Annotated in this window: 56 protein-coding genes and 1 pseudogene (2 of these 57 only partly in view); 23 read left to right on the top strand and 34 right to left on the bottom strand. The window is 74.6% G+C overall.

Features of this window, described 5'->3' with window-relative positions; translation table 11 throughout:
• Positions 1-228: the 5' portion of a methyltransferase domain-containing protein gene (locus AB0C17_RS12905; protein WP_357478460.1), read on the bottom strand. Its footprint begins 1,188 nt before the window's first position; 228 of the gene's 1,416 nt are visible here — the first part of the coding sequence; the start codon lies at positions 226-228; its stop codon lies off the left edge, out of view.
• Entirely contained in the window at positions 225-383 is a 159-nt protein-coding gene (locus AB0C17_RS12900; protein ID WP_354871788.1) for a hypothetical protein, read from the bottom strand. Before AB0C17_RS12900 ends, AB0C17_RS12905 begins: the two co-directional genes overlap by 4 nt.
• Positions 384-565: 182 nt before the next feature.
• Here AB0C17_RS12900 and AB0C17_RS12895 point away from each other — a divergent pair, with 182 nt between their 5' ends.
• Complete coding sequence (locus tag AB0C17_RS12895; RefSeq protein WP_357473926.1) at positions 566-967, top strand: VOC family protein; 402 nt, start codon at positions 566-568, stop codon at positions 965-967.
• A gap of 7 nt (positions 968-974) precedes the next feature.
• Here AB0C17_RS12895 and AB0C17_RS12890 read toward each other — a convergent pair whose 3' ends face one another.
• The 5 genes from AB0C17_RS12890 to AB0C17_RS12870 all read right to left on the bottom strand — a co-directional run bounded on the left by AB0C17_RS12890 (position 975) and on the right by AB0C17_RS12870 (position 7,763).
• On the bottom strand, positions 975-1,679 hold the full coding sequence (locus AB0C17_RS12890; protein ID WP_357478524.1) for a helix-turn-helix transcriptional regulator: 705 nt from the start codon (positions 1,677-1,679) through the stop codon (positions 975-977).
• Between the two features lie 98 nt (positions 1,680-1,777).
• Complete coding sequence (locus AB0C17_RS12885; protein WP_357478457.1) at positions 1,778-3,004, bottom strand: dolichyl-phosphate beta-glucosyltransferase; 1,227 nt, start codon at positions 3,002-3,004, stop codon at positions 1,778-1,780.
• A 3-nt stretch (positions 3,005-3,007) separates the two neighbouring features.
• Entirely contained in the window at positions 3,008-5,464 is a 2,457-nt protein-coding gene (locus AB0C17_RS12880; RefSeq protein WP_357478454.1) for a glycosyltransferase family 39 protein, read from the bottom strand.
• 45 nt (positions 5,465-5,509) lie between these two features.
• Complete coding sequence (locus AB0C17_RS12875; RefSeq protein ID WP_357384111.1) at positions 5,510-7,045, bottom strand: ATP-binding protein; 1,536 nt, start codon at positions 7,043-7,045, stop codon at positions 5,510-5,512.
• Complete coding sequence (locus tag AB0C17_RS12870; protein ID WP_357384285.1) at positions 7,023-7,763, bottom strand: response regulator transcription factor; 741 nt, start codon at positions 7,761-7,763, stop codon at positions 7,023-7,025. The genes AB0C17_RS12875 and AB0C17_RS12870 overlap by 23 nt, the downstream gene beginning before the upstream one ends.
• Positions 7,764-7,905: 142 nt before the next feature.
• Between AB0C17_RS12870 and AB0C17_RS12865 the strand changes: the two genes are divergently transcribed.
• Together AB0C17_RS12865 and AB0C17_RS12860 are read left to right on the top strand one after the other, a co-directional pair.
• Entirely contained in the window at positions 7,906-8,799 is an 894-nt protein-coding gene (locus AB0C17_RS12865) for an SDR family oxidoreductase (protein ID WP_357384109.1), read from the top strand.
• On the top strand, positions 8,796-9,593 hold the full coding sequence (locus AB0C17_RS12860; RefSeq protein WP_357473938.1) for an alpha/beta fold hydrolase: 798 nt from the start codon (positions 8,796-8,798) through the stop codon (positions 9,591-9,593). The genes AB0C17_RS12865 and AB0C17_RS12860 overlap by 4 nt, the downstream gene beginning before the upstream one ends.
• 27 nt (positions 9,594-9,620) lie before the next feature.
• On the opposite strand, the gene AB0C17_RS12855 is transcribed toward AB0C17_RS12860, so the two are convergent.
• On the bottom strand, positions 9,621-9,845 hold the full coding sequence (locus AB0C17_RS12855) for a hypothetical protein (RefSeq protein ID WP_357384105.1): 225 nt from the start codon (positions 9,843-9,845) through the stop codon (positions 9,621-9,623).
• A 131-nt stretch (positions 9,846-9,976) separates the two neighbouring features.
• Between AB0C17_RS12855 and AB0C17_RS12850 the strand changes: the two genes are divergently transcribed.
• Both AB0C17_RS12850 and AB0C17_RS12845 read left to right on the top strand, forming a co-directional pair.
• Positions 9,977-10,924, top strand: a complete 948-nt coding sequence (locus AB0C17_RS12850) for a serine/threonine-protein kinase (protein ID WP_357478452.1) — start codon at positions 9,977-9,979, stop codon at positions 10,922-10,924.
• Between the two features lie 80 nt (positions 10,925-11,004).
• Positions 11,005-11,433, top strand: coding sequence for an OsmC family protein (locus AB0C17_RS12845; protein WP_174531207.1), 429 nt, complete (start codon positions 11,005-11,007; stop codon positions 11,431-11,433).
• Between the two features lie 4 nt (positions 11,434-11,437).
• Here the strand turns inward: AB0C17_RS12845 and AB0C17_RS12840 are convergent, their stop codons facing one another.
• Entirely contained in the window at positions 11,438-12,376 is a 939-nt protein-coding gene (locus AB0C17_RS12840; RefSeq protein WP_357473941.1) for an endonuclease/exonuclease/phosphatase family protein, read from the bottom strand.
• Between the two features lie 450 nt (positions 12,377-12,826).
• On the opposite strand from AB0C17_RS12840, the gene AB0C17_RS12835 reads away from it, so the two are divergent.
• A complete protein-coding gene (locus AB0C17_RS12835; RefSeq protein WP_357384098.1) occupies positions 12,827-13,573 on the top strand; it encodes a hypothetical protein in 747 nt (248 codons plus the stop codon).
• Between the two features lie 6 nt (positions 13,574-13,579).
• On the opposite strand, the gene AB0C17_RS12830 is transcribed toward AB0C17_RS12835, so the two are convergent.
• The 5 genes from AB0C17_RS12830 to AB0C17_RS12810 all read right to left on the bottom strand — a co-directional run bounded on the left by AB0C17_RS12830 (position 13,580) and on the right by AB0C17_RS12810 (position 17,927).
• Positions 13,580-14,065: an ATPase gene (locus AB0C17_RS12830; protein ID WP_357473944.1), complete on the bottom strand. Its 486-nt coding sequence runs from the start codon at positions 14,063-14,065 to the stop codon at positions 13,580-13,582.
• Positions 14,066-14,182: 117 nt separating this feature from the next.
• Positions 14,183-14,629, bottom strand: a complete 447-nt coding sequence (locus AB0C17_RS12825) for a response regulator (RefSeq protein ID WP_357384094.1) — start codon at positions 14,627-14,629, stop codon at positions 14,183-14,185.
• A gap of 70 nt (positions 14,630-14,699) precedes the next feature.
• Positions 14,700-15,047, bottom strand: coding sequence for an STAS domain-containing protein (locus AB0C17_RS12820; protein WP_357384092.1), 348 nt, complete (start codon positions 15,045-15,047; stop codon positions 14,700-14,702).
• A gap of 76 nt (positions 15,048-15,123) precedes the next feature.
• Positions 15,124-16,170 carry a cobalamin-dependent protein gene (locus tag AB0C17_RS12815; RefSeq protein WP_357384090.1) on the bottom strand — a complete coding sequence of 349 codons (1,047 nt, stop codon included), beginning with the start codon at positions 16,168-16,170 and terminating at the stop codon, positions 15,124-15,126.
• Positions 16,167-17,927 carry a PP2C family protein-serine/threonine phosphatase gene (locus tag AB0C17_RS12810; protein WP_357384088.1) on the bottom strand — a complete coding sequence of 587 codons (1,761 nt, stop codon included), beginning with the start codon at positions 17,925-17,927 and terminating at the stop codon, positions 16,167-16,169. The genes AB0C17_RS12815 and AB0C17_RS12810 overlap by 4 nt, the downstream gene beginning before the upstream one ends.
• A 253-nt stretch (positions 17,928-18,180) precedes the next feature.
• Between AB0C17_RS12810 and AB0C17_RS12805 the strand changes: the two genes are divergently transcribed.
• On the top strand, positions 18,181-18,525 hold the full coding sequence (locus AB0C17_RS12805; protein ID WP_357384086.1) for an STAS domain-containing protein: 345 nt from the start codon (positions 18,181-18,183) through the stop codon (positions 18,523-18,525).
• 43 nt (positions 18,526-18,568) lie between these two features.
• Positions 18,569-18,916, top strand: a complete 348-nt coding sequence (locus AB0C17_RS12800; RefSeq protein WP_357384084.1) for an STAS domain-containing protein — start codon at positions 18,569-18,571, stop codon at positions 18,914-18,916.
• An 82-nt stretch (positions 18,917-18,998) separates the two neighbouring features.
• On the opposite strand, the gene AB0C17_RS12795 is transcribed toward AB0C17_RS12800, so the two are convergent.
• Positions 18,999-19,292, bottom strand: a complete 294-nt coding sequence (locus AB0C17_RS12795; protein WP_357384082.1) for a hypothetical protein — start codon at positions 19,290-19,292, stop codon at positions 18,999-19,001.
• Between the two features lie 183 nt (positions 19,293-19,475).
• On the opposite strand from AB0C17_RS12795, the gene AB0C17_RS12790 reads away from it, so the two are divergent.
• The 3 genes from AB0C17_RS12790 (at position 19,476) to AB0C17_RS12780 (ending at position 22,470) form a co-directional block, all read left to right on the top strand.
• On the top strand, positions 19,476-20,447 hold the full coding sequence (locus AB0C17_RS12790) for a DUF2267 domain-containing protein (RefSeq protein ID WP_357384080.1): 972 nt from the start codon (positions 19,476-19,478) through the stop codon (positions 20,445-20,447).
• A gap of 71 nt (positions 20,448-20,518) precedes the next feature.
• Positions 20,519-21,307, top strand: a complete 789-nt coding sequence (locus AB0C17_RS12785; RefSeq protein WP_357384078.1) for a fused MFS/spermidine synthase — start codon at positions 20,519-20,521, stop codon at positions 21,305-21,307.
• Positions 21,308-21,345: 38 nt separating this feature from the next.
• Positions 21,346-22,470: an AI-2E family transporter gene (locus AB0C17_RS12780; protein WP_357384076.1), complete on the top strand. Its 1,125-nt coding sequence runs from the start codon at positions 21,346-21,348 to the stop codon at positions 22,468-22,470.
• 25 nt (positions 22,471-22,495) lie between these two features.
• Here the strand turns inward: AB0C17_RS12780 and AB0C17_RS12775 are convergent, their stop codons facing one another.
• Positions 22,496-23,794: an NAD(P)/FAD-dependent oxidoreductase gene (locus tag AB0C17_RS12775; protein ID WP_357384074.1), complete on the bottom strand. Its 1,299-nt coding sequence runs from the start codon at positions 23,792-23,794 to the stop codon at positions 22,496-22,498.
• A 100-nt stretch (positions 23,795-23,894) separates the two neighbouring features.
• On the opposite strand from AB0C17_RS12775, the gene AB0C17_RS12770 reads away from it, so the two are divergent.
• Entirely contained in the window at positions 23,895-24,488 is a 594-nt protein-coding gene (locus tag AB0C17_RS12770) for a hypothetical protein (protein ID WP_357473949.1), read from the top strand.
• A gap of 108 nt (positions 24,489-24,596) precedes the next feature.
• Here the strand turns inward: AB0C17_RS12770 and AB0C17_RS12765 are convergent, their stop codons facing one another.
• Positions 24,597-25,142, bottom strand: coding sequence for a GNAT family protein (locus AB0C17_RS12765; protein ID WP_357478448.1), 546 nt, complete (start codon positions 25,140-25,142; stop codon positions 24,597-24,599).
• Positions 25,143-25,866: 724 nt separating this feature from the next.
• On the opposite strand from AB0C17_RS12765, the gene AB0C17_RS12760 reads away from it, so the two are divergent.
• Together AB0C17_RS12760 and AB0C17_RS12755 are read left to right on the top strand one after the other, a co-directional pair.
• Positions 25,867-26,520, top strand: a complete 654-nt coding sequence (locus tag AB0C17_RS12760) for a C39 family peptidase (RefSeq protein WP_357470926.1) — start codon at positions 25,867-25,869, stop codon at positions 26,518-26,520.
• A 179-nt stretch (positions 26,521-26,699) separates the two neighbouring features.
• Complete coding sequence (locus AB0C17_RS12755; protein ID WP_357478445.1) at positions 26,700-28,499, top strand: glycosyltransferase; 1,800 nt, start codon at positions 26,700-26,702, stop codon at positions 28,497-28,499.
• Here AB0C17_RS12755 and AB0C17_RS12750 read toward each other — a convergent pair.
• The 4 genes and pseudogenes from AB0C17_RS12750 to AB0C17_RS12735 all read right to left on the bottom strand — a co-directional run.
• Positions 28,425-28,595, bottom strand: a pseudogene (locus AB0C17_RS12750) (DUF6510 family protein); the annotation flags it as partial. The gene AB0C17_RS12755 and the pseudogene AB0C17_RS12750 sit on opposite strands and share 75 nt — an antisense overlap.
• Before the next feature lie 47 nt (positions 28,596-28,642).
• Positions 28,643-29,362, bottom strand: a complete 720-nt coding sequence (locus tag AB0C17_RS12745; protein WP_357478521.1) for a ferredoxin reductase — start codon at positions 29,360-29,362, stop codon at positions 28,643-28,645.
• 40 nt (positions 29,363-29,402) lie between these two features.
• Positions 29,403-30,002, bottom strand: coding sequence for a sulfite oxidase-like oxidoreductase (locus AB0C17_RS12740; protein WP_357470928.1), 600 nt, complete (start codon positions 30,000-30,002; stop codon positions 29,403-29,405).
• A 44-nt stretch (positions 30,003-30,046) separates the two neighbouring features.
• A complete protein-coding gene (locus AB0C17_RS12735) occupies positions 30,047-31,081 on the bottom strand; it encodes a TerC/Alx family metal homeostasis membrane protein (protein ID WP_357384064.1) in 1,035 nt (344 codons plus the stop codon).
• A gap of 241 nt (positions 31,082-31,322) precedes the next feature.
• Here AB0C17_RS12735 and AB0C17_RS12730 point away from each other — a divergent pair, with 241 nt between their 5' ends.
• Positions 31,323-32,486 (top strand): CaiB/BaiF CoA-transferase family protein, encoded by a 1,164-nt coding sequence (locus AB0C17_RS12730; protein WP_357470932.1) that lies wholly within the window; start codon positions 31,323-31,325, stop codon positions 32,484-32,486.
• A 15-nt stretch (positions 32,487-32,501) separates the two neighbouring features.
• On the opposite strand, the gene AB0C17_RS12725 is transcribed toward AB0C17_RS12730, so the two are convergent.
• Positions 32,502-32,909 (bottom strand): DUF2267 domain-containing protein, encoded by a 408-nt coding sequence (locus tag AB0C17_RS12725; RefSeq protein ID WP_357384060.1) that lies wholly within the window; start codon positions 32,907-32,909, stop codon positions 32,502-32,504.
• Between the two features lie 154 nt (positions 32,910-33,063).
• On the opposite strand from AB0C17_RS12725, the gene AB0C17_RS12720 reads away from it, so the two are divergent.
• Positions 33,064-33,333, top strand: a complete 270-nt coding sequence (locus AB0C17_RS12720; RefSeq protein ID WP_030502657.1) for a DUF2795 domain-containing protein — start codon at positions 33,064-33,066, stop codon at positions 33,331-33,333.
• 317 nt (positions 33,334-33,650) lie between these two features.
• On the opposite strand, the gene AB0C17_RS12715 is transcribed toward AB0C17_RS12720, so the two are convergent.
• The 4 genes from AB0C17_RS12715 to AB0C17_RS12700 are packed head-to-tail and all read right to left on the bottom strand — an operon-like array spanning position 33,651 to position 36,544.
• Positions 33,651-34,319 carry a hypothetical protein gene (locus tag AB0C17_RS12715; protein WP_357478442.1) on the bottom strand — a complete coding sequence of 223 codons (669 nt, stop codon included), beginning with the start codon at positions 34,317-34,319 and terminating at the stop codon, positions 33,651-33,653.
• Between the two features lie 31 nt (positions 34,320-34,350).
• Entirely contained in the window at positions 34,351-35,322 is a 972-nt protein-coding gene (locus tag AB0C17_RS12710; protein WP_357384056.1) for a pirin family protein, read from the bottom strand.
• A 16-nt stretch (positions 35,323-35,338) separates the two neighbouring features.
• Positions 35,339-36,172 (bottom strand): hypothetical protein, encoded by an 834-nt coding sequence (locus AB0C17_RS12705; protein ID WP_357384054.1) that lies wholly within the window; start codon positions 36,170-36,172, stop codon positions 35,339-35,341.
• Positions 36,173-36,202: 30 nt separating this feature from the next.
• On the bottom strand, positions 36,203-36,544 hold the full coding sequence (locus AB0C17_RS12700) for a MazG-like family protein (RefSeq protein WP_357384052.1): 342 nt from the start codon (positions 36,542-36,544) through the stop codon (positions 36,203-36,205).
• Between the two features lie 92 nt (positions 36,545-36,636).
• Here AB0C17_RS12700 and gdhA point away from each other — a divergent pair, with 92 nt between their 5' ends.
• Complete coding sequence (gene gdhA, locus AB0C17_RS12695) at positions 36,637-37,968, top strand: NADP-specific glutamate dehydrogenase (protein ID WP_357384050.1); 1,332 nt, start codon at positions 36,637-36,639, stop codon at positions 37,966-37,968.
• Positions 37,969-38,122: 154 nt separating this feature from the next.
• Positions 38,123-39,526, top strand: a complete 1,404-nt coding sequence (locus AB0C17_RS12690) for a hypothetical protein (protein ID WP_357478439.1) — start codon at positions 38,123-38,125, stop codon at positions 39,524-39,526.
• On the opposite strand, the gene AB0C17_RS12685 is transcribed toward AB0C17_RS12690, so the two are convergent.
• Positions 39,490-40,260, bottom strand: a complete 771-nt coding sequence (locus AB0C17_RS12685; RefSeq protein WP_357384046.1) for a DedA family protein — start codon at positions 40,258-40,260, stop codon at positions 39,490-39,492. The two genes, AB0C17_RS12690 and AB0C17_RS12685, sit on opposite strands and share 37 nt — an antisense overlap.
• A gap of 66 nt (positions 40,261-40,326) precedes the next feature.
• On the opposite strand from AB0C17_RS12685, the gene AB0C17_RS12680 reads away from it, so the two are divergent.
• Both AB0C17_RS12680 and AB0C17_RS12675 read left to right on the top strand, forming a co-directional pair.
• A complete protein-coding gene (locus AB0C17_RS12680; protein ID WP_357384044.1) occupies positions 40,327-41,019 on the top strand; it encodes a carbon-nitrogen hydrolase family protein in 693 nt (230 codons plus the stop codon).
• Positions 41,020-41,044: 25 nt separating this feature from the next.
• Complete coding sequence (locus tag AB0C17_RS12675; protein ID WP_357478436.1) at positions 41,045-41,677, top strand: phosphotransferase; 633 nt, start codon at positions 41,045-41,047, stop codon at positions 41,675-41,677.
• Here the strand turns inward: AB0C17_RS12675 and AB0C17_RS12670 are convergent.
• The 4 genes from AB0C17_RS12670 to AB0C17_RS12655 all read right to left on the bottom strand — a co-directional run bounded on the left by AB0C17_RS12670 (position 41,644) and on the right by AB0C17_RS12655 (position 45,302).
• The gene (locus tag AB0C17_RS12670; protein ID WP_357478433.1) at positions 41,644-43,077 is read right to left on the bottom strand and encodes a protein kinase; all 1,434 of its coding nucleotides are present in this window, start codon (positions 43,075-43,077) and stop codon (positions 41,644-41,646) included. The genes AB0C17_RS12675 and AB0C17_RS12670 overlap by 34 nt on opposite strands.
• A 62-nt stretch (positions 43,078-43,139) precedes the next feature.
• On the bottom strand, positions 43,140-43,976 hold the full coding sequence (locus AB0C17_RS12665; protein WP_357470953.1) for an SAM-dependent methyltransferase: 837 nt from the start codon (positions 43,974-43,976) through the stop codon (positions 43,140-43,142).
• 76 nt (positions 43,977-44,052) lie between these two features.
• Positions 44,053-44,940, bottom strand: a complete 888-nt coding sequence (locus AB0C17_RS12660) for a helix-turn-helix transcriptional regulator (RefSeq protein WP_357471231.1) — start codon at positions 44,938-44,940, stop codon at positions 44,053-44,055.
• A 104-nt stretch (positions 44,941-45,044) separates the two neighbouring features.
• Positions 45,045-45,302 (bottom strand): DUF397 domain-containing protein, encoded by a 258-nt coding sequence (locus AB0C17_RS12655; RefSeq protein WP_013285958.1) that lies wholly within the window; start codon positions 45,300-45,302, stop codon positions 45,045-45,047.
• Positions 45,303-45,528: 226 nt separating this feature from the next.
• Between AB0C17_RS12655 and AB0C17_RS12650 the strand changes: the two genes are divergently transcribed.
• Complete coding sequence (locus AB0C17_RS12650; protein ID WP_357384036.1) at positions 45,529-46,164, top strand: GGDEF domain-containing protein; 636 nt, start codon at positions 45,529-45,531, stop codon at positions 46,162-46,164.
• 19 nt (positions 46,165-46,183) lie between these two features.
• Here the strand turns inward: AB0C17_RS12650 and AB0C17_RS12645 are convergent, their stop codons facing one another.
• Positions 46,184-46,678 (bottom strand): type II toxin-antitoxin system PemK/MazF family toxin, encoded by a 495-nt coding sequence (locus tag AB0C17_RS12645; RefSeq protein ID WP_357384034.1) that lies wholly within the window; start codon positions 46,676-46,678, stop codon positions 46,184-46,186.
• Positions 46,679-46,860: 182 nt separating this feature from the next.
• Here AB0C17_RS12645 and AB0C17_RS12640 point away from each other — a divergent pair, with 182 nt between their 5' ends.
• Together AB0C17_RS12640 and AB0C17_RS12635 are read left to right on the top strand one after the other, a co-directional pair.
• The gene (locus tag AB0C17_RS12640) at positions 46,861-47,373 is read left to right on the top strand and encodes an NUDIX domain-containing protein (protein WP_357384031.1); all 513 of its coding nucleotides are present in this window, start codon (positions 46,861-46,863) and stop codon (positions 47,371-47,373) included.
• A gap of 31 nt (positions 47,374-47,404) precedes the next feature.
• Positions 47,405-48,619 (top strand): hypothetical protein, encoded by a 1,215-nt coding sequence (locus AB0C17_RS12635; RefSeq protein ID WP_357470956.1) that lies wholly within the window; start codon positions 47,405-47,407, stop codon positions 48,617-48,619.
• Here AB0C17_RS12635 and AB0C17_RS12630 read toward each other — a convergent pair.
• Entirely contained in the window at positions 48,565-50,211 is a 1,647-nt protein-coding gene (locus AB0C17_RS12630) for a DUF885 domain-containing protein (protein WP_357470959.1), read from the bottom strand. The two genes, AB0C17_RS12635 and AB0C17_RS12630, sit on opposite strands and share 55 nt — an antisense overlap.
• A 95-nt stretch (positions 50,212-50,306) precedes the next feature.
• Positions 50,307-55,221 carry the 3' portion of an amino acid adenylation domain-containing protein gene (locus AB0C17_RS12625; protein ID WP_357478430.1) on the bottom strand. The gene runs 572 nt beyond the window's last position, so only the last 4,915 of its 5,487 coding nucleotides appear in the window; its start codon lies off the right edge, out of view; it ends in the stop codon at positions 50,307-50,309.

Here is a 55,221-nt window from a genome sequence, read left to right as displayed (position 1 = left end):
CGTGGTCCAGGGCGCGTCGACAGGGGTCGGGGTCAGCTCCTCGGTGCCGACGATCTGTCCCCGGGCAGTGGCCTGCCGGAAGAAGTCGGTGACCGACAGCGCCCGCCAGTCGCGGGTGGAGCGCTCGTCGAGCCCGCGCAGCACCTCCTCGCCCCGGTGGAACACCCGGTTGCCGGGGTCGCGGAAGGAACCGGGTTCGACGCGGACGCCGGTGTCGGGAATCGTCACGCCGCCGGGCCCTGGTCGGTGGGCTGACGCCGGAACCGGGACGTCAGGCGACGCCAGTAGAGCTTGGCGGCCACGGCCACCCCGGCCACCCCGCCGACCACCGCCTGCACGATGAGACTGCCGGATCCCGCGTCCAGGTAGGCCAGATGCGTCACGGCTGCTTTCCTTCCGTCGCCGGTCATCATGTGCACGCCCGGAATGGGAGCTTTATTGCTCTGAGCCGGACTTGTCCCCCACCGTAACGTCTCGGCGAGCGGCCGCGCGGCCACACCGGCCACTCGTCCCCCGTCCGATCCGTTCAAGACGGGCCGGGCCGGTCGTGTCTACCGTGGCCGGCATGACACCGCAGTTCGATCTGATCGGGGCCGTGGTCACCGACATGGCCCGCACGCTCGACTTCTACCGGCGGCTGGGGCTGCCGATCCCGGCCGGCGCCGAGACGGAAGGGCACGTCGAGGTCACCCTGCCGAACGGCGTACGGCTGGCCTGGGACACGGTCGAGGTGATCCGCAGCTTCCACCCCGACTTCGACCCGTCCGGCGGCAACAACCGGATGAGCCTGGCCTTCCGCTGCGCCGACCCGGCCGAGGTGGACCGCTGGTACGCCGAGCTGACCGGCGCGGGGCATCACGGTGAGCTGCCGCCGTGGGACGCGTTCTGGGGCCAGCGGTACGCGGTCCTGCACGACCCGGACGGCAACGGGGTGGACCTGTTCGCCCCGCTGCCCGCCGCCGGCTGACCGGCGCTCAGTCGCGGCCGAGCAGCCGGGTGGGCGGCACCCCGGCCAGCTCCCGTACCTCGCGGGTCAGGTGGGCCTGGTCGGCGTACCCGCTGCGCACCGCCACCTCGGCGAGCGGCGCACCGGCGCGGGCCAGGTCCAGCGCGCGGCGCATCCGCAGGATGCGGGCCAGCGTCTTCGGGCCGTACCCGAACAGGGCCCGGCTGCGCCGGTGCAGGGCGCGCGGGCCGAGGCCGACCTCGGCGGCGGTCGCGGCCACAGTGGCCCCGGCGGCCAGGCGGGCGGCGACCCGCGCGCCGAGCGGGTCGGGGCCGCCGGCCGCGCGCAGCCGGTCGCGGGCGACCCGGGTCAGCACCCCGGCGGCCTCGCCGCCCGGCGCGGCCAGCGCCGCCTCGACCCGCTCGGTCACCTCGGCGGCGGCACGGCCCCACAGGTCGGCCAGCGGTACACGGCGGTCCCGCAGCTCCTCGGCCGGCACCCCGAACACGGCCGGGCCGGTGCCCGGCGGCAGGCGCAGCCCGATCCACAGGTCCCCCGGCGCCGACCGCGACAGGTGCGCGGTGCGGTCCGGACCGGCGACCAGCAGCCCGGACCGGCTGGACCAGAGCAGGTCGACGCACCCGTCCGGCAGCACCCGCGTCTCGCTGCCGCTGGACACGCTGCTCCACAGCACCCCGCCCGGAACCCCCACTGCCGCCCACTCCCGGTACACGCTCCCCACCCTGCCACCCGCCCGTCGATCATGAAGTTGACCGTGTCGGCGCCCGGCGTGTCGCGCCGTCAACCTCATGATCGACCGGGTGGGAGGGGTTACCGGCGGTGGTGCATGGCCAGGCGGAGCAGGAGGAAGCGCAGGGCTGTCGCGGCCAGGTTGGCCGTTGTCAGGACGGTCAGCTCCAGTGCGCGGTTCGGGGTGGTGATGGCGGCGTGCAGCGCGGCCAGGGAGCCGCTGGTCAGGGCCAGGCCCAGCGCGAACGCCAGCAGGCCCTGGAGGTGGTGGCGGCCGGCGTGCCGCCGCCCGCTGACCCCGAACGTGAGTCGCCGGTTGGCCGCCGTGTTCGCCACCGCCGTGAGCAGCAACGCCAGCAGGTTCGCCGGCTGCGCCCCGAGCGGTCCGCGGGCCAGCAGGAACAACAGCAGGTACGCGAGCGTGCTCGCCACGCCCACCGCGGCGAACCGCACGAGCTGGCGCGGCAGACCGGCCGGCATGCGCGCGGGCGGCGCCGACAACGGTCCCCGGCCGAGCTGGGCGCGTAGCTGCGCCAGCGGCAGCGCCCCGGTGGCCAGCGCCCGGCCCAGCCGGCCGATGCCCCGCAGGTCGGCCAGCGCGGTGGCGACGATGTCGACGCGGCTGTCCGGGTCGTCCACCCAGTCCACCGGCACCTCGTGGATGCGCAGCCCGGCCCGCTGCGCCAGCACCAGCAACTCGGTGTCGAAGAACCAGCCGGTGTCCCGTACCAGCGGCAGCAGCCCGGCGGCCACGTCGGCGCGGATCGCCTTGAACCCGCACTGCGCGTCGGAGAACCGCGCCGCGAGCGCACCCCGCAGCAGCAGGTTGTAGCCGCGCGAGATCACCTCCCGCTTCGCGCCCCGGACCACCCGGCTGGTCCGGGCCAGCCGGGTGCCGATGGCCAGGTCCGAGTGCCCCGAGATGAGCGGCGCCACCAGCGGCAGCAACGCGGCCAGGTCGGTGGACAGGTCCACGTCCATGTACGCGAGCACCGGCGCGGGCGACGCCGACCACGCGGCGCGCAGCGCCCGTCCGCGTCCCTTCTCGTCCAGGCGCAGCACCCCCACCCCGGGCAGCTCGTCGGCGAGCGCCCGCGCCACCGCCGGGGTGCCGTCCACGCTGGCGTTGTCGGCCACCGTGATCTGGAACGGGTACGGGAAGTGCGCGGTCAGGTGCGCGTGCAACCGCCGGACACAGGGCCCGAGGTCGGCCTCCTCGTTGTAGACCGGAACCACCACGTCGAGCACCGCGCTGCCAGCGGCGGGCCGGGCCTGCACAGCCGCCCGGGGCGCGTACGTCTCCGCCACCGCTCAGCCCTGCTTTCCGCTGCTCAGGTCGTACACGGTCACGCCGTCGACGGTGGTCGCGGTGAAGTTGTCGGCGACCCACGCGGCGATCTCGGCCGAGGCGTTGCTGCCGCCGTTGGCGCGGAACCCGCCACCGCCGAGGAAGTAGTGGATCCGCCCGTCGGCGACGTACCGCTGGAACTGGGCCAGCGTCGGCGACGGGTCGCTGCCGTTGAAGCCGCCGATCGGCATGACCGGCCGGCCGGTGGCCAGCTGGTAGCCGGAGGCGTTGTTCGAGCCGACCGTGGCGGCGACCCAGGTGTGGCGGTCCGCGTCGGCGGTGAGCAGCGCGGTCATCTCGGCGCTCGGCTCGCGGGCGTCGAGCAGCCCGCCCATGCCCCCGCCGCGCTGGCCCCGGCCGTCCGGGCCCGTGCCACGCTCCGGACCGGCGCCGCCGGTGCCGGTGCCGGTGCCGCTGCCGGTGCCGGTGCCGGTGCCGCCGGGCGCGCCCGGAGCCGAACCACCGCCCGGGAATCCGGGGAATCCACCGGCGTTCGCCCCGCCGTCCGGGCCCGTGCCGCTGGAGCCGGTGCCGTTCGGGCCGCCAGGGAAGCCCGGGAACTGCCCGTTCCCGCCGCCCGGGCCACCGGGGAACTGCCCGTTCCCGCCGCCCGGCATCCGCCCGCCCGGGCCACCCGGGCCACCGAGGCCACCCGCTCCGGCCGGCCCCGCGCTCGGAATGGAGCCGCTGTGCGGGGTGGTGGCGGTCTGCATCGCGTACGCGGCCGGCCCGGCCAGCGCCACCGCGATCCCGGCGACGGACACCACCGGCGCCACCCACCGCACAACCCGCCCGGCAAACCCTCCCCGAGGCCCAGCCGCCCCCTCCCCTGCCCCCGAGTTGACCAAGGAGTTCGCGTCATCGTGATCGCCGCTCCCGGACATAGACTCCTTGATCAACGAGGAGGGCGGGGAGCCGGGCAAGGGCGGGGAGGTGGGAGACGGCGGGGAGGTGGGAGACGGCGGAACGGGCCGGTGGGGGCGGGTGAGGAACGCCGGCGCGGCCAGGAAGACGGCTGCGGTCAGGCCCACGGCCAGCACCGTGGGGCGCAGCCAGGAATGCCAGTCGGGGGTGCGGCCGAGCAGGCGCCAGGACCACCAGGCGGTGACCGCGAGCGTGGCGGCCAGGACCAGCGTGGCGGCGAACCCACGCCACCGGGCCGGCGCGGCCGGGCCGAGCGCAGCCGAAGCCGCACCGGAACGGGCCCGCCACAGCCCGGTGACGCCGATGCCGGCCAGCGCGCCGACCGCCGGAGCCAGGGCGACCGTGTAGTAGGCGTGGAAGATGCCGGACATGAAGCTGAAGATCAGCCCGGTAACCAGCAGCCAGCCGCCCCAGAGCAGCAGACCGGCCCGGGTCCGGTCGGTACGTGGCGCCCGCCCGGCCAGCCACAGCCCGGCGACCAGCAGGATCAGCGCGGCGGGCAGCAGCCAGGAGATCTGCCCGCCGACCTCGGTGTCGAACATCCGCAGCAGCCCGGCCTGACCGGAGAACGGTCCACCGCCGCCGGGCCGTGCACCACCGCCGCCGACGCTGCCCACCTCGTCGCCGGTGATACGGCCCAGGCCGTTGTAGCCGAGCGTCAGCTCCAGGATGCTGTTGTTCTGCGAGCCGCCGATGTAGGGGCGGGCGCTCGCCGGCACCAGCTCGACGATCGCCACCCACCAGCCCGCGGAGACGACCACGGCGAGCCCGGCCAGCAGGAGCTGGCGGATGCGCCGTCCGAGGCCGGTCGGCGCGGCCAGCAGGTAGACCCCGGCGAAGACCGGGATCACCAGGAACGCCTGGAGCATCTTGGTGAGGAAGCCGAAGCCGACGAGCACGCCGGTCAGCGCTATCCACCGGGTGCTCGCCGTCTCGACCGCGCGCACCGTGGCGTACGCGGCGGCGACCAGCAGGAACACCAGTAGCGCGTCCGGGTTGTTGAACCGGAACATCAGCGTCGCCACCGGGGTGAGCGCGAGCACCGCCCCGGCGAGCAGTCCGGCGGCCGGGCCGTGCCAGCGGCGGACCGTCGCGTACAGCACGCCGACCGAGGCGACGCCGAGCAGCGCCTGCGGCACCAGGATCGACCAGCTGCTCAGGCCGAAGATGCGCACCGAGAGCGCCATCAGCCAGAGCGAGGCCGGGGTCTTGTCCACGGTGATCGAGTTGGCGGCGTCGGACGAGCCGTAGAAGAACGCGGTCCAGTTCTGCGACCCGGCCTGCACGGCGGCGGAGTAGAACGCGTTGGCCCAGCCGGAGGCGCCCAGTCCCCACAGGTAGAGCAGCGTGGTCACGACCAGCAGGCCGAGCAGGGCCGGCCGGGCCCAGCGCGGGTCGCGGCCGGCGCGGGTCTCCAGGGGTACGGGCGCGGGGGCCGGCTCGACGCCGGGTGGATCGGCCGTGGGCGCGGTCGGCAGGCTCTCGGTTCTGTCCATGCCGGCAAGCCTCGGAGCGCCCGCTGACCCGCTGCCATGCGTGGCCTATGCGTCTGCTGTGGATCCGGGGAGCCAGACGGTGAATGCGGTGTGGCCGGGCCGGCTGACCACGTCGACGCGCCCGTGGTGCGCCTCCACCACGGCGGCGACGATGGCCAGCCCCAGGCCGGTGCTGCCCTGGGCGCGGGAGCGGGAGCTGTCGCCGCGCGCGAACCGCTCGAAGACCTCCGGCTGTAGCTGCTCCGGGATGCCCGGCCCGTCGTCGGTGACGCGCAGCTCGACGCCGCCGGGCGCGGGCGCGAGCCGGACGGTGACAGTGGTTCCGGCCGGGGTGTGCACCCGCGCGTTCGCCAGCAGGTTCGCCAGCACCTGGTGCAGCCGGTGGGCGTCGCCGGTGACGGTGAGCGGTTCGTCGGGCAGGTCGAGCTGCCAGCGGTGGTCGGGTCCGGCGACGTGCGCGTCGCTGACCGCGTTCACCGCCGTGGCGGTCAGGTCGACCGGCTCGGCGGCGAGCGGACGGCCGGAGTCCAGCCGGGCCAGCAGCAGCAGGTCGTCGACGAGGCTGGTCATCCGGGTGCTCTCCGACTCGACGCGGCGCAGCGCGTGCGCCACGTCGGGCGGCACCTCCTGGCGGCCCCGGCGGGCCACCTCGGCGTACCCGCGGATGGCCGCGAGGGGGGTGCGCAGCTCGTGGCTTGCGTCGGCGACGAACTGGCGTACCCGGGTCTCGCTGGCCTGCCGGGCGGCGAGCGCGGCGGCCACGTGGCCGAGCATCCGGTTGAGCGCGCCGCCGACCTGCCCGACCTCGGTGCGGGGGTCGGTGTCGGCGGCCGGCACCCGCACGGACAGGGCGACCTCGCCGCGGTCGAGCGGCAGTTCGGTGACCCGGGCGGCGGTGGCGGCGACGCGGTTGAGCGGGCGCAGCGTGACCCGGACGATGAGCATGCCGAGGGCCCCGGCGATGACCAGTCCGGCGCCGATGACCCCGGCCTGCGCGACGAGCATCCACATGACCGTGTCGTCCACCTGGGCCAGCGGGATCGCGAGGGCCAGCACGTCGCCGTCGCCGCGCGGCGACCGCAGCGCGACCGCCCGGTACTCGCCCCGGTCGCCGCCGACGACGACCGTGCGCGGGCGTTCGCCGACGGGTACGCGGACCAGCGCGGCCAGGTCGGCGCTGGGCACCTCCTCGCTGTCGCCGTTCTCCGACCGGACCCGGCCGACGGGTTCTCCGGTGACCGGCACCCGGACCGCGATCGAGCCCGGCGGGAAGCCGCCCGGGGGGTCCGGCGCCACCTCGTCGGAGTCCGGTTGGCCGGGCCGCTGGCCCGGGCGCGGCGGGTCCATGCCCCGCCGGGCCCAGCGTTCGAGGTCGTCGGGCCGGCGGTCGCCGAAGCTGAGCTGGTTGTCGATCTGGTCGATCAGGAAGTGTCGCAGCGCGACTGTGGTCAGGCCGCCGATGCCGACGCTGACCAGCGCGAGCAGCGCCACCACGGACAGCACCAGGCGGCGGCGCAGCGACCAGCCGGCCAGGCGGCTGCGCAGCCGGCCGCGCCCGTCACTCGGCGGGCTTGAGGACATAACCCGCCCCGCGCAATGTGTGGATCATGGGCGCGCGGCCCGCGTCGATCTTCTTGCGCAGGTACGAGATGTACAGCTCGACCACGTTGGCCTGGCCGCCGAAGTCGTAGTTCCAGACCCGGTCGAGGATCTGCGCCTTGCTGAGCACCCGGCGCGGGTTGCGCATGAGGTAGCGCAGCAGCTCGAACTCGGTGGCGGTGAGCGTAATCAGGTCGTCGCCGCGGCGCACCTCGTGGCTGTCCTCGTCCAGCGTGAGGTCGCCGACGGTGAGCACCGCCTCCTCGCGGGCGGCGACCGCGAAGCCGGAGCGGCGCAGCAGCGCGCGCAGCCGGGCGATCACCTCCTCCAGACTGAACGGCTTGGTGACGTAGTCGTCGCCGCCGACGGTGAGCCCCGCGACGCGCTCCTCCACGGCGTCGCGGGCGGTCAGGAACAGCACCGGCACGCTCGGGAACTGCTCGCGCAGGCGGCGCAGCACCTGGAAGCCGTCCAGGTCGGGCAGCATCACGTCGAGCACCACCGCGTCCGGGCGGAACTGGCGGGCGGTGGTGACCGCGGACATGCCGCTGCCGGCGGTGGCGACCTGCCAGCCCTCGTAGCGCAGGGCCATCGAGAGCAGGTCGGTGAGTGTCGGCTCGTCGTCGACGACAAGCACCCGCACCGGTTCGCCGTCCGGTCGGCGCAGCTCGATGCGACCCTGCGCGGACTGCGCGTTCATGACCATGCCCCCATCGTGGGCGGACCCGCTGTCGCCGGGCTGTCCCGATCCTGTGTACCAGCTGTGCGCGCCGCGCGGCGGCGTTCCGGCCAGGTCCGGCGAGGTCTTCCGCACCCCGGCTACCCAGTGGTAACTTCCCGGCATGTCCATCGACGGTCGTTTGTCCGGCCGGCTGGCCGGCAAGGTGGTGCTGGTGACCGGGGCGGCCCGGGGCATCGGCGAGCACACCGCCCGCCTCGCCGCCGCACGCGGCGCCCGGTTGGCACTGGTCGGGCTGGAACCCGACCGGCTCGCCGCGCTCGCCGCCGAGCTGGGCCCGGGACACGCCTGGTTCGCCGCCGACGTCACCGACCAGCAGGCGCTGGCCGAGGCGGTCGACGGCACCGTGGCGGCACTGGGCGGGATCGACGCGGTGGTCGCCAACGCCGGGGTCGCCAACCGGGGCACGATCGCCGTCGGCGACGTCGAGGCGCTGGTGCGTACCGTCGAGGTCAACCTGATCGGGGTGATGCGCACCGCCGCGGCGACCGTGCCGGCGCTCGTCGACCGGGGCGGCTACCTGCTGATCGTCTCCTCGGCGGCGGCGTTCGCCGCGCTGCCCGGCATGGCCGCGTACTGCGCCTCCAAGGCGGGCGTCGAGCAGTTCGGCAACGCGGTCCGGCTGGAGCTGGCGCACCGGGGGGTGGCGGTCGGCACCGCCCATCCGTCGTGGGTGGACACCGACCTGGTCCGCGAGGCGCGCGCCGATCTGCCGGCCTTCTCCACGGCCCTGGCGAAGCTGCCGTGGCCGCTGCGCCGCACCACCACCGTGACCGAGTGCGCCGAGGCGTTCGTCCGGGCGATCGAGCGCCGCAGCCGCCGGGTGTACGTGCCGCGCGCCGTAGCGGGCGTGCAGGCCGTGCGGTCGGTGCTGGTCAGCCCGCTGGCCGACCGGCTGGTGGGCCGGACCGCCCGGGCCACCGTGCCGCTGATCGAGGAACAGTCCCGGGCGCTGGGCCGGGGCTTCGGCGCCAGCACCCCGCGGGCGCGGTCGTGACCACGCCGGTGGACGTCGTCTACGAGCGGCGGGGCGCCGGACCGCCGCTGGTGCTGCTGCACGGCATCGGTCACCACTGTGGCGCCTGGCGGCCGGTGCTGGACCGCCTCGCCGAGGCGCACGACGTCATCGCCGTCGACCTGCCGGGCTTCGGCCGCTCCCCGGTGCCCGCCGCCGGGCTGCCCGCCGACATGTCCGGCCTGGCCGCCGCCATGGCCGAGCTGTTCGCCGCGTTCGGGCTGGAACGCCCGCACGTCGCGGGCAACAGCCTCGGCGGCGCGATCGCGTTGGAGCTGGCCGCGCTCGGCGCGGTCACCTCCGCGACCGCCCTGTCACCGGCCGGCTTCTGCACCGCACGCGAACTGCGCTGGGCGCTGACCGTGCTGTCCCTGCACCGCAACGCGGCCCGGCTGCCCGAGCCGGTGCTGCGCCGCCTGTTCGCCGCGCCCGCGCTGCGGATGCTGGCGATGGGCATGATCCTGGCCCGGCCGAACCGGATGGCGCTCGACGACGCGCTCGCCGACGCCCGCGCGCTGCGCCAGGCACGGGCGTTCCGCGCCGTCGCCCGCGCGGGCCGGGGGTACGCCTACGCGGGCGCGCCCACGGTGCCGGTCACGGTGGCCTGGGGTACGCGGGACCGGATACTGCCCTACCGGCAGGCGGCGCTGGCGCGTACCCGGCTGCCCGCCGCGCGGCACCTGGACCTGCCCGGCTGCGGGCACGTGCCGATGCACGACGATCCGGAACTGGTCGCCTCGGTCATCCTCGGCACCACAGGTGTCCGGCCGGCCTGACGTCCCGGGCGGCGCCGCCGTGCCGCCTCACTCGGTCGCGCCGAACGGGAACGTGTGCACGTACCGCATCGTCCAGCCACCGGGCGACGCGTGGTCGTCGCGCTCGTAGAGATGGTCGGCCACACCCTCGGCCGGTTCCTCCGGATGCCGCAGCACCCACCGGGGCGGCGGCGCGCCGCCCGGACCGGCTGGCAGATCCCGGGTCAGCTCGTCGGCCGGTCCGCCGACGAACCGTACGCGCACCAGAGCCACCGCCGCCCTCCGTCCGTCGAGTCCCCCGCCGCGAAGCTACCCCGCCGGAGCGGCGGCCCCCGGCGGTTTGCACAGCTCCGGGGCCGGGTAGCGGGACCGGAGGGCACACCGGACGAGGCGAGGAGTGGGCGATGAGGACGCTGGGCGGGCGGTACGAGCTCGAACAGCGAGCCGGCCTGGGTGGCATGTCGGAGGTGTGGCGCGCGCACGACCGCGTGCTGGACCGTACCGTCGCGGTGAAGCTCATCTCCCCCGCGCTGGACGGCGACGCCGGCTCGGTGGACCGGATCCGGGCCGAGGCGCGTTCGGCGGCGCGGCTGGTGCACCCGAACGTGGCCAGCGTGCACGACTTCGGCACCGCGACGCTGCCGGACGGGCGGCCGGTGCCGTACATCGTGATGGAGCTGGCCGAGGGCGAGACCCTCGCCGCGCACCTGCGTGGCGGGCCGCTGGACTGGCGCATCGCGGTACGGGTCTGCGCCGAGGTGTGCGCCGCGCTGGCCGCCGCGCACGCCCACGGCATCGTGCACCGGGACGTGAAGCCCGCGAACGTGATCCTCACCCCGTGCGGGGTGAAGGTGCTCGACTTCGGCATCGCCACCCCGGCCGGCGCACCGGACCACACCCCGGACGGCGTCGTGGTGGGCACCCCCGCGTACCTGGCTCCGGAGCAGCTCGACCGGCAGCCGGCCACCCCGGCCGCGGACATGTACGCCCTCGGCGTGCTGCTGTACTACTGCCTCACCGGTGAACTGCCGTACGAGGCCGGCAGCACCACACAGCTGCTCGGGTCGCGCCGCCGCCGGCCGCCCCGCCCGCTGCCCGACGTGCCCGGCCTGCCGGGCGAGGTGGCCGAGCTGTGCCGGAGCTGCCTCGACGCCGACCCGGGTGCCCGGCCGACCAGCCCGATGGCCGCGTTGCTGCTGGCCGAGGCCGTGGACGCCCGGGTCTACGTGCCGATGACGGCGATCCTGCCCCGGCAGCGCGTCCCGCAGGTGTCGCCGTGGACCAGCCGGGCCGCCGCCGAGGCCACCGAGGCGATGGCCGTCGACGCCGCGACCAGCGGCCGGGTCGGCTGAGCGCTCCTACTGCCGGCCCGGGCACGGTTTCGCCGCCGCGGGTCCGGGAACGCGGGCCGGTGAGTGACGGGAGGAACGCGATGCCGGATCCGAGTTCCTGGCTGGCCGAGACGGCCACGGCGACCGCGGCGGGCGGTCACGTACGCACCGATGACGGCGGGCTCTCCTCCGCCCTGGCGTCCCCGCTGGCGCCGCACTGCACCGGCCTGACGCCGGAGCAGCTCCTGGCCGCGGCGTTCGCCTCCTGCCTGCACCACGCGGCGGTGGAGGCGGCCGGGGAGATCACCGACGAGGCGCACACCGTGCAGGTGACCGCCGAGGCGAAGCTGGGCCGCGACGACGACGGCCGCTACCGGGCCGACGTGCACGCCGAGATCTCCTCGGCGGGACTGACCCGCGAACAGCTGGCCGACCTGGTCGCGTACGCCGACCGGCTCTGGCCCTTCTCCAGCGGCGACCCGAGCCGGCACCGGCTCACCGTGACCCCGGCGGAGAACGGCCGGCACTGAGCGCTCACCAGCGGAAGCCGGCGGTCACCGCGCGGTGGTCGCTGGCCGGGGTGTGCAGCACCCCGGCGGTGGCCGGGGTCAGCCCCCGGTAGAGGACGTGGTCCGGCCGGGTGACAGGCAGTTCCGCCGGCCAGGTGAAGCCGAATCCCTGCCCGGCCTCGGCCTGCGCGTCGCCGAGCAGCCGGGTCAGCGGGTCGAAGACCCGGTCGGTGGTGGCGGTGTTCAGGTCGCCGAGCACCACCAGCCGGTCGGACCGGTCGGCGCGCACCGCGTCGGCGAGCGCGGCGACGGTCTGGTCCCGGGTGGCGGTGTGCCCGGCCCGCGCGGACCCGAGGTGGACCACGTACACGGTCAGGTCGCCCCGGGGCCCGGCGACCACGGCCCGCAGCGCGCGGTCCCAGCCCAGCCCGGTGTCCACGCCGTGCGCCTCACGGATCGGCCACCGGCTCCACAGCGCGACAGTCGACACCACCGCCCGGTGCGGGTAGCGCCCGGCCAGCGCCGACGCCACCCGGTCGCCGTCGGCGACCTCCTGGAGCCCGATCAGGTCCGGGGCCTCGCCGGTGAGCGCGCCCAGCGTGGCGGCCGGGTCGGGGTTGCCCGCACGCAGGTTCTGGCTGGCCACCCGGACCGTGACGCCGTCCGCGGCGGCCGCCGGGGGCAGCCACGCGCGCCCGTAGAGCGCCGCCCACACCAGGGCCGGCAGCAGCACCGCCAGCAACGCCGCCCGGGAGCGGCGCAGCAGCGCCACGAGCGCGAGCAGCGGTACGGCGACGCCGAGCAGCGGGGTGACGCTGTCCACCAGGCTGCCCAGGCCGTGTACGTTCGGCACCGCCCGGTGCCCGGCCAGCAGCAGCGCGAGCAGCACGGCGCAGGCGATGACGAGGGCGCCGCGCCGGCTGCGGGGGCCGGGCGGGCGCTCGTCGGCCATCCGCTGCGTCACCGTCGGAATCGTAGCGAGCGCCCGGTACGCCGCGCGGCGGCGTGCCATGATCCACGAGGCTCCGGTGCGGGCGCCGCCGGATCGCCGGGGGTCGATCCGGCGGGTCGGCGGACCGCCGGCGGGCGCGGGCCGGCCGACCACGGCACCGTCGGCCGAACGGTGGAGGTGCGCGTCAGTCGCCACCGGCGCCGCCGAACGCCCGTTTCGCACTGCCGAAACCGACATAGGCATTCTTTCGGGTACGCACCATTAGCGCTTCTCATGATCGGCAGTACCTAATGTCGCCCGCCAATGCGGCGGATTGTGGCGCATGCCACCAATCACCCCGATGGCAACGGCCCGCAGGCTTTCTAGCCTCGGCGGGTGCATCCCGACGAGTCCGATCATCAGCCGCCGCCCGCCAACCGCCCGGTTCGCCGAACGATTGACCCGGCATCAGCCGAACGGCGGGTGGGACGTCACCGTGCCCCGGAACCGCCCCGGCGCGGCCCGTCCCGGACCGTGTCCGGCCGGGTCGCGGTGGCCACCGGCGTCACCTGCTGCCTCGGCCTGATCGGCGTGGCGGGCGTCGGCGAGAGCGGCCCGGCGCACCTGGAGGTACGCGAGGCGGTCGCCGACCGGGCCGCCGCCGAGCAGCGGGCCTCCCGCGACTTCACCCGGGTCGCGCCACCGGCCGCCGCGGCCCTGCCGCCGCCGGCTCCCACGCCCAGCACGGCCCCGGCGACGACGAAGCCGCCGCAGAAGCCGGTACGCGCGCAGCGCCCCCGCCCGGTCGCCGGCCTGGACCAGCGGCAGATGGACAACGCCAAGGCCATCGTCGACGTGGGACGGGACATGAGGATGCCCCGCCGGGCCATGGTCGTGGCGGTGGCCACCGCCATGCAGGAGAGCGACCTCTACAACCTGGCCAGCGACGCGCTGCCGCAGTCCTTCGACCACCCGCACCAGGGCAGCGGCTCCGACCACGACTCGGTCGGGCTGTTCCAGCAGCGGCCCAGCAGCGGCTGGGGCACCGTCGCCCAGCTCATGCGACCGGCGTACGCCGCCCGCGCCTTCTACGCCGCGCTTCGCGAGGTGCCGGGCTGGGAGGACATGAGCGTCACCGCCGCCGCCCAGGCGGTGCAGGTGTCCGCCTACCCGGACGCGTACGCCCGGCACGAGAAGCGCGCCTCGACGGTGGTGGCGGCGCTGGTCTGACCCGGGTCAGGCGGCGCTGCGCCCGGTGCCGGCGGGCCGCACGCTCGCCGCGGCGGCCGGGGTGTCCACCGGCACCCGCTCGCCCCGCGCACCGGCCAGGATCTCGTCGATCCGGGACTCCCGGCGGCGGCGGGCCAGCAGGGCCGCCTCGAACTCGCGGCGCGCGCGCACCGCCTCGGCGTACGCCTCCTCCCGCAACCGGCGGGCCTCCTCGCGGGCGGCCTCCAACTCGGCGCGGGCCGCCGCCAGCAGCTCGGCGGCCTCCCGTTCGGCCGGCGAGGGGCGCGACGCGCCCTCCTCGACCGGGGCGGTACGACGGTGCAGGAAGTCGCACAGGTGCAGGGCGTCCGACCGGATCTGGTCCCACTCCCGGCCGGCCCCGGCGGCGCCCTCCGCTCGCGCCGCCAGCCGTCCCAGCCGCAGGCTCAGCTCGTCCAGGCAGGCGTCGACCTGCCGCCGGTCGTAGCCGGCCTCCACCACCGAGAACCTCATGCGTCGCCCCCCAGGCAGCCGGTACGTCCCCCACCTGCCGATCCTGCGGGTCGGTACGCGCCCGGCGCGGCCGTTCCCGCAAAATGTTCAGGATGCGGGGGCCCGGACTCCGCGCCCCTACTGGTGCTTCGGGAGCACGACCACCCGGCCGAAGAACTCGTCGATCCGGCGCACCACGTCGTTGAAGTCGTCCAGGTCGATCGGCTTCGTCACGTACGCGTTCGCCTGCAACGTGTAGCTGCTGACCACGTCGGTGTCGGCGTTGGAGGTGGTCAGCACGACGATCGGGATGGTCCGCAGGCTCTCGTCACCCTTGACCTCGCCGAGCACCTGCCGCCCGTCCATCCGGGGCATGTTCAGGTCGAGCAGGATCACGTCCGGGCGCTGCGCCTCGGCGTGCCGGCCCTCGCGGCGGAGGAACTCCATCGCCTCCTGGCCGTCGGCGACCACGTCGATGACCTTGTCGACGTCCGAGTCGGCGAGCGCCTCCTCGATCATCAGGACGTCACCCGGGTCGTCGTCCACCACGAGGATGCGAACGGGGCTGGGGCTGGTCTGACCCATCGGGTTACCTGCTTCGTGGTGAGGAGGGCGCCCGGCACACGGCCGGCTGCTGGCGGGGAAATGTACCGGATCAGGAGGCGGCCGACGCGGTCGGGTCGACCGTGTCGCGGTCGTGGTGGAGCACCTCGGCCAGCCCGGTCACCTGGAGCACCCGGGCGACCCGGCCGGTCGCCCCGGTGAGCCGCAGCCAGCCGCCGTCGGCGGCGACGAGGTTGTCCCCGCGGACGAACGCCGCGATGCCGGTGGAGTCGCAGAACGTCAGGCCGGTGAGATCGAGCAGCAGCTCGCGCCGCCCCTCGGCGACCAGCCGGTCGATCGTCGAGTTCAGCTCGCCGGCCGTGCTGAGATCGAGTTCGCCGGCCAGCAGGAGGCGGGCGCCGCCCCCGTCCCGCTGGGCGTACGTGACGGTGAACGTCACAGTGGCCCCTCTCGCTCCCACCGCAGGCGAACCCTTGCAGTGGTGCAAGTATATGCGACGGCCAGCCGCGGGCCCGTCAGCGGCCCGCCGCCGACAACCCGCCCACCAGGGCCCGGCCCCGGTCGAGGAAGGCGGCCGCGCGCGGGAAGTCGCGAAGCTGGTGTCCATAGTGCTCCAGCGTCAACCCCACCGCGCCGGCCGGCACCCCGCGGCTGACCAGGATCTCCACCAGCCACTCGACGAAGCCGGTGAACAGCGTCGCGTCGTCCACGTAGAGCGCCGCGGCCAGGAAGTCCACGATGTAGCCGAGGTCGCTGATCGTGGAGTCGAGCTGCGCGGGGGTGTAGTCGGCGGTCGACGGCACCCGCTCCCGCAGATCGGCCAGGGCGCTGTCGATCAGCTCGCCGCGCCGCTTGACCAGGCTGGCGTACTCGTCGTCGGCCAGGTGGTCCAGCCGCGCGGGCGGTGTCTCGCGCAGCGCCCGCTCGTCGGCCACCAGATCCGCCGCGGCCGGCGCGTCGGGCGCCCAGGGCACACCGAGCACGCGCGCCCAGCGGCCGTCGTCGCCGAAGCCCCGGCCACCGACCACCACCGGCACGTCGGAGCGGCGGCACGCCTCCACCATCCGGTGGGCGTGCGGCAGCCGCATCGGCAGGGCGCAGGCCAGCGCGACCGCCTCCGCGTCGTAGCGGTGCAGGTAGGACACCAGGTGCGCGGCCGGGACGCTGGCGCCCAGGAAGATCACCTGCCAGCCGCGCAGCCGCAGCACCTCGGCCACCAGCCGGGCCGGCAACGCGTGCCACTCCCCGTCCATGCAGGCCATCACGATCCGCCCCCGGGTCGGGCGCGGATCGGCGTACGCGGCCACCGCGGCCACCACCCGCTCGCTGATGTGGGTCGCGGCGTGCTCCTGGGCGACGCTCCACTCGTTGCGGGCCCAGCGTTCACCCACCTCGGCCTGGGCCGGGGCGACCAGGTCCAGCAGCACCCGCTCGGCCGGCACGCCCGCCTCCAGCAGCCCACGCGCCACCGCCACGGCGGCGGCCTCGTCGGCGTCGGCCAGGCACTCCAGGTAGCTGGCGAAGGCGTGACCCGGGTCGGCCTCCACGGTCGGCACTGTCACGCGGACAACTCCCTCGGTCGTTCGGTCCCGGCCGGATCCGGCACAGCGTGCAGGTGTCGCGGCGCGCGACCGGCCGGACCGGTGGCCCGCAGCGCCAGCACCGCGATGTCGTCGTGGTCGCCGTGCGCGAGCCAGTCGCAGGTCACCTGCTCGATCCGCTCGGCGAGCGCCGGCGCGGGCATCCGGTGGCAACCGGTCACGGCGTTGAGCAGCCGCTCGGCGCCGAACTGCTCGTCACCGCGCCGGCCGCCGCGCGCCTCGGTCACCCCGTCGCTGTAGAACAGGCAGGTCTCCCCCGGCGCCAGGTGCACCGTCACCTCGCCGATGCGGGGATCGGGCACCACGCCGATCAGCATGCCGCGCAGCGGCACCACCTCGACGTCGCCGGACTCCCGCAGCACCAGCGGCGGCAGGTGCCCGCCGCCGGCCAGGGTGAGCGTCAGGCCGCCGTCGCGTTGCGGCCGGGCCACGCCGAGCACCATGGTGGCGAACCGGCCCTGCCCGTGCGCCTGCGTGGTCTCCAGCAGCGCGTCGTTGAGCAGCTTCAGCAGCCGCCCCGGCTGGGTCTCGACCCGGTGCAGCGCCTGCAGGCACTGACGCAGCTGGCCGGTGAACACGGCCGCCTCCACGCCCTTGCCGGACACGTCGCCGAGGAAGAAGACCGAGCCGCCGTCGGCGAGCCGGTGCGAGCCGTAGAAGTCGCCGCCGATGCGCAGACCCGCCTGCGCCGGCCGGTACGCGGTGCCCCACTGCACGCCGGTCGCGGCGGCCGGCTCGACCGGCAGCAGGCTGGCCTGCAACGTGTCGGCGACCTCGGCCTGGTCGCGGTAGAGCATGGCGGTGGTCAGCGCCGCGCCGGCCCGGGCCGCGAACGCGCGGACCAGGTCCACGTCGGCCTCGTCGTACCAGCGGTCGGCACGCCGGACCACCAGCAGCGCACCGGCCGGCGCCTCCCGGCCGGGCAGCGGCACCACCCGCGCGGTGGCGCCGGAGGCGTCCAGGCCGGGCAGCCAGCCCGCCTCGGCGGCCTGCTCGACCAGCCAGTCCAGCTCGTGCGGCTCGGTGCCGGCCAGGCCCGCCTCGATGGCCGCGGGAAGCGCCGGGGCGGCCAGCATCCCGCTGTCCACGACCGGCGCCCGGTCGTCCGCGCGTACCGCCCGCCACCAGCGTGCCCGGCCGGAGCGCGGGGCGAGCACGAGGACCGCCACGTCGGCAGCGGTGGGCACCGCCAGGCGCACCACGGCGGCGGCGGCGCGATCCGGGTGCAGCGGATTGCCGAGCTTCTCGCCGACCACGGCGAGGAAGGCGGATCGGGCCCGCTCGGCGAGCAGCGCGTCGGCCCGGCTGACGATCTCGGTGACGTCGTCGACGTACCAGCAGCGGCGGCGGTGGGACAGCGCGACCGGCCGTACGCGCAGCCGGCGCCCGTGGTGGGTGAACTCGGCCGGGCTGTCGCCGCGCAGCGGGGCCGGCCCGGCGGCGGCCAGCAGCTCGCCGGGGGTCACCTCGGGGATCAGCCGCTCCGCGACCGGGCTCACGTGCTGGACGACGCCGTCGGCGTCGCAGACGACAAGGCCCTCGCGGAAGTGCTCGACCACCTCGGACCAGTTCGGCACGGTGAGGTCGCGGTCGGCTGCCAGCGGCGGCAGGGCGGACGGCACCGGCGCGGCGGAGGACCACGCCGGGGCCCGTGCGGCGCTCGGCGTGGAGATCCGTCCGTCGCCCGGGTCGGCACCCCTGACGTCGGCAGCAGTCACCAGCTGAGCCCCACTCTCCTCGTCGACACCCGGGGGCGCCGGACCTGGCGCCTGTGGTCACGTCTCACCGACCACCCTACGCCGGTGTGCCGGGACCGCCACCCCGCGGCGCTGCCGGCCGGCTCGCGCGTCCAGCGAGGTGAGGCCGCTGTTGTTACGATCCTGTCAATCCCGGCCCGGCCGGCAGCCCGCGGAAAGGCGTGACGTGGTTCCTCAACGGAGAAGGCCCGAGGCGAGCCCGCTGAGCGTCTCCGTGGACCGCTCCGACCCGGCCGTCCCGGTCGTCGTCGTCGGCGGCGACCTGGCGTACGCCACGGCGGCCCCGCTGCGCGCCGAGATCGACCGGCTGCTCGCCGGGTGCCCCGCGACGCTGGTGTTCGACTTCGGCGACCTGCAGTTCATGGACAGCACCGGCCTGTCCGTGATCGTGCACGCCTGGCGGGAGGGCCAGCAGGCGGGCACCGCCATCGAGCTGCGTGCGGTCCCGCGCTTCCTGGAGACCATCCTCGACCTGACCGGCGTCACCGGCCTGCTCGAGCGTTCGCCGGTCGACGACGCGCCCGGCCGTCCCGCGCCGGGATCGACCGCGTCCGCGTGACCCCGGGGGTTTCCCGGCCGGGCCCGGCTGGGAACATGGACATGTGCCCTCCCAGATGTTGACCATCGAGGTGGACCGGCTCGGCGCCGGTTCCGCCCGGGTGCGGCTGGCCGGGGAACTGGACTTCGACACCGCGCCCGAGCTCGTCGACGCCGTGGCCCACCTGCGCCGCGAGGGTCACCAGGAGTTGGAACTCGACTTCGCCGGGGTGGACCTCTGCGACTCCTCCGGCCTGAGCGCGCTCGTGGTGATCCACCGCGCCGGCACCGGGGCGATCCGCCTGCTGCACCTGAACCCGCAGATCAAGCACCTGCTGGACCGCACCGGCCTGGCCGAGTTGCTGGCCGCCCCGCCGCGCGACCTGACCCGCGGCGCCCGCGAGGTCGGCTGACCCCCGCGAAGCGGGCTGACCAGCCGGTGGACAGGGGTGGCCCCCGACCCTGGGACCAGGGGCCGGGGGCCGGGAGGAAGGCTCAGGCGGCGGGCGCGGCCTGCCGGTGCGGCGTGACCGGCGCCTCGACGTCCTCCGGAGCACCGGAATCGGGCGTCTGGAACAGATAACGGACGAAGTCCCCGCTCATGTCGTCGTCGTCCGCTCCGGGCCACTGCCCGACACAGTCGACGCCGACGACCTCGCGTCCGCTGCCGTCGTGCTGCTCCAGCAGCGCCCACAGGGTCACCGGGTACGAGCGGGTGGCGTCCGGGCCGATCCGCCAGCGGGCGTACCAGCCGGGACGGGCGGGGACGATCTCCACGATCCGTTTCATGTCGACCTGCCCTTCCGCGTGCGTCGGAAGTTGTCCGGTCCGTCCGAGCCTGCCGCCCGCCAGGGTGAGCACTCCTCACCCGCAGCGAGTGAAGCGTCCGCCGGGCGGTCCGCCGTTACCTTCCCGCCAGCGCCGGGAACGCGATCGGCGCAAGCGCAACCGACCCAGGAACGAGGTGCGACGATGCGCAAGCAGATGGAGGGCGACAACCAGCGCCGCCGGACCCTGGCCCGCGAGGCCCGCGAGCGAGGGCGGCGGCCGAGCCAGACCGGCGCCAGCCTGAGCGCGTCCAAGCAGGTCACCTCGCTGGACCAGCACGACCGGTCCGGCCCGCCGCCGGCCGGACGGCACAAGCCGGACAGCACCCGGGGTGGTCCCGCGCCGCCGCCGGTCGCCGTCGCGGAGCGTCCGCGCCCGCTGCCGGACCCGGTGCCGTCACCCGGAGTCTCGATGGGCTACCGGGATCTCGTCGACGACGTGAGCCGGCGCGCCGGGGTGGACTTCCGCGAAGCCAAGGTAGCGGCGGAGGCCACCGTGCTGGCCCTGGCGCGGGCGCTGGACGAGGCGGAACGGGAGCGGCTGCTGGAGGCGGTGCCGCTGACCCTGCACGACGTGGTGCCGGTGCACGGCATGGAACGCCGCCGCGACCTGCCCGGCTTCCTGGCCGAGGTCGGCCGGTACAGCCGCCTCACCCCGGAGCAGGCGCGCTACCAGGCCGAGGCGACGCTCGCCGCGCTCGCCGAGGCCGACGCGGAACTGGTCGAGTCGCTGCGCGTACCCGACGGGTTGCGCGACCTGCTCGGGCCGACCGACTTCGGCGGCGGCCTGGTGGGCGCGTCCTCGGCCACCGCGCCGCTGACCGAGGCGGAGCTGCGTGACGCGCTCGCCACGCTGCCCTACTGGTCCAGCGACAGGCGGTCGCTGGTGCGCACGATCGAGCTGCCCGGCGGCAACCTGGACCGGGTCCTCGACCGGCTGGACCGGCTCAAGTCCGACGTCGGACGGTCGCCGCAGATCGGGCGGCCGGACCCGGACAACGCCGTGCTGACCGTCCGGACCCAGCAGGTCGACGGCGTGACCGCGGCGGACGTGGACCTCGCGCACCGGGTGGACGCGGCGATCGACGAGGCCGGCGCCGGGATGGCGGCCGGCTGAGCCGGCGGCGGAACGGCCCCGGTCCCACGCGGGCCGGGGCCGCCCGCGACCGCGCGGTACCGTGTCCCGCCGTGGATCACGACGACACCGAGACCCTGGAGATCGTGGTGGACCCGGCCCGTCCGTCCGGGCGCACGCTGCTGGCCGACGGGGTCGAGCAGTCGTACGTCGACGTGGCCGACGCCCGGTACCTGCACTTCGAGTACGTGCGGCGGATCGCCGCCGCGATCGACGTGGCCGCCCCGCGTGGCGCGGCGCTGTGCGCGCTGCACCTCGGCGGCGGCGCGCTCACGCTGCCGCGCTGGATGGCGAGCACCCGGCCCGGTTCGGCGCAGCGGGTGATCGAGCGCGATCCGGGCGTGGTCGAGCTGGTCCGGCGTAAGCTGCCGCCCCTGCCGCCCGCGGTGGTGGTGGCGCTCGGCGACGCGCGGGAGGCGGTCGCCGAGGCACCGTCCGGGACGTACGACGTGGTGGTGGCCGACGTCTACCGGGCGGCCCGGATGCCGCCTCAGGTGGCGGCGGTCGAGTTCGCGGCGCAGGTGGCCCGGGTGCTGCGCCCGGACGGCCTCTACCTGATCAACCTCACCGACCTGCCGCCGCTGGCGCACACCCGGGCGCAGGTGGCCACGCTGCGCGCGGTGTTCGCCGACGTCTGCCTCATCGCCGACCGGCGGATGCTGCGCGGCCGGCGGTACGGCAACGTGGTGCTCGCCGCCTCGCCCGCGCCGGACCGTCTCCCGGTACGCCGGCTCGCCAACCGCGTCGCCGCCGACCCGGTGCCCGGGACCGTGCTGCACGCCGCGACGCTCGACGCGTTCGCCGCCGGCGCCCACCCGGTCACCGACGCCGACCTGGGCTGAGCCGGTTTCCCCTGGGGTGCGGCGGGTAGCCGCGCCGGATGAGCGCCGCCGACGACCGGTCCACCGCGCGCCGGACGCTGATCGTGATCGGTCTCGTCCTCGCGACGGTGGTCGCGTTGGCGCTGGTCTGGGCCACCCGCCGGGTGCTGGTGTGGGGGCTGGTGGCGGTGTTCTTCGCGGTCGCCCTCAAACCGCTCGTGGACCGTCTCGAACGCCGGGTACGCCGCCGGGCGCTGGCGACCCTGCTCGTCTTCCTGGCCGCGTTCGCGCTGTTCGCCGCCCTCGGCGCGCTGATCGTGGTGCCGCTGGTGGACGAGGTGGGCCGCTTCGCCGACCGGGTGCCGGACCTGGTGCGCGAGGCGCAGGCCGGGCAGGGGCCGGTCGGGCGGCTGCTGGACCGCTTCCACCTGCTCCGGTACGCCGAACCCGGCCGGCTGCGCCGGTACGGCGCCCGGCTCGGCGACCCCACGGTGGGGGTGGTCCGCAGCGTGGTGCAGGCAGTCGCCGCCCTGGTCACCGTGGTGGTGCTGGCATACCTGATGGTCCTGGAGGCGCCGCGGATCGTGGCCGCCACACTGCGCTTGACAGGCGACGGCACAGCGGCGCGGCTGCGGCGCATCGGGCGTGACTCGTCCCGGATCGTCACCGGCTACCTGAGCGGCAACCTGCTGATCAGCGTGATCTGCGGCGGCCTGACGTTCCTCGTGCTGTTCCTGCTCGGTGTGCCGTTCGCCGCGGTGATCGCGCTGGCGGTGGCCGTGTTCGACCTGATCCCGCTGGTCGGCGCCACGCTCGGGGCGACCGTCGCGGCCGGCGCGGGGTTCCTGCACTCCCCCACCGCCGGCCTCGTGGTGCTTGTCTTCTTCGTGGTCTACCAGCAGGTGGAGAACCATCTGCTGCAACCGGTCATCATGGCCCGCGCGGTCCGGCTGAACCCGTTGACGGTGCTGGTGAGCGTCCTGCTGTCGGTCGAGCTGGCCGGCCTGGTGGGCGCGCTGCTGGCGATCCCGGCGGCGGGCATCGTCCAGGTGCTGCTGCGTGAGTTCGTCCCGGCCGGGCGGCAGGCCCTGCCGCAGCCCGCCGACGGCGATCCGGCCGAGCCGCCCGACACAGGTCCGGCCGGTAGCGCCAGAACACCCGAACGGCCGCCGGCCGGCGGGTGAGAGCCGGCCGGCGTACGGGCGGCGCTCAGTGGCGGCGGGCCAGTTCCGGTGACTCGCTCTCCAGCGGCACCGCGTTCGCGGGCACCAGGCCGAGTTGCACGGCGGGGCGGGGCAGCGTCGCGTCCAGCGCCCAGTCCGCCGCGACGCGGGGCCGGTTGCCCGGCATGGCCAGCAGGTGGTAGCCCCGGGTGACGGCCTTGGCGGGCAGCCCTGCGAGCGGCACCTTCAGCGGGTTCGCCGCCGCGTCCTTGCCGCCGAGGTCCACCACCCAGCCCAGGTCGTGGTGCTTGTACGACTTGCGCTCGCCCTGGCCGTACGAGGCGGCGATGTTGTGCGCGGCCAGCTTGCCCTGCCGCTGGGCGTGCTGCGCGGTCATCGCGCACACCTGCCCGGGGCGGGTCGGGTCGGGCACGGCGGCGGCGTCGCCGCAGGCGAACACATCCGGGTAGCCGGGGACGTTGAGGAACTCGTCGACCACCAGCCGGCCCTTCTCGGTGCGCAGGCCCAGCTCGGCCACGAACGGGTCGGGGCGTACGCCGACGCACCAGATGAGGCTGCACGTCGGGACGTACTCGCCGTCGGTGAGCATCACGCCGTCCGGGGTGGCCTCGGCGACGGAGGTGCCCATCCGCACGTCAACACCGCGTTTGCGCAGCACCCGGTCGGCGGTGACGGACATCCGCCGGTCCAGTTCGGGCAGCACCCGGGGCGCCACGTCCAGCAGCATCCAGCGCGGCCGGACCTTCAGGTGCGGGCGCTGGGCCATCAGGCGGTCGGTGAACAGCTGCCCGTGCGCGGCCACCTCCGTACCGGTGTAGCCGGCGCCGACCACCACGAACGTGGCACGGGCCCGCTGCTCGGCCGGGTCCTCGGTCAGCTCGGCCAGCTCGATCTGCCGGACCACGTGGTCGTGCAGGAACAGCGCCTCGGGCAGGCCACGGAAGCCGTGGGCGTACTCGGTCACGCCGGGGATGGGCAGCAGCTTGTTGACGCTGCCGACGCTGAGCACGAGACGGTCGTACGCGAGCTGCCCGTGCTCGCCCTCGACCGAGCGGTAGCCGACCCACCGGTTCTGCAGGTCGACCCGGTCCGCCTCGCCGACCACCACGCGAACGCCGTCGAGCGTGCCGGCCAGCGGCACGGCGATCCGGGTCGGCTCCACCACGCCGGCCGCCACCTCCGGCAGCAGCGGCAGGTAGAGGAAGTAGTCGGTCGTGTTCAGCAGGACGATCTCGGCCCGGTCGCGGGCCAGCCGGCGCAACGTCTTGGCCGCGTGGTACCCGGCGAACCCGGCCCCCACGATCACCACACGTGGTTTCGTCATGCCTTCTGCGGTTCCCGGGCAGACCTGCGACAAACGTGCCCATGATCCATCCATCGGCAGCTATATGGACATTCCACGCGAGCGGCGCGAGGATGCCGGGATGGGAAACCACGAGACCGCCGAGGGCCGGCCCACAAGGCCCAGCCGGCGTACCTTCCTCACCGCCTCAGCGGCGGCCACCGCCGCCGCCGTCGCGACCCCGCTCACCGCCGCCCCGGCCGCCGCCGCGACCGGCGCTCCCCCGGGTCCGGGCCGCCCCGCCCGGCCGCAACGCCCCGGCCGCGAGCTGACCGCGCTGCTGCGCGAGATCGACAGCCGCCGGATCGAGGCCGTCGTGCGCCGGCTCGCCGCGTTCGGCACCCGCCACACCCTGTCCAGCCAGACCGATCCGGTACGCGGCATCGGCGCCGCCCGCGACTGGATCCACGCCCAACTGTCCGGGTACGCGGCCGCGTCCGGCGGCCGGATGACTGTCGAACTCCAGTCGTACGTGCAGCAGCCCGCCTCCCGCATTCCCGAGCCGACCACCATCACCAACGTGGTGGCGACCCTGCGCGGCGACGTCACACCAGAGCGGGTGTACGTCATCACCGGCCACTACGACTCCCGTGCCACCGACGTGATGGACGCGGTCAGCGACGCACCCGGCGCCGACGGCAGAAGGTGCTGCCGGTCGGCGACGTCACCGAGGTGACCATCGACCTGTCCAAGGACAACGTGTTCTTCGGCGTACGCGCGGTCGACCGGGCCGGGCACCGCAGCCCGGTCGCCTTCCCGAAGCCCGGTAGCTGAGGCCGCTCGGTCACCGTCCCGGCGCCGGGTCCGCCCGGTCCGGGGCGGTGATCGCCCAGCGTTCGTGGTCGCGCCACGCGCCGTCGATGAACAGATAGTCCGGGGAGAACCCCTCCAGCCGGAAGCCGAGCCGTCGCGCCAGCCGCTTCGACGGCTCGTTGCCGGGCTGGATGTTCGCCTCCAGCCGGTGCAGCCCCAGCGGCCCGAACGCGTACCCGATCACCAGCCGCACCCCGGCCGAGGCGTGCCCGGTCCCGGCGTACGGGCGGAACGCCGCGTACCCGAGGTAGCCGCCGCGCAGCGCGCCCAGCACGATGCCGCTGATGTTCGCGTACCCGGCGATCTCGCCGCTCTCCCGGTCGCAGAACAGGAACCCGGAGCTGTCCCGCCGCCGGATCTTACGCAGGTACGCCGCGTACATCTGCGCGTCGTCCGGCGCTGACAGCCACGGATGGTGCAGGTCGCGGCTGCGCCGGGCGGCGGCGACGAACTCCGCCTCGTCGGCGGTGCGGGGACGGCGGATGGCGACGCGGCCGTCGCTGCGCAGATATCGCACCGCTCCACTCTCGGCCACCGCCCCTGTCCCGCCCCACCCGGGATGCACTCCACCCGCCGCCCATTCCGGCGGACCGCGACCGCGTGACCGCCTCGCTCCGGAGCCAGCCCGCAGATCTTGGTAGGAAACGGCCCCATAGGGGCCCTTTCGTACCAAGATCTCGTCAGTTCCTGTCATGTGGCCTGCGGATCTCGCTTGTTGGGAGCAGGTCCTGCCGTTCGTGTCTACGAGCGCCCGTTCGGCGAGGTCTGCGAGGTCCGCGCGGGCCTGTCGGGCTAACAGCGAAGGTCGGTCCGTATCGGGTCGGGTGTCCGGTTCGGCTGCGGTGGCCCTGACGGGCTGTGGTCGGTGCCATCGTGAGGCTGGAATCGGTGGCGGGCGCGGGGCGTTGTACATGACTGGCCGCCGAGGCACCGGGTCGAGCGCCGCGCACACGCCCACCCAGGCGTCGAGCGGATCGCCAGGTCAGGGAATGGCCCCGGCCCGCCGGTCGTTACATCCCCGAGCCGCGGACAGCAGGCAACGCCCTCGGGCCGTCAGCCCCGGACGGAGTCACCACCGCCGGGAATGACACCGGGCCGGTCGTCGTTACATCCCCGAGCCGCGCACAGCAGGCCCCTCCAGGGCGCCCGCGTGCCAGCCCTTCGACGGGCACCCCGAAGACTTTCCCCCCTTTCGCGGCACCCCCCGCCGCGTCATCCCCCACTTCAGGGAGGCAACCATCATGGCTACCACTCTGCTGCGCAAGACCGTTCTGACCGCTGCCGGTATCGCCGCCACCGCTGGAGGCATCGCCGGTCCCGCCATCGCCGCCCACGCCGCCCCCACCACCAGCACCACCACCGTGGTGGCCGACCGCAAGGGCCACGGCGAGCGGGAGCTGGACGTGCGCTACGAAGCCCAGCCCAACTTCTACTTCTGCGGCCCCGCCGCCGCCCGTAACGCCCTGAGCGTGCAGGGCAAGAACATCGACGTGCACGCCATGGCCAAGGAGATGGGCACCACCGAGTCCGGCACCAACTCCATCAACGACATCACCCCGGTGCTGAACAAGGAGACCGGTAAGGACGTCTACAAGTCCACCGAGATCCCCGTGGACAAGGCCCGCGACCGGGACAAGGTCGACAAGCTGCGCGCCGACGTGGTCAAGACCGTCGACGACGGCCGCGCCGTGGTCGCCAACATCGCCGGCACCGCCACCGACACCGACGGCAACACCCACTCCTTCGAGGGCGGCCACTACATCAGCGTCGTCGGCTACCGCGACAACGGCAAGGTCGTGACGATCGCCGACTCGGCCAACCCGAACCAGGCCTCCTACCGAATGGACGTCGACGAGCTCGCCCGCTGGATCGCCAGCCGCGGCTACAGCTCCTGACCGAATGACAACGACAACGACAAAGGGCCCGACCCCCACCGCGGGGGTCGGGCCCTTTCGCGCGTATCCAACGGCTGCCTGCCGGTCACCTCGCCGTCACGCCGGTGTCGTCACCCGGACGGGTCGCTCCACCACGCTGAGTCGCGCCGGATCGTCCGGGCGACCGTGAAGGAGCAGCTGTGGCAGCCGAGGAGGCGACGCACCGCCCACCCACCACGCACCGCCCACCCGCGACGAGCCACCCCGACGTGAGCGTCGTCGTACCCGTCTACAACACGCTGCGCTACCTGCGGTCCTGCCTCGACTCGGTGCTGCGGCAGACCATCGGGCCGGACCGGATGGAGATCGTGGCGGTGGACGACGGGTCCACCGACGGCAGTGGCCGCCTGCTGGACCGGTACGCCGCGAAGTACCCCGGCACGGTACGGGTGGTCCATCAGCCCAACTCGGGTGGTCCGGCGGCGCCCTGCAACCGGGGACTGGACCTGGCCACCGGCCGGTACGTCTTCTTCCTCGGCTCGGACGACCGGCTCGGCCCGGAGGCCCTGGAGCGTCTGCTCGCCGCCGCCGACCGGTACGGCTCGGACGTGGTGGTCGGCAAGGTGGTGGGGGTCAACGGCCGGCACGTCTTCTCCGACGTGTTCGCCGGCGGCAACGCGGTGGACGTGAGCCTGTTCGACTCGGCGCTGCCCTGGTCGCTGGCGAACACGAAGCTGTTCCGGCGCGACCTGGTGGACCGGCTCGGGCTGCGCTTCCCGGAGGACATGCCGGTCCTCAGCGACCAGCCGTTCACGCTCGCCGCCTGCTACCACGCGCGGCGGATCTCGGTGCTCGCCGACTACGACTACTACCACGCGGTACGACGGCTGGACGCCCGCAACATCACGTACCACAGCCGGGTGGAGCAGCGCCTGGTCAGCGTGGAGCGGCTGTTCGCGTACGTGGCCGACCTGATCCCCGCCGGGGCGGGCCGGGACGCGGTACTGCGCCGCCACGCCGGGCTGGAACTGGCGAACCTCGTCGGCGACGACTTCCGGCACCTGGACCGGGGCGCGCAGGAGCGGGTACACGCCACTGTCGCCCGGCTGGTGCGGCGGCACGTCACCGACGGCCTGCGGGACCGGCTCGGTGTCGAGGCCCGGCTGCGCCTGGGCGTGGTGGCCGCGGGCGGGGTCGACGACCTGCTGGCGGTCATCGAGCAGGACACCGGGCGGGGCGTGCCGACGACGGTGTTCGCCGGTGACCGGTGGCACGCGGGCTACCCGGGCGCCCCGGCCCGGTGGACCGACGTCACCGACGTGCGCGCGGACTGGCTGGCCCGGCTGGACACCGTCGAGGTGGGCTGGACCGACCGGCACACGCTGACGGTGACCACGCGCAGCCCGTACCCCCGGTTCGCCTCGGAGGCCGGGCCGGTGCGGCTGCTGGCCGGTCCGGTCGTGGGCGCCACGAGGATGGACGCCGGCGACCCGACCGGCCGCACGCTGCGCACGGACTTCGCCCTCGACCGGCTCCTGGCCGCGAGCTGCGCGAGCGGGCAGCGCCACCCGGTGCGCGCCGAGGTGGACGGCGGTCACGGGCGCGGCGGCGCCGCGGTGCGCGCCCCTCGGCTCGCCGCCGGGCGGCCCCGGCTGCTGCGGCACGGCGCCCGGCTGTACGGGGTGGCCGCGACAGTCGACCCGCGCAACGGCCAGCTCGTGCTGTCGGTGGTGCCGGTGACGGTCGGGCAGCTGGTCGGACGGCTGCGCCGGCGCGGCCGGCGCGGCCCGGCCGAGGCGCGGGTGCCGGAGCGCGCCGCGGCGGCGCAGGCGTCAGGGCGCGGCGTGGAAGCCCTGCTCGGCCGGCATGGGCACCTGGAGGTACGTGGTGCCACGCAGGTCCAGCCAGGCCCGCTGCGGCGCGCGGACCAGCCGCACCATCACCCCGGCGCAGGCGGGACAGCGCCCGACCAGGCCCGGGGCGTGCGAGTAGACGTGTAGCCCGGCCATCGGGCCGGTCGTCCCGCAGGTGTCGCAGCGGCCGGTGGTGGCGCTGAGGTCGACGGCGAACAGCTCGCGCAACGGCCCGTCGAGCATGTTGCCGTCCAGGTACGACAGGTCTGTCATACGCCCTCCTCGGGTGCTCAGCCGGTCGGGCCGAACCGTTCGGTCCGCACGCGCCGGGTCGGGTGACCCAGCCCCACCAGCAGGTCGGCCACGGTCTCCACGAATCCGGTGGGACCGCACACGTAGCACAGCGGCTCCAGCTCGGGCGGCCAGCCGTGGCTGTTCACGTCGGCCAGGCCGATCCGGTGCGGCTCGCCGCGCCAGCCCTGCGGCGCGGACCGGGTGTAGACGTACGCGACGTCCAGGCCCTGGTCGTCGCGGGCACGGCGGCGCAACTCGTCGGCGTAGATGACGTCGTCGGGGGTGCGCACCGAGTAGACGAGCCGGAACGGGGTGCGGCTGCCGGCGGCCCGGCGCGCGCGGATCATCGCCATCAGCGGCACCACGCCGGAGCCGCCGGCCACCAGCAGCACCGGCGCGGTGTCGTCGGTACGCCAGACGAACCAGCCGCCGACCGGCCCGCGCACCTCCACCGGATCGCCCTCGGCGTAGGTGCCGGTCAGGTACGGCGACACCTCGCCGTCGGGCACCCGCTGCACCGTCACCTCGATCCGCTCGCCGTCGGCGGGGCCGGCCAGCGAGTACGAGCGGGCGGCCTGGTAGCCGTCCTCGGCGGTCAGGCGCACGTCGACGTGCTGCCCGGGCAGGTGTCCGGGCCAGCCGGGCACGTCCAGCACCAGGGTCTGCGCGGTGGGCGTCTCGATCCGCCGCTCGGCCAGCCGGGCCACCCGCCACATCAGCGGCGCGACGCGGCGCCCCTCGGCCGGTGCCGCCACCTCAGTCGCCCTGGTAGCGCTGCTCGCGCCACGGGTCGCCGTAGTCGTGGTAGCCGGCGGTCTCCCAGAAGCCGGGCCGGTCGTCGACGAGCAGCCGGATGCCGTGCACCCACTTCGCCGACTTCCACAGGTACAGGTGCGGTACGAGCAGCCGCGCCGGTCCGCCGTGTTCGGCCGGCAGCGGCCCGCCGTCGTACGTGTGCACCACCCAGGCCCGCCCGCCGCGCAGGTCGTCCAGCGGCAGGTTCGTGGTGTAGCCGCCGTAGGAGTGCGCGAGCGCGTACCGGGCGTCGGTGTCGACGCCGTCGAGCAGCGTGTCCAGGGAGACGCCCTGCCAGGTGGTGCCGAGCTTGGACCAGCGGGTGACGCAGTGCAGGTCCACCGTCGGGGTGTCCTGCGGCAGGCCCATCAGTTCGTCCCAGGACCAGCGGTACTCCGCGCCGTCCTCACCGGTCAGCACGAACTCCCAGGTGTCCAGCGGGACACGCGGGGTCGGGCCGGCGGAGAGCACCGGGAAGTCCTCGGTGAGGTACTGCCCCGGCGGCAGGTCGGGAGCGGACGTACGGGGCCGGCCCTGGAAGCCGGGCGAGACGATTCCCACCCGTCAGTCGTACCACCGCCGGTCCCGCCGGGGCAGGGGTTCCCTCAGGCCGAGCCGCCGCCCCGGGTCTCGTGCACCACAGTGCGCTTGCCGTCGCCGCTGTCGCGGGTGGCCCGCAGGCTGGTGATGGTGACGATCACCAGGACGCCGATGATCACGCCGAGCGAGGCCACCGTCGGGATCTCCGGCACGCTCTCCCAGATGCCGTGCGCCCAGTGCAGGCCGAGCTTGAGGCCGATGAAGGCCAGGATGACGGCCAGGCCGTAGCTGAGGTGCACCAGCCGGCTCAGCGCGGCGTGCAGCACGAAGTACAGCGCCCGCAGGCCCAGCAGCGCGAAGGCGTTCGTCGCGAAGACCAGGTACGGGTCCTCGGTGATGCCGTAGACGGCGGGTACCGAGTCGACGGCGAACACGATGTCGGTGGCCAGCACGGCGACGACGACGAGCGCGAACGGGGTGAGCGCCCGCCGGCCGTTCTGCCGGATGGTCATCCGGGTGCCGTGGTACTCGTCGACCACCGGCATGACCTTGCGCAGGAGCCGCACCGACCGCATCTTGTTGATGTCGACCTCCTGCTCGTGCCCGGTGAGGGCGTCGCGCAGCAGCTTCACCGCGGTGGCGACGAGGATGAGCGCGAACAGCAGGAAGGCGAAGTCGAGCGTCTTGAGCGCGGCGGCGCCGAGCGCGATGAACACGCCGCGCAGCACCAGGGCGCCCGCGATGCCGTAGAGCAGCACCCGCTGGGCCAGCACCGAGGGCACCGCGAAGGCGGCGAGCAGCAGCATGAAGACGAAGAGGTTGTCGACCGACAGCGACTTCTCGACCAGGTAACCGGTGAGGTACTCGATGCCCTGCTGGCTGCCCCAGCGGGACCAGACCCAGGCGCCGAAGGCCAGCGGCAGGGCGATGTAGAAGGCCGACCAGCCCAGGGCCTCACGGATGGAGACCTCGTGCGGCTTGCGGGTGACCAGGAAGTCGAGCACCAGCAGGACGAGCACTCCGACGATGGTGACCGCCCACAGCGTGGGCGTGCCGATCGACGACAGCTCGGACGCAGCCAGCGGGGACAATTCGGGCATGGAACCTCCTCGAACACCGTGTCATGTTCGAGGTCTCCTTCACCCACGTTTTCCGTGGGCAACCACCCGGGGCTCGCCTCGGCGGCTTGCCGTACTGACCGGAATGATTCGTGGGAAGTACTCCCCTCGCCTGGACAAGGCTAGGTCACCGCCGGACCGGACGCCAAGTCGGGACAGGGTTGATTGCCCTGGTCAACCGTTGTGCGGCGGCGAGGCGTGGCGCCGGGTCACCCGGGCCCCTATGGTGACGCGGGTGACGAACCACGGACCACTGACCGGCGTACGGGTGATCGAGCTGGCCGGCATCGGCCCCGTGCCGTTCGCGGCGATGATGCTGGCCGACCTCGGCGCCGACGTGATACGCGTCGACCGGCTCGGCGGCGGCGGGTTCGGCGCCTTTCCCGGCGACCTGCTGAACCGCAACCGCCGCTCGATCGCCGTGGACCTGAAGCAGCCCGCGGGCCGTGACCTCGTGCTGGCGCTCGTCGCCGGCGCGGACGCGCTGGTGGAGGGCTTCCGGCCGGGGGTGGCCGAGCGGCTCGGCATCGGCCCGGACGACTGTTTCGCCGTCAGCCCCAAGCTGGTGTACGGGCGGATGACCGGCTGGGGGCAGGAGGGCCCGCTCGCCCACAGCGCCGGGCACGACATCGACTACCTGGCGCTGACCGGCGCGCTGCACGGGGTTGGCCGGGCCGGTGAGCGTCCGGTGCCACCGATGAACCTGCTCGGCGACTTCGGCGGCGGCGGCATGATGCTGGCCCTCGGGGTGGTGGCGGCGCTGCACGCGGTGCGCGCCGACGGGCCCGGCCAGGTGGTCGACGCCGCGATCGTGGACGGCGTGTCGGTGCTGGCGACCCAGATCCACGCGCTGCGCGGCATCGGGCTGTGGCAGGACCCGCGCGGGGTGAACCTGCTCGACGGCGGCGCGCCCTTCTACGACACGTACGAGTGCGCCGACGGGCGCTACGTGGCGGTGGGCTCGCTGGAGCCGCAGTTCTACGCCGAACTGGTCCGGCTCACCGGTTTCCCGCCCGACGGCGACGACACGCCGGACCGGGACGACCCGGCGAACTGGCCGGCGTTACGGGCCGCCTGGGCGCGGCTGTTCCGCACCCGGACCCGGGACGAGTGGACGGAGCTGCTCGCCGGCACGGACGCCTGCGTGGCGCCGGTGCTCGACTGGGCCGAGGCGCCGGAGCACCCGCACCTGCGCGCCCGGGACACGTTCGTCGCGCCGGACGGGGTCACCCAGCCCGCGCCCGCGCCGCGCTTCTCGGCCACCCCTACCGGCGTGCGGCGGCCGCCGCCGACGCCGGGCGAGCACACCGACGAGGTCCTCGCCGAGGCCGCCGGCATGGCGGCCGACCGGATCACCGCGCTGCGCGCCGCCGGTGTGATCGGCTGACGCCTACCGGCCGGGTCAGCGCCGGTGCGTGGCGGCCGGGGCGAGTGCCGGTTCCACCAGTTCGCGGTAGTCGCGGGGGAACTGCACCACGACGTCCTGGAACTCGCCGCCGCTGATCGCCTCGCGCAACGTGACGAACACGGCGCGTACCGCGCCCCGGGCGGTGTTCTCGTCGCATCCGGCGCGGCGGGCGACCCGGGCCACGAACTCGGCCGCGCCGAACCGTTCGGCCGCCTCGTCACGCGGATAGGGGCTGAGCAACCCCCGCAGCGGCTTCGGCAGTTGCGCGGCCAGGTCCAGCACCTCGCCACCGGTCAGCCGCTCCGCGAACGTCTGAAGCGTGGCCGCGGTGAGCGTGGCGGCCCGGTCCTCGCCGGTGCCGGTGAGCCGGGCGACCCGGCTCACGAAGGTCAGGTAGTGCATCGGTGGTACCCCCTTCGGTGCGCCACCGCGGCTACCCGCGACGGCGCGGCGGAAACGGGGGGCGGGATTTCCGTGTTCGCGGGCGTGAGCAGCGGCGCGACGGGTAACCGCCGCCCGGTCACGACCCGAACTACTGCCGCGAGGAGCCCGACCCATGGCGAGTTACTCGGATGTCCTGGAGTACCTGTCCGCGCTGGACTACCCGGCCGGGAAGGACGACGTCATCCGCGAGGCGGAGCGGGAGGGCGCGCCGCCGGACGTGTTGCGGGCGTTGCGCGCGCTGCCCCCGGTGGACTACGCCAACGGCACCGAGGTGGCCCGCTCGGCCGGCATCGACGCGGCCCCCGAGGTGAGCCGCTCGCAGCGCGCGGCGCAGGCCCGGGACAACCACCCGCGCGTGTCGCAGCATCTGCGCGGCATCTGAGCACCGCGGGAGAGCCGGCGGCGACACGGCCGCCGGCCTCTGCGCGTGCCGGGGACGACGTGCGACAGTCGCAGGTGGCCGTTCCCCTGTGGCTGGTCCGCGTGCCCCGGACAGGCGAGCGCCCCGGGTCGCGAACCGCGACCTGGGGCGCCACGCAGCACCTGCCCTGCGCGGTTCACGCCCGAACCGGGTCGCGACCGCGCGGCGGTGAGATGTTCGCCCGAACCGGGCGGGCATCGCTGCCACGATCATCATACGACGCGGCATCAGCCGAACGGGTGAGAATCGCGGAAGTGTGTCCGGGCGCACGTACGCGCTCAGGCGGTCACCTCGGCGTAGCGCCGCTCGAGGTCCACTCGCGCCAGCGCTCCGACCAGCCACGACAGTTGCTCCGACTCGCCACTGCCGGTCAGTCCGGCGAGGTCGTGTGCGGTGCGTCCCAGCCCGAGCCGCCGGGCCGCCGCGAGCGCCCGCCGGTCGGCCACCGGCGCCGCCTCGCGCCACAGCGCCTGCGCCTCCCGCAGGAACAGGTCGCACACCTCGTCGTCCACTCCGGGCAGAGCGATGAGCAACCGCCGTTCCTCGCCCGGGTCCTGGTGCGCCGCGGTCCGCAGCCGGCGCAGGTCGCCCCGGTACGACTCGACGATCGTGCGGGCCAGGTCGCCGAGCGTGTCGGCGATCCCGGCCAGGTCACCGCGCAGCCCGGCGGCGCGCAGCACGCGTACCCGGTCCTCGTGCCGGGAGCGGGCCATCCGGGCGGCGGTGTCCCAGCCGGCGTCGCGCAGCGCGGTGGCCGCGTCGACCGCCCGGTGGAAGTCACCCCGGCGGGCCAGCAGGACGGCCAGGTACAGCACCTGGAACAACTGGGCCGGGTTGTTCGTCACCCGGAACCCGAAGCACTCGGCGAACCCTCGGCCGTCCCCGGCGAGCCGGCGGGCGAGGCGCTTGCGGTCCGCGAGGCCGGGCCTGGTGGTGGTTGTCGGCATGCCGCCGACTACCCCGGTGCGGGCCCGGCATTCAGCCGCGTACGCCACCGCTGCGGTCGCGGGCCTTGAGCCGGGTGGTGGGCAGCGCTGGCGCGGGCAGCGGCGGGGCCGCGTCGTCGGCGACCACGCCGAAGCGGCGGCCGGCCATCCAGTCCTCCCGGGCGGCCGCCACCTCCTCGTGCGAGCGGCCGACGAAGTTCCACCACATCACCAGTGGCTCCTCGAACGGGGTGCCGCCGAGCAGCAGCAGCCGGGTGCCCGGCTCGGCGACCAGCGTCAGCGCGTCCCGCCCGAGGCCCAGGTAGAGCAGCGCGCCGGGGGCCAGCGCCACGCCGTCGCACTCGGCGGCGCCGGACATGGCCAGCAGCCCGTACTCGAAGTCCGGACGCAGCGGCAGCGTGGCCGGCGCCGTGCCGCGGACCTCGAGCTGCGCGCCGACCAGCGGGGTGTGCACGAGCGCGGGCGAGCGTTCCCCGCCGAGGTCGCCGACGAGCAGCGTCACGTCCAGGTCGCCGTCGCGCCAGCGGGGCAGGTCGGCGTGGTGGGCGAAGGCCGGGTCGCCGGCCCGGGCCGGGTCGGGCAGTGCCACCCAGAGCTGCACGCCGTGCATCAGCGGCGGGTGCACCAGCGGGGACCGCTCGGAGTGGGCGATGCCGCGCCCGGAGGTCATCACGTTGAGCTGGCCGGGACGGATGGGCTGCACGTTGCCGAGGCTGTCGCGGTGCAGGATCTCCCCGTCGAGCAGCCAGGTGACGGTCTGGAGGCCGGTGTGCGGGTGCGGTGGCACCTCCATGCCGGGCCGGTCGGCCACGTCGTCGGGCCCGAAGTGGTCGACGAAGCACCAGGCGCCGACCATCCGGCGCTGCCGCTGCGGCAGCAGCCGCCGCACCGTGGTGTAGCGACCCAGCGGCACGTCGTGGCCCGGTAGCAGCACGCTGCCCGGGTCGGTCGGGCCGACGCCGGGTGGGAGCGTCTGCGCGGGCAGGGATTCGGTACGGTCCACCGCCCCGACTGTACGCTCAGTCCGCGCTGACGCTCACCGCGTTCGCGCCGCCCACCAGGTCGAGGTAGAGCCGGTCGGTGGCCCGGTCCCAGCCCGGCGAGCTGACCAGGTCGCCGGCGGCGATCCCGCCGCGACGCTCGTCGTACAGGGTCAGGGAGCCGGCGCCGGAGGCCACCCGCACCCGGGCCGGCGGCTCGCCGGGCACCGTCACAGTGAGTTCGCTGACCCCGCCGGTCATCCGGACGGTGAGGGAGCCGTCGAGCCGGGGCAGCAGCAGCCGGGTACGCGAGGCGCCGCCGACCAGGTCTACTCCGGCGAGCCGGGCCTCGCCCAGGTCGAGCCGCTGCTCGCTGACGCCGCCGATCAGCCGCAGCCGCCAGGTGACCCGGGAGTTGAGCACCACCTCGACCGCGGCCGGACCGGGGCGGCCGTTCTCCTCGATCCGCAGCCGGACCCGATCGCCGGCCAGTTGCGGGCGCGGCGTCACACCCGAACCGTCCGGCGTGCCGATCCGGTACAGGTCGTCGCCGAGGTCGGCGGCGCGCAGCGTGAACCGGGTCAGCCCGTCCACCAGCTCGAACTGGGCGAGCTGCCGGCCACCGCGCGGCGCGGCGAGGGTCTCGGCGCCGGCCACCTCGGCGGCGCCCGCCCCGCCGGATCCGCCGCGCCCGGGAAGGGGCGACGGCTCGCCGCCGGAGAAGACCACGCCGAGGCGGCCCGGGTTGGACAGCGTCACCGCGACCGCCACCGCGCCGAGCACCACCACCAGCACGGCGGCGGCGGCCAGCAGCCGGGCGCCACCGGACCAGCGGGGCCGGGCCAGGTCGGGGTCGTCCTCGGATGCGGTCATGCTCGTCCCCTCTCGCCGGTCCCCACCGGGTCATACGTCTGGTTCGGCGTCCCGGTTCATTCCCACTCCGGTGCGTTCCCGCACCTTGCCGGCACACGCGGCCAGCACGGCGTGCGCGTCCAGACCGAGACTCTCGATCGCGACGAGCGCGGTGAACGCCACGTCGGCCAGCTCGGCGGCGACGTCCTCGCGGGTGTGCGTCACCCCCTTGCGCGGGTTCTGCCCGAGCAGCCCGATCCAGGCTGCGGCGACCTCGCCGGCCTCCTCACCGATCTTGAGGATGCGGCAGGTCAGTTCGGTGTCGCCGCGGCCGTTCGCGGCGTCGAGCCAGGCGCGCGCGTCCCGCGCCGTCGTCCAGATGGTGGCGTCCACGCGGACCAGTGAACCGCACCCCGCAGACCGTTCGTATCCTGGGGCGACGCAGGCCAGAGGGCCTGCGTCCCAGGCGAGAGGAGGTGCCCGTGATGCCGGAGACCGTCGAGTCGGTGTTCGCCGGCGTGGTCGCCCGGAACCCGGGAGAGCCGGAGTTCCACCAAGCGGTCCGCGAGGTACTGGAGAGCATCGGTCCGGCCCTGGCCCGGCATCCGGAGTACGCCGAGGTGGTCGAGCGCGTCTGCGAACCGGAGCGGCAGGTCATCTTCCGCGTGCCGTGGGAGGACGACCAGGGCCGGGTACGGGTCAACCGTGGGTTCCGGGTGGAGTTCAACAGCGCGCTCGGCCCGTACAAGGGTGGCCTGCGCTTCCACCCGTCGGTCTACCTGGGCATCGTGAAGTTCCTCGGTTTCGAGCAGATCTTCAAGAACGCGCTGACCGGGCTGGCCATCGGCGGCGGCAAGGGCGGCGCGGACTTCGACCCGAAGGGCCGCTCCGACCGCGAGGTGATGCGGTTCTGCCAGAGCTTCATGACCGAGCTGTACCGGCACATCGGCCCGCAGACCGACGTGCCCGCCGGTGACATCGGGGTGGGCGGCCGGGAGATCGGCTACCTGTTCGGGCAGTACAAGCGGATCACCAACCGGTACGACGCGGGCGTGCTCACCGGCAAGGGCCTGGCGTACGGGGGCGCGCAGGTGCGCCGCGAGGCGACCGGGTACGGGGCGGTGTTCTTCGCCGACGAGATGCTGCGTCAGGCCGGGGACAGCCTGGAGGGCAAGCGGGTCGTGGTGTCCGGCTCCGGCAACGTGGCCATCTACGCCATCGAGAAGGTGCACCAGCTCGGCGGCACCGTGGTGGCGTGCTCGGACTCCGGCGGCTACGTGGTCGACGAGAAGGGCATCGACCTGGCGTTGCTGCGCGAGCTGAAGGAGCAGCGGCGGGGCCGGCTGGCCGAGTACGCGGAGCACGCCCGCAACGCGGTGGCGGTCGCGGACCGCAACGTCTGGGAGGTGCCCTGCGACCTGGCGCTGCCCTGCGCCACGCAGAACGAGATCGGCGGCGCGGAGGCCGCCGCGCTGGTCGCCGGCGGCTGCGTCGCGGTGGTGGAGGGGGCGAACATGCCCACCACGCCGGAGGCGGTGCGGATCCTCGGCCGGGCCGGGGTGCGGTTCGCCCCGGGCAAGGCGGCAAACGCCGGCGGGGTGGCGGTGAGCGGGCTGGAGATGCAGCAGAACGCCAGCCGCGACACGTGGACGTTCGGCGAGTCCGAGCAGCGGCTGCGCGAGATCATGCGGGACGTGCACGACAGGTGCTGGGCGACGGCCGAGGAGTTCGGCCTGCCCGGCGACTACGTGGCCGGGGCGAACATCCAGGGTTTCCGGCGGGTGGCCGAGGCGATGCTGGCGCACGGCCTGGTCTGAGCGGACCGCGGGACGGACGCAGACCGAGCGGCCGGTCAGCGATTGACAGTGCTCGACCCCCGGCCTAGGTTCAGTGCGCTACCGGCCGGTAGGCATCCGTCCCGCGTCGTCACCCCCCGTCCCGGGGTGGCACCCGTCCCCCCGGGGAGCAGCGATGCAGCCCTCACCCGTCCGCCGCCGGCTGCTCGCCGTCGGCGCGGCCCTCACGCTGGCGCTCGGCCTCACCGGCGCGGCGCCCGCCGCCGCCGGCGGCCGCGCCGACGGCAGCGGCCCGCTGCCCGGCTACACCATCGTCAACCCGCCGCTGCCGCCACTGGTCGTGAACGACGCCGCCACCACCGTGCGGCAGGGCGTGCACGCGAACGCCGGATACATCATCGAGATCCCCAGGCGCTGGAACGGCGAGCTGGTGATGTGGGCGCACGGCTACCGCGGGCAGGGCACCGAGCTGTCGCCGGAGCCGCCCGGCTTCGACCTGCGGCAGCGCCTGGTCGCCCAGGGGTACGCGTGGGCGTCGTCGTCGTACGACCGCAACGGCTACGACGTGCGCTCCGGCGTACGCGGCACCCGTGCCCTGGCCGACCTGTTCTCCCGTACCGTCCGGCGCCCGCACCGGGTGTTCGTCGCCGGGGTGTCGATGGGCGGCCACGTCATCGGCCGGTCGCTGGAGCAGTACCCGGGCTTCTACGCCGGGGCGCTGCCGATGTGCGGAGTGCTCGGCGACCAGGAGCTGTTCGACTTCTTCCTGGACTACAACCTGGCCGCGCAGGCGCTGGCCGGGGTGCGCGCGTACCCGACGCCGCCCGACTACCTGACCTCGGCGGTGCCCCGGATCCAGGTCACGCTCGGCCTGGCCGGGCTGACCCCGGGCGGCCCGGACACCACGAACGACCTCGGCAAGCAGCTACGCGCGGTCACCGTGGACCGCTCCGGCGGGCCGCGGCCGGGCACCGACGCCGCGTTCGCGATCTGGAAGGACTTCCTGTTCGGCATCGCGGTCAGCGAGGCGGACGGCTCCCCCGCCCGGCGTCCCGGCCAGCTCGCCACGAACCTGTTCACCAGGTACACGCCGAACCAGCCGGTGAACCTCAACGCCACCGTGCGGCGGGTCGCGCCGGAGAACCTGCGCCAGCGGCTCTCACCCGGCCTGACCGAGGTGCCCCGGATCGCCGGGCGGCCCACCGCGCCGGTGCTGAGCCTGCACGGCCTCGGCGACCTGTTCGTGCCGTTGGGCATGGAGCAGGCGTACGCCCGGGACGTCGCCCGCAACGGCCGGTCCCGGCTGCTGGTGCAGCGGGCGGTGCGCACCGCGCAGCACTGCGAGTTCAGCCCGGCCGAGGCCGGCGCCGCCTGGGACGACCTGGTCCGCTGGGTGCGCACCGGCAAGCGCCCCGCCGGTGACCCGGTCACCGACCGGCGCGCGGTGGCGGCGCCGGACTTCGGCTGCCGGTTCAGCGACGAGGCCGCCCGGGCCGCCGGCGCCGGCACCCGCCCGCTCTACCCACCGTGCCCGGCCGGCGCTCAGTCCTCCGCCCGGGTGTACCAGCCGCCCCGGTAGACGGTGCCCTGCGGGGCCGGCTCCGACTGCGGAGCCGGCTCCGGTTCCGGCGGCGCGGCGGCGATCCGGCGGGAGCGGCGGACCCGGCTGACCACGAACCAGCAGAGCCCGGCCACCACGGCCACGATGACGACCTTCTGGAACGTGCCCGCGTACGCCTCGACCACGTGCCACTGCTCGCCGAGCAGGAAGCCGGCGAGCACGAACGTGGTGTTCCAGATCAGGCTGCCCAGCGTGGTGTAGAGCAGGAACACCGGAACCGGCATCCGTTCCACCCCGGCCGGGATGGAGATGAGACTTCGGAAGATCGGAATCATCCGGCCGAAGAACACCGCCTTGACGCCGTGGCGCAGGAACCACGCCTCGGTGCGGTCCACGTCCTCCAGCTTGATCAGCGGCAGCCGCGCGGCCAGGGCGCGCATCCGGTCCCGCCCGAGGGCCGCCCCGATGTAGTAGAGCGCCAGCGCGCCCACCACCGACCCGAGCGTGGTCCAGAAGATGGCGCCGGCCAGGCTCATCTTGCCCTGGCTCGCGGTGAAGCCGGCCAGCGGCAGGATCACCTCGCTGGGGATGGGCGGGAACAGGTTCTCCAGCGCCACCGCGAGGCCGGCACCCGGTCCACCGAGCCGTTCCATCAGGCCGGTGACCCAGCCGGCCACTCCGTCGCCGGACGGCTCCGCCGCCCGCGCGGCGCTCACCCGGGGGCCGGCGAGCAGCTGTGCGTTTCCGATCATCGGACCAACGTTACGGGGCGAAGCTGGGGACGGCCACGCGTGATGGAAACCATTATCGTGTACGTCATGCGTACGCCGCTGCGGATCGCCGTCGCCCAGCCGCTCACCCGCTCCGACGACGTCGAGGGCAACGCGGTACGCCACGCCGAGGCCGTACGCGCCGCGTCGGCCCGGGTGGTGGTCTTCCCGGAGATGTCACTGACCGGCTACGAGCTGACCGCCGCGCCGCTGGACCCGGACGATCCCCGGCTCGCACCGCTGCGCGCGGCCTGCGCCGAAACCGGCACCCTGGCGCTGGCCGGGGCGCCGGTGCCCGGGCCGCACATCGGGGTGCTCGCCGTCGACGGCGAGGGCGTGCGGGTGGCGTACCGGAAGATGTGCCTTGGTGGCGCGGAGCCGCGGCACATGCGGCCGGGCCGGGAGCCGGCGGTGCTCGATGTGGACGGCTGGCGGCTGGGGCTTGCCGTGTGCAAGGACACCGGGACGCCGGAGCACGCGGCGGCGACGGTGGCGCTCGGCGCGGACGCCTACCTGGCCGGGGTGCTGGAGTCCGCCGACGACGCGGCGGTGCCGGACGAGCGTGCCCGCCGGGTCGCCGCCGCGCACGGCGTCTGGGTGGTGACGGCCAGCTTCGCCGGCTCGACCGGCGGCGGGTACGCGCGGGCCGCGGGTGGCTCGGGGATCTGGTCACCGGCGGGCGAGCCGGTGGCCCGTGCCGGCACCGGCGCCGGTGAGGTGGTCACCGGGACGTTGCACTGAGGACGGATCGCCTACGCTCGGCGGGATGGCACCGTCGGAGGGCACCGGCCCGGCACCGGCCGGCTTCCCGGTGGCGACCCCACTCGCCACCGGCCGCACCGCCGACGTGTGGCTGCTGCCCGGCGGGCAGGTGCTGCGCCGCTACCGCGACGGTGGCGACGTGCGGGCCGAGGCCGAGGTGATGCGGCACCTGCACCGGGCCGGCTATCCGGTGCCCCGGGTGCACCACGCCGAGGGCGCCGACCTGGTGCTCGACCGGGTCACCGGCCCGACGCTGGTGGAGGCGTTCCACACGGGCGCCGTCACCGCGCGAGCGGGCGCCCGCATGCTGGCCGCGACCGGTCCGGTGGTCATCGACTGGACCGACAGCGCCGAGGGGCCGCCGGCGCTGGACCGGACGACGACAGCGCTGATCCTCGCGGAGGTCGCCGTCGCTCCGGGTCACCCGCTGGCGGCGGCGGCAGGTGAGTTGCTGGCCGCGTACGCCGCCGTCTCCGGGCCGCTCGACCGGCTGGCGGAGGCGGTGCGGCACCGTGCCGCCGGTCACGCGCCCGATCCGGAGCTGCTGCCCGAGGCCGCGGCCCTGGTGACGGAGACGATCCGCGCTGTCGCGCCTCCGGCGGGTCAGCCCTCGTCGGCGCCGCGCAGCCGCTCGTAGCCGTCGAGCAGCTTGCGCAGCGCGGCGGCGGTGACCGCATCGATCTTGTCGTCCTCGGCCGCGTCGTCGATCTTCTCGCGCAGGTCCTCGACCCGCTTGCCCCTGTCCTTCGGCTTGCCCCGGTCCAGCTCGGCGGCCTTCTTGCGCAGGTCGGCGGCGGTCTTGCGGTCGATCAGCCCGACCGACTCGGCCCGGTCGAGCAGCTCACCGAACCGGTCGCCGAGCTGACGCAGCGTCACCGGCTCGGGCGCCGCCGGCGTCGGTGCGGCGCTGCTGGGCTCGGCGGCCGGCCGTTCGGCGGCGCCGGTCGACGGGCCGGCGGTGGGCACGGCGGCCGGCGGCGTACCGGAGCCGTCACCCCACACCAGCGAGCCGACCACCGCGAGCAGCAGCACCACCGCACCGGCCACCAGCAGCCCGAACAGCCGGTTCGACGAGACCGCCGGACGCGGCGGCGCGACGGGACGCCCCGGCGGGCGGGACGCGGCGACAGAGGGCCGCTCGACGAGCGTGGGCGGGTGCGCCACCGGCGCCACGGTGGGCAGGATCGCCGTCGGCGGGTCCACCGGGCGGCCCGCACCGAGCCGCTCGGCGAGCCGGGCCGCTGTGGGCCGGCGGTCCGGGTCCAGCGCCAGGCAGGCGAGCACCAGGTCGGCGATCTCCGGCGGCAGGCCGGGCACCCGCGGCGACGGCACCGCCGGCCGGTTGCGCCGCACGTCCAGCACGTCGTCCCAGCTGCGCACCGGCAGCGGGGCCCGGCCGGTGAGGCTGCGGTACAGCAGTACGCCGAGCGCGTACACGTCGCCGGCCGGGTTCGCCGGGCCCGGGTCGAGACGTTCCGGGGCGAAGTAGGCGGGCGTGCCCATCAGCAGCGCGCCGGTCTGCCCGGTGACCGGGTGCGGGCCGGCCGGCGCGGCGATGCCGAAGTCGAGCACCTTCGCGCCGGTCTCGGTGAGCATCACGTTCGCCGGCTTGACGTCGCGGTGCACCACGCCGATCCGGTGCGCCGCGGCCAGCGCCCCGGCCACCTGCCCGGCGGTGCGCACGGCGTCCGGCCAGGCCAACGGACCACCCGCCAGCCGGTCGGCGAGCGTCTGCCCCTCCACCAGTTCCATCACCAGGTACGGAACCACGACGCCGCCGTCCAGCGTCGCCTCGCCGTAGTCGTACACCTGGGTCACGTGCGGATGGGTGAGCCGCGCCGCCGCGCGGGCCTCGCGCTGGATCACCGCCCGCAGTTTCGGGTCGGCGGCGAGCTGCCCGGCGAGGGCCTTGACCGCGACGGGCCGGTGCAGCACCTCGTCGTCGGCCCGCCACACCTCGGACATCCCGCCGAGGCCGATGCGTTCGCGCAGGACGTACCGGTCGTGCAGGCGCAGGGCGGGCGTGAACGGCGACATGATGCCTCCAGTCTGCCCGTGCGGCCCCCCGGCCCGTCAACCGCCTGGCACGCAGCCCCGGGTCAGGGTTTGCGGGCGACCCCGCCGTACATGCTGACGTCGATCACCGACGGGCGCGGCTCCGGCTCGCCGTCGGCACGCCACTCGGCCACCGAGCAGACACCCGGCTCGACCAGTTCCAGCCCGTCGAAGAAGCGGACGAACTCCTCCCGGCTGCGCAGGTTGATCACGCCGTGCGGGCCGCCGCCGCGCGCCGCCGCCTTCGCCTCGACGGCCACGTCGGGCGGCAGGTAGTCGTGGGTGGCGTGCGAGGCCGCCAGGTAGCTGCCGGCTGGCAACGCGTCCAGCAGGCGGCCGACGATCGTGTACGGATCCTCGCCGTCCGGCACGAAGTGCAGCACCGCCAGCAGCATCAACGCCACCGGCTGGGACAGGTCGAGCGTGCGGCGCAGATCAGGGTGGGCGAGGATGCGTTCCGGGTCGACGAGGTCCGCGTCCAGGTAGGCGGTGGCGCCCTCGGCGGAGCTGGTGAGCAACGCGCGGGCGTGGGCCAGCACGATCGGGTCGTTGTCGACGTAGACCACCCGGGCGCGCGGGTCGGTCGACTGCGCCACCTCGTGCGTGTTGTCGGCGGTGGGGATGCCGGTGCCGATGTCCAGGAACTGGCGGATGCCCGCCTCGCCGGCCAGGTGGCGCACCGCGCGGCGCAGGAACCGCCGGTTCTCCAGCGCGCTGAGCCGGATGGTCGGGAACCGCGCGGCCATGGCGTCGCCGGAGTCACGGTCGGCCTGGAAGTTGTCCTTCCCGCCGAGCCAGTAGTTGTACCGGCGGGCGGGGTGCGCCACCGTGGTGTCTATCCGGCCGGACTCGGGTGCCGTACCTGGTGCTTCGCTGGTCAAGGCCGCCTCCACGACTCGCGTGCCACCGTCCACTGTCTTCGGTCGCCGATCATGCCACGGCCCGCCATCGAGCCGGTCAGGCCGGGTAGAGCTCGTCGCGCAGGCGGGTCAGCAGCTCCGGCGTCCGCTCCGGCGGCACGGCCTCCACGCACAACCGTTCCATCGCCTCGGCGTAGAAGTCGAGGTCGTCGCGCTTGTCCAGGTAGATCGCGCTGGTGAGCTGCTCGATGTAGACGATGTCGGGCAGGTCGGCGTCGCCGAAGCGCAGGATGCTGAACGCGCCACTGGCCGCCGCGTGCCCGCCGGCGGCGAACGGAACGATCTGCAACCGCACATGCGGGCCGGAGGTCGCCTCGATCAGCGCGTCCATCTGCTCCCGCATCACCGCCGCGCCGCCGATCGGGCGACGCAGCACCGCCTCGTCGAGCACCGCCCACAACTGCGGCGGGTTCGCGCGCCGCAGCAGATCCTTGCGCTGCATCCGCAGCTCCACCCGCCGGTCCAGCTCCGCCACCGACGCGCCGCGGTGGCCGAGCAGGATCACCTCCCGGGCGTACGCGGCGGTCTGCAGCAGGCCGGGCACGAACTGCACCTCGTAGGTGCGGATCATCGCGGCGGCCGCCTCCAGGCCCAGATAGGACTGGAACCAGGGCGGGAGCACGTCGCCGTAGCGGTGCCACCAGCCCGGGTTGTTCGCGTCCTGCGCCAGCTTGAGCAGCGCGGTGCGGTCCTCCGGGGCGGTGACGCCGTAGAGCGTGAGCAGGTCGGCCACGTCGCGCTCCTTGAAGCCGACCCGGCCGAGCTCCATTCGGCTGATCTTCGACTCCGACGAGCGGATCTCCCAGCCGGCGGTCTCGCGGCTGACCCCGGCGCTCTCCCGCAGCCGGCGCAACTGCCCGCCGAGCAACATGCGCAGCACTGTCGGACCGCTTGTCGGACCACCCTCGACGGGCACCGTCGCCACCTGACCGCCCTCGCATCCCGGCCGCACCGGCCGGGCACCCTCCCGGCCGACGAGTAAGCATGCCATGAACCGACAGTGAGGTGAACTCCTCCGTACGGACGGAGTCAGTCCCGTGTACGGGACGGCGGGATGAGGTGGTCGAAGTCGCCGTCGCGGGCGCCGAGCACGAACGCGGCGATCTCGTCCACCGTGTAGATGAGTGCCGGCCCTTCGGGGTGCCGCGAGTTGCGGACCGCGATGCCGCCACCACCGGGCAGCTCGGCCAGTTCGACGCAGTTGCCGCTGGGGTTGCTGCGACGGCTCTTCAACCAGCGCATCGGTGGCAACTCGGTCACGGGCACGCCGTTCGGGGGTTGCTGCATGGGCGTCCTTCGGGAATGAGCCAGCCGAGGCCGCGGGGAGGGGCGGTGGGTGGCGACGTCTGTCGACTGAGGAGTGAGATGCACGTGCATCTGCTATTGCATCTGCAATGGACAGAGAGCATGATAACCGAAATACGGTGTGCCGGTTCGCTCACGTACGGTGACCCGAGCCCGGCCCCGGGGATGCCGCTTCGCGCGGCTACGGGACTGCGGTGAGGAGGACGCGTTGGCGGATCCGATGACCATCGCCTCCGGCATCTCCGCGGCGGGCGCGCTCGTCTCCGCCTGGCAGTTGCGCCGCCGCGCCCTACGCGCCGAAGCCGAGATCGAGCTGCTCCAGGCCGAGCTGGCCGCCGAGCGGCACGCCGCCAGCCACGACCCGCTCACCGGGCTGCCAAACCGCCGCGCGTTCTTCCGCCTGGCCGCCGCCCTGCTCACCGACCCGGCCGGTCAGCCCCTCGTCGCGGTCGTGCTCGACCTGGACAACTTCAAGCAGGTGAACGACCGCTACGGGCACGCCGCCGGAGATCAGGTGCTGGTCAGCGTGGCACAACGGCTGGCCGCGTTCGCCGGCAACAACCCGGTCGCCCGCCTCGGCGGCGACGAGTTCGCCGGCCTGCTGGCCAGCCCGACGGCGGACCGCTGGTGGATCGAGCACGCCACCCGGCGGCTCTGTGAGGCGCTCGCCGCGCCGATCCCGCTGGGGGCGCGCAGCATCCAGGTCACCGCCTCGGTCGGGCTCGCGCCCGTGCACTGCCCCACGCAGCTCACCGACGCGCTCTGCCGCGCCGACGCGGCCATGTACGAGGCGAAGACGCTCGGCGCCGCCCGCCCGACCCGCCAGCTCGTCGCGGAGTGCTGACCCGGGCCCTACCCGGTGGTCAGCGCCAGCCGTAGCCGGCGCGCAACGCCGCACCGACCCGGTCGAACCGGGGCCGGTCCAGCACCGCACCCTCGCGGCGGATGCCGTCCTCGCGCATGGTGAGCACCCGGTCCAGGCGTACCCAGCTCGGCCGCTTGTCCCGGTCCCACTCCCCCGGGCCGAGCGCCAGCCAGTGCCGCTGGCCGTCCCGGTCGCTCTGGCTCGACAGCATCAGCCCGAACAGCGTGCGGCTGTGCCGGCCCACCACCAGCACCGGGCGGTCCTTGCCCTGACGCGGGTCGTCCTCGTACGGCACCCACGTCCAGACGATCTCGCCCGGGTCGGCCTGCCCGTCCGGCTCCGGGGCGTACGACAGTTCGCGGCGCTGCAACGCGTTGACCTGGCGGCGGCGCGCGACCTGCGCCGGGATCGGCCCGCCGGTGCGGGCGGGGGCGGGCGCCACCCGGGTGATCCGGCCGAGCTTCGACGCCACGTTCTTCAACAGACCTGCCACGGCGGGCAGCCTATCGGGCGGGGTGCGTCCGCTACCGGCGAGGTGGCCCGCGTCGTCGACACCGGCTGAGTGGGATCGGCGCCGGGCGGCGCACCCGGGCGTCCCCCGCGCTGGGCGATGTTAATAAGGGGCCCTTCTACTACCGGAGGCGTTAACAGGGGGCCCTTCCTTACTCTCTAACCGTGGAGTTGCCCGACGATCTGCCGCTGTTCGAGCGCAGCGCGGTACGGCTGGTGGTGCTCGACGCCGCCGACCGTCTGCTGCTGTTCCACACCCGCGACCCGGACCACCCGGACCTCGGCGTGTGGTGGGAGCTACCCGGCGGCGGGCTGGACCCGGGCGAGACGTACCGGGAAACGGCGGTCCGCGAACTCCGCGAGGAGACCGGCATCGCCATCGGCCCGGACGAGGTGGGCGCTCCCACCTGGCGGCGGCGGGCCAGCTTCCGGCACCGGCAGCGCCGGCACCTCCAGGACGAGGTGGTCGTGACGGTACGGCTGCCCGGCCCCGGACCGGACGTGGACGAGGCGCTGCGGCTGGACTACGAGGTGGAGGACTACTTCGGGTTCCGCTGGTGGCCGCTGGCCGAGGTGCTCGCCGAGCGGCCGCGCTGCTATCCCGGGCGGCTGCCCGAACTGCTGCCCGCGTTCCTGGCCGGCGCGGAGATCGACGAACCGTTCGAGCTGTGGTCCTGACACGGGGGGTCCCGGCGGGCACAGTGGAGCGGTGACTCCACTGCGCGCACCCCTGGCCCGTTACGCCGAGCGGCTGCACCGCGCCGCCGGTGACACCCACCACGCCGCCTCGCCGCTGGGCGCCTGGCTGCTGCTGGCGCTGACCGGCCCGGCCGCCACCGGCGACGCCCGCGCGGCGCTGGCCGAGGCACTGGGCGTCGACCCGGACGACGCCGCCGCCGAGGCCCGGGCGCTGCTCGCCGCGCCGCACCCGATGGTCGCCGCGGCCACCGCGCTGTGGGAACTCGCCCCGGCGGCGGAGCTGGACGCCTGGCGGGCCGCCCTGCCGGAGAACACCGAACGTGGTGCGCTGCCCGACCAGGCGGCGCTGGACGCCTGGGCGCGGGAGCGTACCGGCGGGCTGATCGACCGCTTCCCGGTCGACCTCGCCCCGGACACGCTGCTGATCCTGGCCAGTGCCCTGGCCACCCGGGTGTCGTGGGCCGACCCGTTCGACACCGCCCCGGGCACGGAACTGGGCGCGGGCAGCGCCTGGTCCGGGCGGCTGAGCCGGGTGCTGCGTACGCCGCCGTCCGGGCACCGCTGCTGGGTGGCGGCCACCGACCGGGCCGGTGACGTGGCGGTGCACGCGGTGCCGGCGCAAACCGGCGACGACGGCGCCGGCATGCTCGTGGTCTCGGTGGCCGCCGCACCCGAGGTGCCCGCCGCCGACGTGCTGGCCGCCGCGCAGGAACTGGCGAGCGCCGCCGCGCTCATCCCGGACTCCACGCCGGACCGCCGGCCGCTGTTCGACCTGCCGCTTGGCGAGACGCCGCTGTGGACGGTGCGGGAGAAGCCGATCCGCACGTTCGCGGCGGACGGCCGGGAGGAACGCGCCACGGCGGTGCTGCCCTGCTGGTCGGCGCGGAGCCGGCACGATCTGACCGCGCCCGGGTTCGGCTTCGACGCGGCGGCCCGGGCGCTCGGCGAGCTGCTGGGCCTGGCCGCGCCGGGTTTCGACGCCGCGCAGTCCGCAGTGGCCCGGTTCGGCCGCTACGGCTTCGAGGCCGCCGCGGTGACCGCGTTCGGCATGGTGGCCGGCATGCCGCCGGAGGGTGTCGCCCGCGTCGCCGAGCTGCGGTTCGGTCACCCGTACGCGGTGGTGGCGGTGACCACCGACCCGGCCGGCGGGCCGTGGGACGGCCTGCCCGTCTACTCCGCGTGGGTGGCCGACCCGGAGGAGCTGCCCGCCGACGACGCCGGATAGACGGCGAGCGCGCTCGCGAGCTGGTCCAGTCCCAGCGAACCGAGTTCCAGCGCCCGGTTGTGGAACGCGCGCCGGTCGCCCGGGAAGGCCGCGCGGCCGTCGCGCCACACCCGCTCCCCCACCTTGTAGGTCAGCGCCTGCCCGGGCCGGCCCAGGTACCGGGCCAGTTCCAGTGGTGCGTAGGGCCCCTGGTGGCAGCGGTCGCGCAGCAGGTCCAGCGCGGCGTCCGGCGTCCACGGCGTGCTGCCGGACGGCATCGGCAGGCGCAGGTGCAGGCCGATGTCGAGCACCACCCGGGCCGCCCGCAGCAGTTGCATGAACAGGTGGCCCAGCCGGGTGCCCGGCTGCTCGTAGAATCCGAGTTCGTCCATGAGCCGCTCGGCGTACAGGGCCCAGCCCTCCTGGGCGCCGGAGAGCCCGCCGAGCAGGTTCAGCCGCTGCCCGGGGCCACCCCGGCACGCCTCCGAGCCGAGGTGCAGGTGGTGGCCGGGGACGCCCTCGTGGTACGCGGTGCTGTACGCCCACCAGGTCGAGAAGCGCTCCTGCCCGTCGGGCAGCAGCCACGAGACCCGGCCCGGCCGGGTCAGGTCCCGCGACGGCCCGATGTAGGCGGTGCCGCCGGACGTGGTGACCCGTGACTCGATGCGCCGCAGCGGCGCGGGGATGTCGAAGTGGACGCCGTGCAGCCGCTCGGTGGTGGCCTCCAGCAGCTCCTGGAGCCAGGCGGCGAACTCGTCCCGGCTGCGCAGGACGCCCGGCGCGTCGGGGCGGTCGAGCCGTTCCCGCACCTCGGGCACGGTGCCGCCCAGGGCCTTCGCCTCCGCGACGATGTCCGCCTCGATCGCGGTGAACTCGTCCCAGCCCCACGCGTACAGCTCGCGCAGGTCCGGTTCCGCGCCGAGAAAGGCCCGCACCCAGAGGGCGTACCGCGCCGGGCCGAACGCCTCGTCGTCGTGCGCCCGGGGCGCCAGGTCCGCGGCGAGCGTCGCGGCGAATCTCCGGTACGCCTCCCGCGCGTCCTGCGCCGCCGCCTGCAACGAGGCGCACTGCGGGCCGTCGCCGTACCGCTTCACCAGGGCGATGTCGTCGTCGAGCCAGGCGCGGCAGCGCCGCGTCACCAGTTCCACCTGACGCCGCGCCGGCAGGTGGCCGCGCGCGGCGGCGAGCAGGAGGCTCTGGCCGTACCCGTCGAGTGCGGCCGGGATCGCGGCCTGGCGCGCGCCGACGCGGGCCCATCCGTCCTCGTAGGCCGTGCCCCCGGCGTCGCGGCCCGGCACCGCGGACTCGACGCACTGGCGGATGAGCTGGAGCGGGCCGGTGGCCGCCACGTGCAGTTCCCGCAGGTCCTCCCAGGCGTCGTGGAAGGCGATCCGGGCGCGCAGCCGTTCGGCGAGGTGGGCGTGCAGCGGGGTCGCGGGCAGCGTCTCGATCCGGCGCAGGGCGCGGGCGGCGAGATCGGCGCGGGCCTGGTGACCGTCCGGGCTGTAGTCGGTGAGCCCGTCGACGTCCTGTTCACCGGCCTCGACCACGGCGGCGCACGGATCGAGGCGCCCCGTCTCCCGCAGCAGCGCATCGATGACGTCGTCGCTCACCACACCGATGCTAGCCCCGGTGATCAAGGAGTTCGTGCCGGCCGGAAGGCCCGGAACGGACACGAACTCCTTGATCAACCAGGTGGGCGGCGGGGTCAGACCGAGGCGAGTTCCTTCTTCTCGGCCTTGGCGGCCAGGCGCTTCTCCCGCTCCTGGGCGCCGATCAGGTCGTCCGGCAGGGAGTCCTCCACCTCCAGGTCGAACCGGCGCAGCAGCCGGATCGCGAACCCGCCGAGCGTGACGAGGATCAGCGCCGCGCCGAAGCAGATGTACGCGAAGCCGATGCCCCGGCCCGGCCCGGTGCCGATCACCGCTCCCACCGAACCGGCCAGCGCCCCGCCCGGGGCGAGCATCGGCTCGAACAGCGCGGTGGCGCCCGGCGCGAGCAGCGCGAACCCGATCGGCAGCGTCGACCAGGAGATGGTCTGGTTGAGGCTGAACACCCGGCCGTGGAAGCGCTGCGGCACCTTCACCTGGACGATCGTCGCGTAGATCGACTGCGCGGTGGTCATCGACATGGCCAGCCAGCAGAAGCCGACGCAGATCATCGCCACCGACGCGTCCAGGCCGATCAGCACGCAGCCGATGGCGGTGCCCAGGTTGCCGATCAGCACACCGATCATGCGGCGCTTGCGCGGACCGCCCCACAGCGACATGAGCACGCCGCCGAGCACCGCGCCGACCGCCTCGGCCAGCGCCACCTGCGCCACCTGCGTCGGGCTGCCGAACGACAGCACCAGCGGCGTGATGAGCACCAGCGCGGGCGCCAGGAAGATGTTGCCCAGCGCGAAGTAGCCGAGCATCAGCCGGAACCCGCGGTGCCGCCAGGAGTAGCGCATGCCGTTGGCGATGGCCACCAGCAGGCGCTCCTTGGGCCGCCAGCCCAGCGCGTCCGGGAAGCGGACCACGGCGAGGGTGAGCACCGCGAACACGTAGCTGGCCACGTCGACCAGCAGGATGCCCTTCAGCTCGATGGTGGCGAGCAGACCGGCCGCGAACGCCGGCATGAGCAGCGTGGCCACACCGGTGGAGAGCTGGGTGATGCCCATGGCGTGCCCGAGGTAGCGCTTGGGCACCAGCTGCGGCACCGCCGACTGGAACGCGATCCGCTGGAACGAACCGGCCACCGAACTCAGCGCCACCAGCATGTAGATGTGCCAGAGCACCAGGTTGTCGGTCCACAGCAGGACGGCAAGCACCAGCTGCACCGAGCCGGCGAAGCAGCTCGCCGTCATCATGATCCGGCGCCGGCTGACCCGGTCGACCAGCGCGCCGGCCACCGGCAGCATGAGCACACCGCAGATCAGCGCGAGCGCCCAGAGCAGGCCGAGGTTCGCCACCGAACCGGTGCGGTTGAACAACCAGATCGGCAGCGCGAACGCGGTCAGCGCGGAACCGGTGCTGGAGATGAGCTGGCCGGTCGTGATGGCCATGAACCGGCCCATGCTCGGCTTGACCGTCTTGGTGGGCTTGCGGTCCTCCCCCACCCGCAGCGTGTCGGCCACCACCCAGCCGGCGTCCTCACCGCGGGCCTCCGGCGTCAGCGCGCCGACGTCCCCGGCGGCCACCGCCGGGTGCACCTGGGTGACGATCTCGGCCAGTTCCTCGGCCCGGTACTTGAGGAAGAAGTGCCCGGCCTGGTCGAGCACGACGAGGCCGAGCGTGTCGCTGAGGAACTGCCACTCGGCGTACCGCTCGCGGTAGTAGTCGGTCACCGGGTCCTCGGAGCCGACCACCGAGATGATCGGCGTACGGAGCTTCGTCGCCTGCTGGTCCAGCAGCCGGGTGAAGTACTCCTCCGAGGCGCGGGAGTCGGCCCGCATGTTGCTGATGATCCGGTCGGCCTGCTCCGGCTCCAGCTCGTCGGTGTCCACACCCATCGACTTGAGCCAGCTCGCCGAGTGCCTGTTGCTGCTGAGCCGCTCCAGGCGGTCGCGCAGCGCCGCGATCACGCCCTTCGGGCGGGCGAACGGGAACATCGCGCCGATGTACACGGCCTCCAGCTCCCGGCCGGCCGCCTCCACCTTGCGGGCCACGTCGGCGAGGATGGCGCTGCCCACGCCGCAGTGGCCGTACAGCGCGATCGGCCCCTCGACCCGCTCCAGGATCTCGTCGGCGACCCGGCTGGTCAGCTCGTCGAACGGCAGCGCGTCCTCGCTGAGACCCACGTCGTGGCCGGGGATCGCCAGCGACCACAGCCCGTACCCGGCCGGCAGCGCGTCGGCCAGCGGCTGGTAGACGATGGCGCTGCCGCCGCCGTACGGGACGCAGACGTACGTCAGCACCCGCTTGCCCGCCGGGATCGGCTTTGTCAGCTCGTAGAGCAGCCGGCGCGGCCCCGCCTGGTCGGCGTCGCCGGAGATGAACGCGGCGAGGTCCCGGATGGTGCGCTGCTGGAACAGGTCCATCACGCCGACCGCCCGGCCGCCCAGCTCCGCCTTGCGGATCCTGGCGACGACCTGGGTGGCGAGCATCGAGTGCCCGCCCAGGTCGAAGAAGTCGTCGTCGATGCCGAGCGTGTCCACGCCCAGCACCTCGGACCAGATCGCGGCCACCGCCCGCTCGGTGTCGTCGCGCGGCTCGACGAGCGCCACCGACGCCTCGCGGGTGACCACCGGCGCCGGTAGCGCCTTGCGGTCCAGCTTGCCGTTCGGGGTCAGCGGCAGCGCGTCGAGCGTGACGAACGCGGCCGGCACCATGTACTCCGGCAGCGTGTCCTTCAGCGCCGCCTTCAGCGCGGCGTGCTCGGCCTCGCCGACCAGGTACGCGGTGAGCCGCTTGTCGCCCGGGCTGTCCTCGCGGACGATCACCGTGGCCTCGGTGACGCCGGGCTGCTCGCGCAGCGCGCTCTCGATCTCGCCCAGCTCGATGCGCAGGCCGCGCAGCTTGACCTGGTGGTCGATGCGGCCCAGGAACTCGATCACCCCGGCGCCGTCCGGGCCGACGACCCAGCGGGCCAGGTCGCCGGTGCGGTAGAGGCGGGCGCCCGGCTCGAAGGAGTTCGGGTCCGGGACGAACTTCTCCGCCGTCAGCGCCGGCCGGCGGTGGTAGCCGCGGGCCAGCCCGACGCCGCCGATGTGCAGCTCACCGGCCACCCCGACCGGGCACTGCGCGCCGGACGGGTCGAGCACGTGCAGCCGCAGGTTGGCGATCGGCGCGCCGATCGGCACGCTCGTCACCTCGGCGAGCCGCCCCGGCTCGCAGGCCCAGGCGGTCACGTCGATGGCCGCCTCGGTCGGGCCGTACAGGTTGTGCAGGCCGCACCAGGGCAGCCGGGCGGTGAAGTCGGCCGCCGAGGCCAGCGGCAGCTCCTCGCCGGAGCAGATCACCCGGCGCAGCGCGGTGGCCGCCTCCACGCCGTCCTCGGCGAGGAAGACGGTCAGCATCGACGGGACGAAGTGGGCGGTGGTGATCCGCTCGGACACCAGCAGGTCACGCAGGTAGCCGGCGTCCTTGTGGCCGCCCGGCTTGGCCAGCACCAGGCGGGCGCCGGTGCGCAGCGGCCAGAAGAACTCCCACACCGACACGTCGAAGCTCGCCGGGGTCTTCTGCAGCACCGCGTCGTCGGCGCCGAGGCCGTACGTCTTCTGCATCCAGTCGAGCCGGTTGACGATGCCCCGGTGCGTGTTCGGCACGCCCTTCGGGCGGCCGGTGGACCCGGAGGTGTAGATGACGTACGCCAGGTTCTCCGGACCGGCGGCGGGCGCCGGGTCGGTCTCGGGCTGACCGGCCCAGACCGTGGCGTCGTCGAGTTCGAGCACCGTGGCGCCGGTGTCCGGCAGCACGTCGCGCAGGTGCGACTGGACCAGCACCACCGGCGCGTCCGCGTCGCCGACCATGAACGCGAGCCGGTCGGCCGGGTACTCCGGATCCAGCGGCAGGTACGCGCCGCCGGCCTTGAGCACGCCGAGCAGGCCGGCGACCAGTTCCACGGAGCGTTCCGCGCAGACCCCGACCAGGGTCTCCGGGCCGACGCCCGCCGCGCGCAGCCGGTGCGCGACGCGGTTGGCCTGCGCGTTCAGCTCGGCGTACGTGCGGCTGTGCCCGTCGATGGTGACCGCTACCGCGTCCGGGGTGACCGCGGCACGCCGCTCGATCGGGCCGTGCAGCGTCTCGTCGCGCGGGAAGTCCGCCGCGGTGTCGTTCCAGGCGGCCAGCAGCTCCCGCTCGGCGGCGGGCAGCAGCGGCAGCCGCGACACCGGGGTGTCGGGCGCGGCGACCACCGCGTCCAGCAGGGCGGTCCACCGCTGCGCCGTCCGCTCCACGGTGGCCCGGTCGAACAGGTCGGTGTTGAAGACCAGCTTGCCCCAGAGCCCGTCGACGGTCTCCACCGCGTGCAACTCGAAGTCGAACCGGGTGGCCCGCAACTCCATCGGGGTCCAGGAGAACGTGACCTCGTCGGTGCGGGACACGCCACGGAAGCGGCCCATCTCGTAGTTCTGCAGCACGAACATCGTCTGGAACACCGGGGAGCGGCTGACGTCACGCGGCAGGCCCAGCTCGTGGACCACCTTGGCGAACGGCACCTCGCCGTGCTCGAACCCGTCGAGCACGGTACGGCGGGTGCGCTCCAGCAGCTCGGCGAACGTCGGGTCGCCGGCCAGGTCGGCGCGCAGCGGCAGCATGTTGATGAACATGCCGACGACGTTCTCCAGCTCCGGCGCGGACCGGCCGGCCACCGACGCGCCGATGGCGAAGTCGTCCTGGCCTGCGTGCCGGGCCAGCAGCACCTGGTACGCGGCGAGCAGCGTCATGAACAGCGTGCCGCCGCTGTCGCGGGTGAGCGCGTTGAGCGCCTCGGTGGCGGCCGGGTCGAGCTGGAACTCGACGAAGTCACCACGGTAGGTCTGGGTGGCCGGGCGGGCCCGGTCCAGCGGCAGCTCCAGCGGGGTGATGCCGGCCAGCCGCTGCTTCCAGTAGTCGACGTGCGCGCGGGCCTGCGGGCCGTCCAGCTCCTGCGCCTCCCAGACGGCGAAGTCGCCGTACTGGATCGGCAGGGCGGGCGGCTCA

The sequence above is a fragment of the Micromonospora sp. NPDC048887 genome, assembly GCF_040649715.1.
Lineage (GTDB): Bacteria > Actinomycetota > Actinomycetes > Mycobacteriales > Micromonosporaceae > Micromonospora.
This window is presented reverse-complemented; position numbering and strand designations above follow the sequence as displayed.

What these genes read in the sequence shown, in the direction of transcription:
- AB0C17_RS12870 (WP_357384285.1), bottom strand. Translation starts at nt 7,763, where the DNA reads ATGAACGCGCAGTCCGCGCAGGGTCGCATCGAGCTGCGCCGACCGGAC.
- AB0C17_RS12655 (WP_013285958.1), bottom strand. Translation starts at nt 45,302, where the DNA reads ATGCAGCAACCCCCGAACGGCGTGCCCGTGACCGAGTTGCCACCGATG.
- AB0C17_RS12795 (WP_357384082.1), bottom strand. Translation starts at nt 19,292, where the DNA reads ATGAAACGGATCGTGGAGATCGTCCCCGCCCGTCCCGGCTGGTACGCC.
- AB0C17_RS12720 (WP_030502657.1), top strand. Translation starts at nt 33,064, where the DNA reads ATGGCGAGTTACTCGGATGTCCTGGAGTACCTGTCCGCGCTGGACTAC.
- AB0C17_RS12745 (WP_357478521.1), bottom strand. Translation starts at nt 29,362, where the DNA reads ATGTGGCGGGTGGCCCGGCTGGCCGAGCGGCGGATCGAGACGCCCACC.
- AB0C17_RS12680 (WP_357384044.1), top strand. Translation starts at nt 40,327, where the DNA reads ATGCGTACGCCGCTGCGGATCGCCGTCGCCCAGCCGCTCACCCGCTCC.
- AB0C17_RS12830 (WP_357473944.1), bottom strand. Translation starts at nt 14,065, where the DNA reads ATGAGGTTCTCGGTGGTGGAGGCCGGCTACGACCGGCGGCAGGTCGAC.
- AB0C17_RS12775 (WP_357384074.1), bottom strand. Translation starts at nt 23,794, where the DNA reads ATGACGAAACCACGTGTGGTGATCGTGGGGGCCGGGTTCGCCGGGTAC.
- AB0C17_RS12675 (WP_357478436.1), top strand. Translation starts at nt 41,045, where the DNA reads ATGGCACCGTCGGAGGGCACCGGCCCGGCACCGGCCGGCTTCCCGGTG.
- AB0C17_RS12825 (WP_357384094.1), bottom strand. Translation starts at nt 14,629, where the DNA reads ATGGGTCAGACCAGCCCCAGCCCCGTTCGCATCCTCGTGGTGGACGAC.
- AB0C17_RS12715 (WP_357478442.1), bottom strand. Translation starts at nt 34,319, where the DNA reads ATGCCGACAACCACCACCAGGCCCGGCCTCGCGGACCGCAAGCGCCTC.
- AB0C17_RS12760 (WP_357470926.1), top strand. Translation starts at nt 25,867, where the DNA reads ATGGCTACCACTCTGCTGCGCAAGACCGTTCTGACCGCTGCCGGTATC.
- gdhA (WP_357384050.1), top strand. Translation starts at nt 36,637, where the DNA reads ATGCCGGAGACCGTCGAGTCGGTGTTCGCCGGCGTGGTCGCCCGGAAC.
- AB0C17_RS12735 (WP_357384064.1), bottom strand. Translation starts at nt 31,081, where the DNA reads ATGCCCGAATTGTCCCCGCTGGCTGCGTCCGAGCTGTCGTCGATCGGC.
- AB0C17_RS12850 (WP_357478452.1), top strand. Translation starts at nt 9,977, where the DNA reads ATGAGGACGCTGGGCGGGCGGTACGAGCTCGAACAGCGAGCCGGCCTG.
- AB0C17_RS12690 (WP_357478439.1), top strand. Translation starts at nt 38,123, where the DNA reads ATGCAGCCCTCACCCGTCCGCCGCCGGCTGCTCGCCGTCGGCGCGGCC.
- AB0C17_RS12790 (WP_357384080.1), top strand. Translation starts at nt 19,476, where the DNA reads ATGCGCAAGCAGATGGAGGGCGACAACCAGCGCCGCCGGACCCTGGCC.
- AB0C17_RS12845 (WP_174531207.1), top strand. Translation starts at nt 11,005, where the DNA reads ATGCCGGATCCGAGTTCCTGGCTGGCCGAGACGGCCACGGCGACCGCG.
- AB0C17_RS12685 (WP_357384046.1), bottom strand. Translation starts at nt 40,260, where the DNA reads ATGATCGGAAACGCACAGCTGCTCGCCGGCCCCCGGGTGAGCGCCGCG.
- AB0C17_RS12780 (WP_357384076.1), top strand. Translation starts at nt 21,346, where the DNA reads ATGAGCGCCGCCGACGACCGGTCCACCGCGCGCCGGACGCTGATCGTG.
- AB0C17_RS12730 (WP_357470932.1), top strand. Translation starts at nt 31,323, where the DNA reads ATGGTGACGCGGGTGACGAACCACGGACCACTGACCGGCGTACGGGTG.
- AB0C17_RS12705 (WP_357384054.1), bottom strand. Translation starts at nt 36,172, where the DNA reads ATGACCGCATCCGAGGACGACCCCGACCTGGCCCGGCCCCGCTGGTCC.
- AB0C17_RS12670 (WP_357478433.1), bottom strand. Translation starts at nt 43,077, where the DNA reads ATGTCGCCGTTCACGCCCGCCCTGCGCCTGCACGACCGGTACGTCCTG.
- AB0C17_RS12875 (WP_357384111.1), bottom strand. Translation starts at nt 7,045, where the DNA reads ATGTCCTCAAGCCCGCCGAGTGACGGGCGCGGCCGGCTGCGCAGCCGC.
- AB0C17_RS12865 (WP_357384109.1), top strand. Translation starts at nt 7,906, where the DNA reads ATGTCCATCGACGGTCGTTTGTCCGGCCGGCTGGCCGGCAAGGTGGTG.
- AB0C17_RS12770 (WP_357473949.1), top strand. Translation starts at nt 23,895, where the DNA reads ATGGGAAACCACGAGACCGCCGAGGGCCGGCCCACAAGGCCCAGCCGG.
- AB0C17_RS12880 (WP_357478454.1), bottom strand. Translation starts at nt 5,464, where the DNA reads ATGGACAGAACCGAGAGCCTGCCGACCGCGCCCACGGCCGATCCACCC.
- AB0C17_RS12725 (WP_357384060.1), bottom strand. Translation starts at nt 32,909, where the DNA reads ATGCACTACCTGACCTTCGTGAGCCGGGTCGCCCGGCTCACCGGCACC.
- AB0C17_RS12895 (WP_357473926.1), top strand. Translation starts at nt 566, where the DNA reads ATGACACCGCAGTTCGATCTGATCGGGGCCGTGGTCACCGACATGGCC.